Origin of the sequence: Shewanella alkalitolerans, assembly GCF_019457575.1 — a bacterium.
Lineage (GTDB): Bacteria > Pseudomonadota > Gammaproteobacteria > Enterobacterales > Shewanellaceae > Shewanella > Shewanella loihica.
Map to the genome: position 1 here is coordinate 1,609,972 of NZ_CP080422.1, position 56,969 is coordinate 1,666,940.

General features: G+C 52.9%; 48 protein-coding genes, 16 tRNA genes and 1 pseudogene (2 of these 65 only partly in view). 41 read left to right on the top strand and 24 right to left on the bottom strand.

Going from position 1 to position 56,969, the window contains the following annotated elements; translation table 11 throughout:
• The 5 genes from phhA to maiA form a co-directional block, all read left to right on the top strand.
• A protein-coding gene (gene phhA, locus K0J45_RS07160) for a phenylalanine 4-monooxygenase (RefSeq protein WP_220044804.1) crosses the window boundary here: on the top strand, window positions 1-714 show its 3' portion. It extends 84 nt beyond the left edge of the window; 714 of the gene's 798 nt are visible here — the last part of the coding sequence; its start codon lies beyond the left edge, outside the window; its stop codon occupies window positions 712-714.
• A gap of 46 nt (window positions 715-760) precedes the next feature.
• Window positions 761-1,099: a 4a-hydroxytetrahydrobiopterin dehydratase gene (locus tag K0J45_RS07165; RefSeq protein WP_011865235.1), complete on the top strand. Its 339-nt coding sequence runs from the start codon at window positions 761-763 to the stop codon at window positions 1,097-1,099.
• 233 nt (window positions 1,100-1,332) lie between these two features.
• On the top strand, window positions 1,333-2,877 hold the full coding sequence (gene tyrR, locus K0J45_RS07170; protein ID WP_011865236.1) for a transcriptional regulator TyrR: 1,545 nt from the start codon (window positions 1,333-1,335) through the stop codon (window positions 2,875-2,877).
• Between the two features lie 246 nt (window positions 2,878-3,123).
• Window positions 3,124-4,110 carry a fumarylacetoacetate hydrolase family protein gene (locus K0J45_RS07175; RefSeq protein ID WP_220044805.1) on the top strand — a complete coding sequence of 329 codons (987 nt, stop codon included), beginning with the start codon at window positions 3,124-3,126 and terminating at the stop codon, window positions 4,108-4,110.
• A 95-nt stretch (window positions 4,111-4,205) separates the two neighbouring features.
• Complete coding sequence (gene maiA / locus K0J45_RS07180) at window positions 4,206-4,850, top strand: maleylacetoacetate isomerase (RefSeq protein ID WP_220044806.1); 645 nt, start codon at window positions 4,206-4,208, stop codon at window positions 4,848-4,850.
• A gap of 29 nt (window positions 4,851-4,879) precedes the next feature.
• Here maiA and K0J45_RS07185 read toward each other — a convergent pair whose 3' ends face one another.
• Window positions 4,880-5,770, bottom strand: coding sequence for a LysR family transcriptional regulator (locus K0J45_RS07185; RefSeq protein ID WP_220044807.1), 891 nt, complete (start codon window positions 5,768-5,770; stop codon window positions 4,880-4,882).
• Between the two features lie 201 nt (window positions 5,771-5,971).
• On the opposite strand from K0J45_RS07185, the gene K0J45_RS07190 reads away from it, so the two are divergent.
• Window positions 5,972-7,189 (top strand): MFS transporter, encoded by a 1,218-nt coding sequence (locus tag K0J45_RS07190; RefSeq protein ID WP_220045242.1) that lies wholly within the window; start codon window positions 5,972-5,974, stop codon window positions 7,187-7,189.
• A gap of 45 nt (window positions 7,190-7,234) precedes the next feature.
• On the opposite strand, the gene K0J45_RS07195 is transcribed toward K0J45_RS07190, so the two are convergent.
• The 13 genes from K0J45_RS07195 to K0J45_RS07255 all read right to left on the bottom strand — a co-directional run bounded on the left by K0J45_RS07195 (window position 7,235) and on the right by K0J45_RS07255 (window position 16,325).
• Window positions 7,235-8,602: a sigma-54-dependent transcriptional regulator gene (locus K0J45_RS07195; RefSeq protein WP_011865241.1), complete on the bottom strand. Its 1,368-nt coding sequence runs from the start codon at window positions 8,600-8,602 to the stop codon at window positions 7,235-7,237.
• A gap of 2 nt (window positions 8,603-8,604) precedes the next feature.
• Window positions 8,605-10,428: a sensor histidine kinase gene (locus tag K0J45_RS07200; protein WP_220044808.1), complete on the bottom strand. Its 1,824-nt coding sequence runs from the start codon at window positions 10,426-10,428 to the stop codon at window positions 8,605-8,607.
• A gap of 83 nt (window positions 10,429-10,511) precedes the next feature.
• Window positions 10,512-11,909, bottom strand: coding sequence for a TRAP transporter large permease (locus K0J45_RS07205; RefSeq protein ID WP_220044809.1), 1,398 nt, complete (start codon window positions 11,907-11,909; stop codon window positions 10,512-10,514).
• Window positions 11,909-12,547 carry a TRAP transporter small permease gene (locus K0J45_RS07210; RefSeq protein ID WP_220044810.1) on the bottom strand — a complete coding sequence of 213 codons (639 nt, stop codon included), beginning with the start codon at window positions 12,545-12,547 and terminating at the stop codon, window positions 11,909-11,911. The genes K0J45_RS07205 and K0J45_RS07210 overlap by 1 nt, the downstream gene beginning before the upstream one ends.
• 87 nt (window positions 12,548-12,634) lie before the next feature.
• A complete protein-coding gene (locus K0J45_RS07215) occupies window positions 12,635-13,600 on the bottom strand; it encodes a TRAP transporter substrate-binding protein (RefSeq protein ID WP_220045243.1) in 966 nt (321 codons plus the stop codon).
• 308 nt (window positions 13,601-13,908) lie between these two features.
• Window positions 13,909-15,141 (bottom strand): MFS transporter, encoded by a 1,233-nt coding sequence (locus K0J45_RS07220; RefSeq protein ID WP_258406785.1) that lies wholly within the window; start codon window positions 15,139-15,141, stop codon window positions 13,909-13,911.
• A gap of 141 nt (window positions 15,142-15,282) precedes the next feature.
• On the bottom strand, window positions 15,283-15,510 hold the full coding sequence (locus K0J45_RS07225; protein ID WP_011865247.1) for a hypothetical protein: 228 nt from the start codon (window positions 15,508-15,510) through the stop codon (window positions 15,283-15,285).
• 152 nt (window positions 15,511-15,662) lie between these two features.
• A tRNA-Val gene (locus K0J45_RS07230) sits at window positions 15,663-15,738 on the bottom strand.
• A 38-nt stretch (window positions 15,739-15,776) separates the two neighbouring features.
• Window positions 15,777-15,852: transfer RNA gene (locus tag K0J45_RS07235), tRNA-Val, on the bottom strand.
• Between the two features lie 38 nt (window positions 15,853-15,890).
• Window positions 15,891-15,966 (bottom strand) — tRNA-Val (locus K0J45_RS07240).
• Window positions 15,967-16,004: 38 nt separating this feature from the next.
• A tRNA-Val gene (locus tag K0J45_RS07245) sits at window positions 16,005-16,080 on the bottom strand.
• A 59-nt stretch (window positions 16,081-16,139) separates the two neighbouring features.
• Window positions 16,140-16,215: transfer RNA gene (locus K0J45_RS07250), tRNA-Val, on the bottom strand.
• Between the two features lie 34 nt (window positions 16,216-16,249).
• Window positions 16,250-16,325: transfer RNA gene (locus K0J45_RS07255), tRNA-Val, on the bottom strand.
• A 727-nt stretch (window positions 16,326-17,052) separates the two neighbouring features.
• Here K0J45_RS07255 and K0J45_RS07260 point away from each other — a divergent pair.
• From K0J45_RS07260 to K0J45_RS07325, 14 genes are all read left to right on the top strand, one after another.
• Complete coding sequence (locus K0J45_RS07260; protein WP_220044812.1) at window positions 17,053-18,018, top strand: glycosyltransferase family 2 protein; 966 nt, start codon at window positions 17,053-17,055, stop codon at window positions 18,016-18,018.
• Window position 18,019: 1 nt separating this feature from the next.
• A complete protein-coding gene (locus K0J45_RS07265) occupies window positions 18,020-18,760 on the top strand; it encodes a class I SAM-dependent methyltransferase (RefSeq protein WP_220044813.1) in 741 nt (246 codons plus the stop codon).
• The gene (locus K0J45_RS07270) at window positions 18,757-20,601 is read left to right on the top strand and encodes a GtrA family protein (protein ID WP_220044814.1); all 1,845 of its coding nucleotides are present in this window, start codon (window positions 18,757-18,759) and stop codon (window positions 20,599-20,601) included. The genes K0J45_RS07265 and K0J45_RS07270 overlap by 4 nt, the downstream gene beginning before the upstream one ends.
• A gap of 351 nt (window positions 20,602-20,952) precedes the next feature.
• Complete coding sequence (gene gltX, locus K0J45_RS07275; RefSeq protein WP_011865248.1) at window positions 20,953-22,362, top strand: glutamate--tRNA ligase; 1,410 nt, start codon at window positions 20,953-20,955, stop codon at window positions 22,360-22,362.
• Between the two features lie 103 nt (window positions 22,363-22,465).
• Window positions 22,466-22,541: transfer RNA gene (locus K0J45_RS07280), tRNA-Ala, on the top strand.
• Between the two features lie 80 nt (window positions 22,542-22,621).
• Window positions 22,622-22,697, top strand: a tRNA-Glu gene (locus K0J45_RS07285).
• A 107-nt stretch (window positions 22,698-22,804) separates the two neighbouring features.
• Window positions 22,805-22,880 (top strand) — tRNA-Glu (locus K0J45_RS07290).
• A 107-nt stretch (window positions 22,881-22,987) separates the two neighbouring features.
• Window positions 22,988-23,063: transfer RNA gene (locus tag K0J45_RS07295), tRNA-Glu, on the top strand.
• Window positions 23,064-23,170: 107 nt separating this feature from the next.
• Window positions 23,171-23,246, top strand: a tRNA-Glu gene (locus tag K0J45_RS07300).
• A 107-nt stretch (window positions 23,247-23,353) separates the two neighbouring features.
• Window positions 23,354-23,429: transfer RNA gene (locus K0J45_RS07305), tRNA-Glu, on the top strand.
• 108 nt (window positions 23,430-23,537) lie between these two features.
• A tRNA-Glu gene (locus tag K0J45_RS07310) sits at window positions 23,538-23,613 on the top strand.
• Between the two features lie 121 nt (window positions 23,614-23,734).
• A tRNA-Glu gene (locus K0J45_RS07315) sits at window positions 23,735-23,810 on the top strand.
• Window positions 23,811-23,884: 74 nt separating this feature from the next.
• Window positions 23,885-23,960 (top strand) — tRNA-Ala (locus K0J45_RS07320).
• Between the two features lie 419 nt (window positions 23,961-24,379).
• The gene (locus K0J45_RS07325; RefSeq protein WP_258406786.1) at window positions 24,380-24,802 is read left to right on the top strand and encodes a cytochrome P460 family protein; all 423 of its coding nucleotides are present in this window, start codon (window positions 24,380-24,382) and stop codon (window positions 24,800-24,802) included.
• A gap of 134 nt (window positions 24,803-24,936) precedes the next feature.
• Here the strand turns inward: K0J45_RS07325 and K0J45_RS07330 are convergent, their stop codons facing one another.
• Window positions 24,937-26,766, bottom strand: coding sequence for an ABC transporter ATP-binding protein (locus K0J45_RS07330; RefSeq protein WP_220044816.1), 1,830 nt, complete (start codon window positions 26,764-26,766; stop codon window positions 24,937-24,939).
• 197 nt (window positions 26,767-26,963) lie between these two features.
• On the opposite strand from K0J45_RS07330, the gene K0J45_RS07335 reads away from it, so the two are divergent.
• From K0J45_RS07335 to K0J45_RS07370, 8 genes are all read left to right on the top strand, one after another.
• Complete coding sequence (locus tag K0J45_RS07335) at window positions 26,964-28,520, top strand: DNA-3-methyladenine glycosylase 2 family protein (protein WP_350355023.1); 1,557 nt, start codon at window positions 26,964-26,966, stop codon at window positions 28,518-28,520.
• A gap of 44 nt (window positions 28,521-28,564) precedes the next feature.
• Window positions 28,565-29,152: a methylated-DNA--[protein]-cysteine S-methyltransferase gene (locus tag K0J45_RS07340; RefSeq protein WP_220044817.1), complete on the top strand. Its 588-nt coding sequence runs from the start codon at window positions 28,565-28,567 to the stop codon at window positions 29,150-29,152.
• A gap of 114 nt (window positions 29,153-29,266) precedes the next feature.
• Window positions 29,267-30,592 carry a DEAD/DEAH box helicase gene (locus K0J45_RS07345; protein ID WP_258406787.1) on the top strand — a complete coding sequence of 442 codons (1,326 nt, stop codon included), beginning with the start codon at window positions 29,267-29,269 and terminating at the stop codon, window positions 30,590-30,592.
• Between the two features lie 33 nt (window positions 30,593-30,625).
• On the top strand, window positions 30,626-31,096 hold the full coding sequence (locus K0J45_RS07350; RefSeq protein WP_220044818.1) for a dual specificity protein phosphatase family protein: 471 nt from the start codon (window positions 30,626-30,628) through the stop codon (window positions 31,094-31,096).
• Between the two features lie 148 nt (window positions 31,097-31,244).
• The gene (locus K0J45_RS07355; RefSeq protein WP_258406826.1) at window positions 31,245-32,762 is read left to right on the top strand and encodes a phospholipase D family protein; all 1,518 of its coding nucleotides are present in this window, start codon (window positions 31,245-31,247) and stop codon (window positions 32,760-32,762) included.
• Between the two features lie 94 nt (window positions 32,763-32,856).
• Window positions 32,857-33,750, top strand: coding sequence for a chemotaxis protein CheV (locus K0J45_RS07360; RefSeq protein ID WP_220044819.1), 894 nt, complete (start codon window positions 32,857-32,859; stop codon window positions 33,748-33,750).
• Window positions 33,751-34,050: 300 nt separating this feature from the next.
• Window positions 34,051-35,274 (top strand): serine/threonine transporter SstT, encoded by a 1,224-nt coding sequence (sstT, locus tag K0J45_RS07365; protein WP_220044820.1) that lies wholly within the window; start codon window positions 34,051-34,053, stop codon window positions 35,272-35,274.
• 371 nt (window positions 35,275-35,645) lie between these two features.
• On the top strand, window positions 35,646-36,050 hold the full coding sequence (locus tag K0J45_RS07370) for a hypothetical protein (protein WP_011865258.1): 405 nt from the start codon (window positions 35,646-35,648) through the stop codon (window positions 36,048-36,050).
• Between the two features lie 87 nt (window positions 36,051-36,137).
• Here the strand turns inward: K0J45_RS07370 and K0J45_RS07375 are convergent, their stop codons facing one another.
• Window positions 36,138-36,791 (bottom strand): RluA family pseudouridine synthase, encoded by a 654-nt coding sequence (locus tag K0J45_RS07375; RefSeq protein ID WP_220044821.1) that lies wholly within the window; start codon window positions 36,789-36,791, stop codon window positions 36,138-36,140.
• Window positions 36,792-37,039: 248 nt separating this feature from the next.
• Here K0J45_RS07375 and K0J45_RS07380 point away from each other — a divergent pair, with 248 nt between their 5' ends.
• Window positions 37,040-37,960 (top strand): M14 family metallopeptidase, encoded by a 921-nt coding sequence (locus K0J45_RS07380; RefSeq protein WP_220045247.1) that lies wholly within the window; start codon window positions 37,040-37,042, stop codon window positions 37,958-37,960.
• 89 nt (window positions 37,961-38,049) lie between these two features.
• On the opposite strand, the gene K0J45_RS07385 is transcribed toward K0J45_RS07380, so the two are convergent.
• Window positions 38,050-38,700, bottom strand: a complete 651-nt coding sequence (locus K0J45_RS07385) for a LysE family translocator (protein ID WP_220044822.1) — start codon at window positions 38,698-38,700, stop codon at window positions 38,050-38,052.
• Between the two features lie 127 nt (window positions 38,701-38,827).
• Window positions 38,828-39,667, bottom strand: a complete 840-nt coding sequence (locus K0J45_RS07390) for an AraC family transcriptional regulator (protein ID WP_220044823.1) — start codon at window positions 39,665-39,667, stop codon at window positions 38,828-38,830.
• Window positions 39,668-39,875: 208 nt separating this feature from the next.
• Between K0J45_RS07390 and nadE the strand changes: the two genes are divergently transcribed.
• On the top strand, window positions 39,876-40,709 hold the full coding sequence (gene nadE, locus K0J45_RS07395; RefSeq protein ID WP_286670309.1) for an NAD(+) synthase: 834 nt from the start codon (window positions 39,876-39,878) through the stop codon (window positions 40,707-40,709).
• Between the two features lie 147 nt (window positions 40,710-40,856).
• On the opposite strand, the gene K0J45_RS07400 is transcribed toward nadE, so the two are convergent.
• A complete protein-coding gene (locus tag K0J45_RS07400; RefSeq protein ID WP_220044824.1) occupies window positions 40,857-41,363 on the bottom strand; it encodes a DUF6942 family protein in 507 nt (168 codons plus the stop codon).
• 114 nt (window positions 41,364-41,477) lie between these two features.
• Here K0J45_RS07400 and K0J45_RS07405 point away from each other — a divergent pair, with 114 nt between their 5' ends.
• Window positions 41,478-43,025 (top strand): alpha/beta hydrolase, encoded by a 1,548-nt coding sequence (locus K0J45_RS07405; protein ID WP_220044825.1) that lies wholly within the window; start codon window positions 41,478-41,480, stop codon window positions 43,023-43,025.
• A 137-nt stretch (window positions 43,026-43,162) separates the two neighbouring features.
• On the opposite strand, the gene K0J45_RS07410 is transcribed toward K0J45_RS07405, so the two are convergent.
• Window positions 43,163-45,331 (bottom strand): sensor domain-containing diguanylate cyclase, encoded by a 2,169-nt coding sequence (locus K0J45_RS07410; RefSeq protein WP_220044826.1) that lies wholly within the window; start codon window positions 45,329-45,331, stop codon window positions 43,163-43,165.
• 345 nt (window positions 45,332-45,676) lie between these two features.
• Here K0J45_RS07410 and K0J45_RS07415 point away from each other — a divergent pair.
• Window positions 45,677-45,787, top strand: a pseudogene (locus K0J45_RS07415) (phage virion morphogenesis family protein); the annotation flags it as partial.
• Window positions 45,788-45,827: 40 nt separating this feature from the next.
• On the opposite strand, the gene K0J45_RS07420 reads toward K0J45_RS07415, so the two are convergent.
• Window positions 45,828-46,679: a hypothetical protein gene (locus K0J45_RS07420; protein WP_220044827.1), complete on the bottom strand. Its 852-nt coding sequence runs from the start codon at window positions 46,677-46,679 to the stop codon at window positions 45,828-45,830.
• A gap of 294 nt (window positions 46,680-46,973) precedes the next feature.
• On the opposite strand from K0J45_RS07420, the gene K0J45_RS07425 reads away from it, so the two are divergent.
• Entirely contained in the window at window positions 46,974-47,423 is a 450-nt protein-coding gene (locus K0J45_RS07425; protein WP_220044828.1) for a hypothetical protein, read from the top strand.
• A 6-nt stretch (window positions 47,424-47,429) separates the two neighbouring features.
• Window positions 47,430-47,786 carry a hypothetical protein gene (locus tag K0J45_RS07430; RefSeq protein ID WP_220044829.1) on the top strand — a complete coding sequence of 119 codons (357 nt, stop codon included), beginning with the start codon at window positions 47,430-47,432 and terminating at the stop codon, window positions 47,784-47,786.
• A 320-nt stretch (window positions 47,787-48,106) separates the two neighbouring features.
• On the opposite strand, the gene K0J45_RS07435 is transcribed toward K0J45_RS07430, so the two are convergent.
• From K0J45_RS07435 to K0J45_RS07445, 3 genes are all read right to left on the bottom strand, one after another.
• Window positions 48,107-48,183, bottom strand: a tRNA-Pro gene (locus K0J45_RS07435).
• A gap of 165 nt (window positions 48,184-48,348) precedes the next feature.
• Window positions 48,349-50,136: a DUF3413 domain-containing protein gene (locus K0J45_RS07440; RefSeq protein WP_220044830.1), complete on the bottom strand. Its 1,788-nt coding sequence runs from the start codon at window positions 50,134-50,136 to the stop codon at window positions 48,349-48,351.
• Between the two features lie 100 nt (window positions 50,137-50,236).
• Entirely contained in the window at window positions 50,237-50,452 is a 216-nt protein-coding gene (locus K0J45_RS07445) for a YejL family protein (protein ID WP_011865270.1), read from the bottom strand.
• Window positions 50,453-50,529: 77 nt separating this feature from the next.
• On the opposite strand from K0J45_RS07445, the gene yejK reads away from it, so the two are divergent.
• The 7 genes from yejK to K0J45_RS07480 form a co-directional block, all read left to right on the top strand.
• Entirely contained in the window at window positions 50,530-51,561 is a 1,032-nt protein-coding gene (yejK, locus tag K0J45_RS07450) for a nucleoid-associated protein YejK (protein WP_011865271.1), read from the top strand.
• A 230-nt stretch (window positions 51,562-51,791) separates the two neighbouring features.
• Window positions 51,792-52,676 (top strand): 6-carboxytetrahydropterin synthase, encoded by an 885-nt coding sequence (locus K0J45_RS07455; protein ID WP_220044831.1) that lies wholly within the window; start codon window positions 51,792-51,794, stop codon window positions 52,674-52,676.
• A 64-nt stretch (window positions 52,677-52,740) separates the two neighbouring features.
• Window positions 52,741-53,595 (top strand): M23 family metallopeptidase, encoded by an 855-nt coding sequence (locus K0J45_RS07460; RefSeq protein WP_491572539.1) that lies wholly within the window; start codon window positions 52,741-52,743, stop codon window positions 53,593-53,595.
• Window positions 53,596-53,872: 277 nt separating this feature from the next.
• Complete coding sequence (locus tag K0J45_RS07465; RefSeq protein WP_220044833.1) at window positions 53,873-54,592, top strand: LON peptidase substrate-binding domain-containing protein; 720 nt, start codon at window positions 53,873-53,875, stop codon at window positions 54,590-54,592.
• A 57-nt stretch (window positions 54,593-54,649) separates the two neighbouring features.
• Complete coding sequence (locus K0J45_RS07470) at window positions 54,650-55,288, top strand: sigma-70 family RNA polymerase sigma factor (protein ID WP_220044834.1); 639 nt, start codon at window positions 54,650-54,652, stop codon at window positions 55,286-55,288.
• Window positions 55,281-56,030 (top strand): ChrR family anti-sigma-E factor, encoded by a 750-nt coding sequence (locus tag K0J45_RS07475; RefSeq protein WP_220044835.1) that lies wholly within the window; start codon window positions 55,281-55,283, stop codon window positions 56,028-56,030. The genes K0J45_RS07470 and K0J45_RS07475 overlap by 8 nt, the downstream gene beginning before the upstream one ends.
• Before the next feature lie 49 nt (window positions 56,031-56,079).
• Window positions 56,080-56,969, top strand: the 5' portion of a protein-coding gene (locus tag K0J45_RS07480) for a YbgA family protein (RefSeq protein WP_220044836.1). 55 nt of this gene lie beyond the right edge of the window; the window shows 890 of its 945 coding nt (coding positions 1-890); its start codon is at window positions 56,080-56,082; its stop codon lies beyond the right edge, outside the window.

Genomic DNA, 56,969 nt, shown 5'->3' on the forward strand with positions numbered 1-56,969 from the left:
CAAGCGCTGTATGACAGACAGAAAGGCAATTTGCCCCATTATGCCTGTGATGCCTACCTGAAAGGGCTCGAAGATCTTGCCTTGCCCGCAGATCGCATCCCGCAGCTCGGCGAAATAGACGCTGTGCTGCAACAGGCCACTGGGTGGAAGACGGCCGCCGTGCCGGCGCTGATCTCTTTTGAGAAGTTTTTCCAGCTGCTGGCCAACCAGGAGTTTCCGGTTGCCACCTTTATCCGCAGTAAGGAGGAGTTCGACTACCTTCAGGAGCCCGATATCTTCCACGAGATCTTCGGTCACTGTCCGCTGCTGACCAATCCTTCATTTGCTCGTTTCTCTCACGAATACGGTAAGTTGGGTCTGGCCGCCTCAAAAGAGGAGCGTGTCTTTCTCGCCAGACTCTACTGGTTTACCGTGGAGTTTGGTTTGATCCGTCAGGCCAACGATGAGCTGAAGATCTACGGCGGCGGCATATTAAGCTCGCCAGGTGAGACGCTATACGCCATGAGCGACACCCCGGTGGTGAAGCCTTTCGATCTGTTGGATATCTTAAGAACCCCTTATCGAATCGATATCATGCAGCCAATTTATTACGCTATTGATTCAATTGATTATTTAGACGAAATCGTCAAAATGGACATCATGGGTGCCGTGACTAAGGCGCGTCAGTTAGGGCTACATGCCCCCATGTTTGAGCCAAAATCGAAAGCCAGTTAAGCAAGCCAGTTAATAGAGCCAGATAAGAAAATCAGAAGGAAGAAGTATGACTGAATTAGCCCAAATGAAATGCGAAGCCTGCCAGGCCGACGCGCCTAAGGTGACAGACGCCGAGTTGGCCGAGCTGATCCGCATGATCCCAGATTGGGGCGTCGAGGTGCGTGACGGTATCATGCAGCTTGAGCGTGTCTACAAGTTTAAAAACTTTAAGCTGGCAATGGAATTTACCAATAAGTTGGCTGACTTAGCCGAGGAAGAGTTTCATCATCCCGGCATTCTAACCGAATGGGGCAAGGTCACCGTGACCTGGTGGTCTCACTCCATCAAGGGCCTGCACCGCAACGATTTCATCATGGCGGCCAAGACAGACCAGTTATTGGACTAAGTTAAAATTGATTTAAAAACAGCGTCATAGCCTAGCTATGGCGCTGTTTTTTTGGTTGCTTTTCGAATCCGGTGTAAACAACTCTTGCCACAAATCTCATTACACTCTAACGTATAGGCGTTTTATCGGCATTTCTGCGTGGCGTGTCACATTTTTTCTGGCATGAGACGCAACCGTGCTCGCGATAATCCCAAAAACCGTGAAGTAATAAATATAAAAAGGGACGAAAGGGTATGCGCTTAGAAGTAAGTTGCATCGACCGCGTGGGTCTAGCAAAAGACATTCTGGTGATCCTCGAAGGCTATGGCATTAACCTGATAGCTATCGACGCCAGTAACCAGGGATTTCTCTATCTGCAGTTTGCTGAGGTCAACTTTGATGTGCTCAGTGAGCTGCTGCCGTTAATCAGGAAGGTGGAAGGGGTGCATGATGTGCGCACAGTCTCTTTCATGCCTTCCGAGCAGGAGCATTACGCGCTCAAGACCTTGTTGAAGACGCTGCCGGATTCTGTCTTCTCCATCGACGTTAAGGGGCGGATCCGCATCGTCAATGAGTCGGCGCTGATGACGGTCAACATGGGTGAGCACGAGGTGCTCGACGAACCCCTCAATCATTGGGTGCAGGGCTTTAACTTCAACCGCTGGCTCAGCGAGCCGCTGGTGTTGGCCCAGGCCACACGGGTTAACATTGGCCAGAGCGAATACCTGGCCGAGATGCTGCCCATCTATCTGCCTGACGAGAACGACAAGACCATTCTGGCCGGTGCCGTAGTCTCCCTCAAATCGCCCGCACGGGTCGGCAAGCAGTTTAACGCCCTACAGAATCAGACCACAGGATTTGAGAATGTGCTGGCGGTCAGCGACAAGATGAAAGAGGTGTTAGTGCAGGCCAGACGCATGGCCCAGCTCGATGCGCCTCTGCTGATCACGGGTGAGACGGGCACAGGCAAGGAGCTGATGGCCAGAGCCTGCCACGATGCTAGCATGCGTCGTGAGCACCCCTTTATTGCGATTAACTGCGCCGCCATGCCTGACAGCGCCGCCGAAGAGGAGCTCTTCGGTTATGTCAGCGGTGGTGAAGTGGTCAAGCGCGGCTTCTTCGAGGAGGCCAAGGGCGGCACCGTCTTCTTAGATGAGATAGCGGAGATGTCCAAGGCGGCCCAGGTCAAACTGCTGCGCCTGCTGCAGGACGGCACCTTCCGCCGAGTAGGCGGCGATGTGGAGGTGCGCTCTGACGTGCGCATCATCTGCTCGACCCAGAAGAACCTGGCCGAACTATGTCAAACCGGCGAGTTCCGCGAAGATCTCTACTATCGCATCCATGTGCTCAGCTTCCATATGCCGTCGCTTCGCGAGCGCAAGGTGGATGTGATCCCCCTGACCGAGATGTTCCTCGAGCATTACAGTCAGCAGCTGTCTATCCCCATTCGCCGTATCTCGGCTCCATGCCGCGAGCATCTGCTGGGCTACGCCTGGCCGGGTAACGTGCGCCAGCTGAAAAACGCCATCTTCCGTGCGGTATCCATGTGGGATGGCTCGGCGGAGCTGACGGTGGATCAGCTCAAGCTACCGTCATACGCCGAGGGCTTTGGCTATTTCGATCATCAGTTTGAGGGCAGTCTGGATCAGGCGATGAAGCAGTTTGAGGCGAGTCTGCTCAGACGTCTCTATCCGGCTTACCCCAGTACCCGCCAGCTGGCGAAGAAACTTGGGGTGTCTCACACGGCTATCGCCAACAAGCTGAGGGAATATAAGATCAGCAAGCAAAAAGGGATGTAAAACCTTATTGCCAGTTGGCTGGCGGTTTTCTAGGCAGAGACAAGGCCGAAACCCCATGAATTTGGGGTTCTCTCTGCCTGTCATGAATTGTTTACAAATTTGAATGTTAGGGGAAGGAGTGTGATTTGTATCACGCTATTCCTATCTTGAGGCGCATAGGGTATTTCTATGCCAAATTGATAGTCCCAGACCCGTTAGCGGCGCGCCCCTAAGGTCTGGCAAGAAAAGAATTCGGAAGGAGTGGGTATGAAGTTAGCAAGTTATAACAACGGCCGTCGTGACGGTCAGCTGATGCTTGTGAGTAAAGATCTAACCAAGGCTGTTGCGGTACCGGCCATCGCGCACACCATGCAGCAGCTGCTCGACGCCTGGGATCTGCTTCAGCCGCAACTGCAAGAGCTTTATGAGGCCCTTAACCAAGGCGTGCTCGACAACACGGTTGATTTCGATGAGAACAAGTGTCTGTCACCGCTGCCACGTGCCTATCAGTGGGCCGACGGTAGCGCCTATGTGAACCACGTTGAGCTGGTACGTAAGGCCCGCGGCGCAGAGATGCCTGAAACCTTCTGGACAGATCCTCTGGTGTATCAGGGCGGTTCTGATAGCTTTATTGCGCCTAAGGCGGATATCGAGCTGGCCAGCGAAGAGTGGGGCATTGACTTCGAATCTGAGGTGGCGGTGATCACCGACGACGTGCCTATGGGCATAGACGCTGATTCGGCCGAGAAGCATATCAAGCTGCTGATGCTGGTGAACGACGTGTCGCTGCGTAACCTGATCCCAGCCGAGCTGGCCAAGGGCTTCGGTTTCTTCCAGTCTAAGCCATCAAGCAGCTTCTCACCTGTTGCCGTGACTCCTGATGAGCTGGGTGACAAGTGGCATGAGTCTAAGGTGCATCTGCCGCTGATCACCCATCTGAACAACGAGCTGTTTGGTAAGCCAAACTGTGGCATTGACATGACCTTTAACTTCAGTCAGTTGATTGCCCATTTCACCAAGACTCGTCCATTGGGCGCCGGCGCCATCATAGGTTCGGGCACCATCTCTAACTATGATCGCAGCGCTGGCTCTAGCTGTCTGGCCGAGACCCGTATGCTGGAGACCATCAGCGACGGTAAGCCATCGACCTCATTCATGCGTTTCGGCGATCGCGTGCGTATCGAGATGCTGGATGAAAATGAGCAATCTATCTTTGGTGCCATCGATCAGCAGGTTGTTGAGTACAAAGGTTAACTCTCAAAAACTTTTGAGACTTCGGGGCGACCAAGGTTGCCCCGTTTTTGTAACAGCCGCCGGGCAATGGGCGGAGAGAGAAAAGGAGCCATGTGATGAAATTATTGGGCTACTGGCGCTCCAGCGCCGCTTATCGGGTGCGTATCGCATTGAATTTGAAGGGACTGGATGCAGAGCTCGAATCTGTGCATCTGGTGAAGAATGGCGGCGAGCAGCACTTGCCTGAATACGTTGCGCTCAATCCCCAGGAGCTGGTGCCAACCCTGATCGAGGGTGACAATGAATTTGTCTTGTCTCAGTCGCTGGCGATCATCGAATATCTCGACGAGCAATATGGCGGCGTTATGATGCTGCCAAAAGATCCTAAGGCGAGAGCCGAGGTGCGCGCCATGGCACTCTCTATCGCCTGTGAGGTGCATCCGCTGAATAACCTTAAGGTGTTGCAGTATCTCACCAACACGCTTGAGCTCGATGAGGACGCCAAGAACGCCTGGTATCATCACTGGATCCATCAGGGCTTTAGCGCCTTCGAGAAGCAGCTGGAAAAGCACGCCGGCACCTACTGCTATGGTGATGAGGTGACGCTGGCGGATCTCTGCCTTATCCCTCAGATCTATAACGCCAATCGTTTCAAGGTCGACTTAGGCGCTTATCCCAACATTCGCCGTATCTGGGATAACTGCCATAAGCTTGACGCCTTCCAGTTGGCGGCGCCCGAGCGTCAGGCCGATGCCAGTTAGATTGGTCTCATGAAGCCGTTAGCACCTCGCTAAGGGTTATTCATCAAGAACTCGACGAACGCCCTGTCGGCAAGGCCGATGGGGCGTTCTCTATTCCAGGCAATATGCAGGTCTAGATGCACCGCAGGTGAGAAGGGGATGGCGCGGATAGGATCCCTGGCCTCGATCACCATCTCCAGTACGCTGGTGATGGCAAATCCTTGGGCGACCACCTGCTTGATCAGGTTGATAAGGTTAGTCTCGAAGGCGATATTGACCTCGAGGTCCAGCGCCTTGGCTTGAGACAGCATCCACTCGCGGTGGAAATAGCCGGGTTTAAACATCACCAGCTCCTGCTCGAAAAACTGCTCTAGGGTGATCCCTTTGTGCTCCGCCAAGGGATGATCTTCTCCCACGGCCACCACCATCTGCTCTCTGAGCAGCAGATGACTGTCGAAATTAGGCTGCAGATCCTGGCCCGTGATGATGGCGATATCCACCTCTTCGTTTTGCAACATGCGCAGGCTGTCTCGGGTACCGCCCTCGAACAGGGAGAGCTTGAGATCCGGATACCTGTGCCTGAAGGCCATCAAGCGAGAGGGCAAGTAGTAGGAGCCCAGCATGCCGGGCACAGCGATGCGCACCTCGCCCTTGGTGAGGTTGGCCATGGATTTAATATGGGCCTCGGCCTGTTTGACCTGCTTGAGGATCAGCCTGGCATGTTGCGCCAGCGCCTCGCCTTCGGCGGTGAGGGTGAGGCGGCTGCCATCCTGACCGCGATAGTGTTTGTTACGGTTGACGAGCGTGACCCCGAGGGATTCTTCGAGGCGTTTTATCCCTTGACTCAGGGCGGGCTGGGCGAGGTTGAGCTGTTTGGCCGCCAGGGTAAAGCTGCCCTTGGTCGCCAGCGCCTCGAACTGCCTAAGCTGTTTGATATCCATCTTTCATCCCACCTTCTCGCATTTTTCTATCACGCTGAGTTAGCACCATTGTCTTAAGCGCTTTTTTAGCAGATTGTTTTCAAGCATTGGTCATCGGAATTGTCTATAACAAGTTGTTATCGACATCATAGTTATAATCTATTTTTGTTATGTTAGCGCCGGTGCTAGCCTGTGTCTATCTATCCTATTGAGCGCGACAAAATGACCGCCAGCCGTCCACTACAACTTCGTCTGATCTGGGGCCTCTCTCTGGCTTCCGTGGTGATCTACATCAACCTGTATATGGTGCAGGGGATGTTGCCGCTGATCGCGACCAGTTTTAGCGTGTCGCCGGCCCACGCCACCTTGTTGTTGTCTGTGACCAGCTTCTCCATGGCCTTCGCGCTGCTCTTCTACGCCACCCTGTCTGACAAGCTAGGCAGGCGTAAGCCGCTGCTCTGGAGCCTGGCGCTACTTGTGGTGGCGGATCTCATGTTGATCTGGGTGCAGGATTTTTCGGCGTTGGTGGCGGTGCGCCTGTTTCAGGGGATACTGCTGGCGGCGGTGCCCGCCATTGCCATGGCTTATTTTAAGGATCTGCTCGATACCAGCGTGCTACTCAAGGCGGGGGCCATCTATATCGGCGCCAACAGTCTGGGGGGCATCGCCGGGCGCCTGCTCGGCGGCTTGATGACAGAGTATCTGACCTGGGTAGAGGCCATGGGCCTGGTTAGTGTCTTGACCCTGGCTGGCGTGGTGGGTGTACTTATCTTACTGCCGCGACTCGACCGGGTGCGGATCCGTCGCCGTCAACACAAGAGCGGTTTTGGCCTCGCCGATCTCAAAGGCTTTGGCCTGCACCTTGGCGATGCCACCTTGGTGAAGCTCTACCTCTTGGGGGCACTGGCCTTCATGGTGATGGTCAATCAGTTTAGCTATATCCAGCTGCACCTGATGCAGGCGCCGTTTGGCTGGGGCAAGTTTCAGGTCACCCTGATCTTCCTCTGTTATCTGAGCGGCACCTACGCCTCATTTCGCTCCGCCAAGTGGGTGACCCGCCTGGGACGTCAGCCACTGTTTATCCTCTCGGCGGTGATGATGTGTGTCGGTAGTCTAGTGACCCTGGGGGATACCAGCAGCGCCATCGTTATAGGCTTCCTGCTGTCGAGCTTTGGTTTCTTCACCTTCCACAGTGTCTGTAATGCCTGGGTGGCACAGCGCGCCCAGCAGCACAGGGCAAAAGCCACGGCGCTCTACCTGTGTAGCTACTATCTGGGGGCGGCGCTGGGCGGGCCTTTCCTCTTGCCCTTCTGGCAGCATTGGGGCTGGAGCGGCGTGGTGGCTGGCAGCCTGACCCTGCTTAGCGGCGTGATCCTCTTGGTGGTGATGCTGCAGCGCACCCATAGGCAGCGCGCGCCGCTGTTAGATGCGGCTAGCTAACGGGCTTATGCTCAAAGACTGGCTGGCTAACGCTTAGGGCTTCGATTAGTTGATAAAGGTCTTACGGTTGAGGCCGAACTTCTGCATCTTGTCATAGAGGGTCTTGCGCGGCAGCTCCAGCTGCTCCATGGTGAGCTTGATGCTGCCCTTGTTATTGCTCAGCGCCTCTTCGATCAGCAGGCGCTCGAAAAACTCCACCCGCTGCTGCAGCGACATGTTGGCGTTGAGTTGACTGCTCTGCCCTAGGGAGGTGGCAAAGGCCGCCTCTGGCCCTAAGAGCACATAACGCTCGGCCAGATTGCGCAGCTCCCTGACATTGCCAGGCCAGTCGTGTGAGACCAGCTGGGCCGTGTATTCGGCCGTCAGGGGGATCAAGGCCTTGTGATAGCGGGCCGAGGCGACTCGGGCGAAATGCAGAAACAGCAGGCCGATATCTTCGCGTCGCTCCCTGAGGGCTGGAATCGGCACTGTCACCAGATTGAGGCGATAGAGGAGATCCTGGCGAAACTCGCCGGTGTCGCACAGGCTCTTGAGATCCACCTTAGTGGCAGCAATGATGCGAATATCTAAGTCTATGCTCTTGTTGGAGCCGAGGCGCTCCACCTTCCTGTCTTCCAATACCCTGAGCAGCTTAACTTGCAAGGATAGCGGCGTGCTCTCAATCTCGTCGAGAAACAGGGTGCCGCCGTTGGCATACTCGAACTTGCCGATACGTGTCTTATCGGCGCCGGTGAAGGCACCAGATTCGGCGCCAAACAGCTCGCTCTCTATGATGGTCTCTGGGATGGCGCCGCAGTTGATGGCAACGAAGTTGGCCTCGGCTCGAGGGCTATGGTCATGCAGATAGCGGGCGACCAGCTCCTTGCCCGTGCCTGTCTCGCCTTCAATTAACACATCGGCGGGCATGTCGATCACCTGATGGATGATGTGGCGCATCTGCTTGATCCCCGGGCTGTGGCCCAGAATGCGCGGCCCTGGGGTGCTCTGGGATTCCAGCTCACGTTTCAGGCTGCGGTTTTCCAGGGTCAGGGCGCGTTTCTCCAGCGCGCGCTTGGCGATATCCAGCATGTGCTCATTGTTAAAGGGTTTCTCGATAAAATCATAGGCTCCCTGTTTCAGCGCCTGCACCGCCATGGCGATATCACCGTGGCCGGTCAGCAGTATGATGGGAATATCCTTGTCCTGAGCCAGCAGGGTGCGCATCAGCGACAGGCCGTCAATATCTGGCATGTTCACGTCTGAGATCACTATGCCCGGCCAGTTGTCGGGCAGGCCCAGGCCAATCTGTTTGGCGTCGGTGAGGGCCAGGGCGCGGTAGGATTCCAGTTCAAACAGCTGTACCAGCGCCGAGCCTATCAGGGGCTCGTCATCGACGATTAAGATGTCGTATTGATTAAAAACTTGATTTTGCATCGTTATCCTACTGCATGTATGGGCAAGGTGATCTGGAAGATGGCGCCGCCCTGTTTGCGGTTGGCAACGCTTATCTTACCCTGCATCGCCTCGACGATACGCCGGGAGATCGACAGCCCCAAGCCCAGCCCCTGGCGCGAGCTGGTGTAGTAAGGGTCGAAGATCTTTTGCATCTGGCTCTCATCTATGCCGGTACCTGTATCTTCTATGGTGATCTCCAGCCGATTGCTCACCACCACGCCTATGATCAGCTGTTTCGGGTTGCTGGCGCGCATGGCCACCATGGCATTGCTCATCAGGTTGATCAGCACCTGCTGTAGCCTAATCGGGTCGCCCCAGAGCAGCGTCTGACACTCTGTGTTGTTGAGCACCAGATCTATCCCCTGTTTGTCCACCTCGGGCTGGACTATGGTCAGCGCATCCCTGATGCACTGCGCCACGCTAATCGCCTTGTCGTTGCCCTGGCTCTTACGGGTAAAGCTCTTAAACTGCGAAACTATGGCTGCCAGACGGTCGGTGAGCTCTATGATGGTCATTATGTTGCTGGAGACATCGTCCCACTTGGCGCGGGAGAGCAGGGTCTGGGTGTTCTGTGCATAGCTGCGAATCGCCGCCAGCGGCTGGTTGATCTCATGGTTGATGCTGGCCGACAGGCTGCCGATCACCGTCAGCTTGGCGGCCTGGATCAACTCATCCTGGGCCTCTTTGAGCTGTTGATGGCTGGTCTCCAGCGCCTGAGTGCGTTCCTTGACCCTTTGTTCTAACTGTTCATGGGCCTGTTGCATGCGGCGGGTGTTCTTACGCTTCTCGATGGCGAATAACAGCGCCAGCGCGCACAGCAGATAGAGGGCGCCATAGAGCAGCAGCAGTGGCGGCAGCGAGCGGTAGATGGGCGTCATGGGCGAGAGGATATGCACCTGCCAGCCCGCGTCGCTCATGTAGGCGGCGTTATCCATAAACTCGGCGCCGCGCTTGTCATCGCCTATCTGATAGATCTGATAGTCTGCTGCCAGGGATGGGGCAAAGGGGGGCTCTATCGCCAGCGGACTGATCTCACGGTTGGCGTAGCGTCTCGAGGATTCGATGCGCTGCTTGAGCTGATGGGTCACAGGCGTCAGCGCGGTGAGGCGCCACTCAGGCCGGCTGGAGAGGAAGATAATATGGTCCGGGTCGCTGATGGCGAACTCATAGTTGCTGCCCCTGGCCATGCCTGTGCTCTGCTGTTCTATCTCGGTAACATCGACCTTTACCACTATCGCCCCTAACACCTTGGCCTCGCCCTGGCTGGGGGTGACCGGGTAGCCGTGGCTGTAGATGGGATAGGAGAAGTAGTAGCCGCGTTTGTTCGAGCTGGTGCCGACGGCGAAATAGCGGCCCATCTTGCCCTCGATGGCATCCTTGAAATAGGGTCTGAAGGCGTAATTCTTGCCAATAAAGGAGTAACTCTGCTGCCAGTTGCTGGCGGCGATGGCATCGCCGTCGATATTGACCAGATAGATATCCAGCGCCTCTGTGATGCTCTGGATCTCCTCCAGATAGCGATTGAGTGGCGTGATGGTATCGGGGTCGTCCTGCTTTAGCAGGGCGCTGGCCAGCAGCGGGTTGGTGGAGAGCACATGGGGGATGCTCTCATAGCGACTTAGAGACCCCGAGAGGAAGCTAAGCAGCTCCTTCATCTGGGCGTTGGATTGTTGCCGCGTCATCTCATAGCCATGTTCCAGATGGAACCAGTAGGCGACGCGTAGGGTAAAGGCGAGGCCCAGGAGTATGATGAAGCCGACGCCGAGGTATTTTCTTCTTGTTATAATTTTCGACATATAAGGCATGTCCAATTGAAAAAGCGAATCTGAAAGGGGACCGATTAGATCCCGTTTCAGACTCGCCCAATTGTTAAGCAAAATCAAGTGATTTAATAACCGTTTAACTTATCAATATATTCCGGCAGGAACAGAGAGATCTGCGGAATATAAGTGATCAGCGCCAGGAAGAAGAGCAGCAGCCCCAGCCAAGGGATACAGGAGTGGATCACCCACCCCATGCTGCGTCCGGTGATCCCTGCGGTCACAAACAGGTTGAGCCCCACGGGCGGCGTCAACATGCCTATCTCCATGTTCACCACCATGATGATCCCCAGGTGGATAGGGTCTATCCCCAGCTGGGTGGCGATCGGGAACAAGATAGGTGCCATGATCAGCAAGATGGCCGATGGCTCCATAAAGTTACCCGCTGCCAGCAGCAGCAAGTTGACTATGATGAGGAAGCCCCATACCGGCAGTCCCATGCCCACTATGGTCTCGGCAATAAGATGCGGAATGCGCTCTGTGGTGAGCACGTGGGCGAACAGCATGGCGTTGGCGATGATGAACAGCAGCATGATGCTGACCTTAGCACCATCGCGCACCACGTGCCGGATCTCCTTGTCGGCCGGGGTCTTGAAAACCGCCAGCACCATGAAACCCAGGTTACGCAGCACGGCTCTGATCAGCGGCTCGCCGCTGTCGCGCCAGCTGACATTTTTCAGGGGGCCGATATCACGATAACCAAATACCGCGATGAAATAGGCGTAGACGCAGGCAACGGCCGCCGCCTCGGTCGGGCTGGCGATACCGCCATAGATGGAGCCGAGCACGATAACGATAAGCGCCAGGCCGCCCATCGCCTTGGCGCTCGATATGGCCAGGGGACGAAAACCGGGGAAGGGACGGGAAGGCAGCTTCTTGATGCGGGCCACGATATAGATGGCGAGCATCAACAAGAGTCCCATCATCAGGCCGGGGATAAGCCCCGCCATGAACATACGCGCCGCCGAGACTTCCGTTGCCGCCGCGTAGACCAGCATGACGATAGAAGGTGGGATAAGGATACCCAGGGTGCCTGAGGTAGTGATCACCCCAGCAGCAAACTTTTCAGGGTAGCCGGCGCGAACCATGCCGACGATAACGATAGAGCCAATCGCGGCAACCGTGGCGGGGGATGAGCCTGATACCGCGGCAAACAGCATACAGGCCATCACAGAGGCCATGGCGAGACCACCGCGGATATGACCTACGCTGTCCATGGCAAAGTCGATGATGCGCCGGGCGACGCCGCCGGTGGATAGAAACGCCGACGACAGAATGAAGAAGGGGATCGCCAGTAGTGTGTAGTGCTCCGAGGTGGACTCATAGAGTTTCAATGCCACCGAGGCCAGTGAGTCATCGGAGAAGAGCAATATGGTCAACATGCTGGAGAAGCCGAGGGCTATGGCGATCGGCATGCCCAGCAGCATACAGAGAAACAGGCTGATAAAGAGGGTTGCTATAGTCATTATTTTTGGTCTCCCGACTGCTTGTCGTCGGCCTGGGCCTCTTGATCGATAAGGTGCATGCTCTCCTTGGCCTCATCGGCAAAGGCAAAGCCGTCGGTTTTATTGGTGATGATGGCCAGAGCCAGCTGCAAGAAGCGCCAGGTAAGTAGAATAAAGCCGATGAGCAGTATGCTTTGAGAGATCCACAGCGGCACAGCAGGCTCTTCGACGTCGATGCGCAGATATTCCCAGGCAAAGTCGCCGTCCAGTCCGCCAATCAGAAAATGAGGGAAGTCGATATCTTCCATGGGCACGCCAATTTGATACATCTTGGCCAGGTAATCCCAGCTGCCGACCAGGAACATGCCGCAGTAGATGAGACAGATGGCTACGGCCAGTATGGCGGTGTACTTACGTCCCTGGGCGGGGAGTTTTTTCACGAAGGCATCGACGCCTATGTGGGCACCGACCTTGACGCCGTATGACATGCCAAACAGCACGAACCAGCCGCAGATGGTGAGCGTTAGCTCCTGGATCCACAGGAAACCTGTGTTAAAGAAGAAACGAGCGATCACTTCGACAAAGACCAATAGGGTCATGGCGGTGATCAAGGCGTTAAGTACCACCTCTTCGATATGAGAAAAAAAGCGAGACATCATCTCTAAGACTCCTTAGATAGGAAAGAGGCCGAATGCCATGGAAACGGCCTCAATGCTTTCCTATTAAGTTTAGTGGGTTAGCGCTTATTATTCGTTTGAGGCAACGGCGGCATCGATAAGATCTTTACCTATCTTATCTTCGAACTGTGCCCATACTGGTTTCATGGCGTTGACCCAGGCGGCGCGCTGCTCTGGTGTCAGGTAGGTGACCTCAGAACGCTTAGAGTCGATGATGGCCTGCTTGTCTTTGTTCACCTTGGCCGCGGCGATCTCGTTACCATAGGCAATGGCTTCATCCAGCGATGCCTTGATCACCTTGCGCTTGTCGGCGGGTAGCGACTTCCAGAAGGTGTTTGAGGTGACCACCATGTAGTCGAGCACACCGTGGTTACTCTCTGTGATGTTGCTCTGCACTTCGTAGAACTTCTTCGAGTAGATGTTAGACCAGGTGTTTTCCTGACCATCGATGGCGCGGGTTTGCAGCAGGGTGAAGACTTCAGAGAAGGGCTTCTTCACCGGAATAGCTTCGACCGCTTGGAACTGGGCCGCTAACACGTCTGAGGCCATGATACGGAATTTCTTACCCTGGGCATCTTCCGGCAGGACAAGCGGGCTACTGGCCGAGAACTGCTTCATACCATTGTGCAGGTAACCCAGGCCGACGACGCCCTTACGCTTCATCGAGTTCAGCAGTTGCTGGCCGGCGTCGCTCTGTTGGAAACGGTTAACGGCGTCCATGTCTTTGAAGAGGAAAGGCAGATCGAATAGCTGCAGCTTCTTGGTGTAGCGCTCGAACTTGGAGAGCGATGGTGCGACAAACTGCACGTCGTTCAGTAGCAGGGCGGAGAGCTCGTTGTTGTCACCAAACAGTTGAGAGTTTGGGAACACGTTTACCTGATATTCACCGGGTAGACGCTCTTCTACTAATTGCTTGAACTTAAGTGCCATCTGGCCTTTAGGGGTGTTTTCGGCCACCACATGGGAAAACTTAATTTCCGTTGGTGCCGCCCAGCTGTTTAAGCTGGCACCCAGAAGGGCTGCGATTGAGGTCATCTTGACGATCTGTTTGATAAAGGTACAGGTGTTGAGTCTGGTCATTTTGTTATCCCTATTATTGTTAATCCTTCAGTGCCTTAGGGCGACTGCCGGTCACAGTGTGCTTAACTCATAGAAATTATAGGCAAGGACCAGGCCAAAGATGTTTAAATTATGTAAATTGCCTTATATCAACATGTTGCGACCTGTTGGTTGATTAGTAAACAAGTGTGCTTGGGGAGGATATCGCCCATTGGTCTTATTTCAATGGGTGGGAATCCACCCATTTTGCGGGGTCAAAGTTTGAGCCAAGTCCCGTTATCGAGTTAATTGTGCGCCGGCCAGTATTCACGTTTGAAGTGACCGTGATATAGGATGGCGCCGGCAGCCGCCGCGCACAGGGCTCCGATCAACAGCACAATCTTGACATCGAACACGGCTAACAGGCCGCCGAAGAGGGCGGCGAGCAGGTTGCCGACGCAGAAGATGGTTACCAGCATGCCCATAAGCTGTCCCTGGGGCCTGTCTTGATAGGCATGGGACAGGTAGGTCGGCAGGAAGCTGTTGTAGATAGCGATGCCCGCGCCTATGGTCATGAAGGTGAGCAGATAGCTGTCATTGGTGAGATAGGGAAAGCAGGCCAAAGAGGCGCCAAACAGCAAGATCCCCACCAGACTCGCGCTGGCGTGGTTGAGCCTGCGCTGAAGCACAGGGGTAAACCAGATGCTGGTGGCGATCATGCAGCCGGTGAGCAGCACGGTTACCCAGCTGATCTGCGCCGGGGTGAAGTCTGCCTGTTGTACCAGATGCAGCGGATAGAACTCATAGTAGAAGTTAACACCCATGGTCAGCAGCAGGTAGAGCAGAAAGAAGCGTCTCAGGGCTGGCTCTCTGAGCAGCACCAGGCTGGAGCCTTTCTCGGCGTTGGCCTGGGTCTCATCGAGCTGACGGGGCAGGAGATGATGGCTCAAGAGGGCACACAGAATACAGGCAACCGCCGCAGCGCCAAACACTGTCTCCATCCCCCAATCGATGAGGTAGCCGCCGGCTAACGGCCCAAGCAGATAGCCGCCATAGCCCATGGCGCTGATCAGCGAGAAGCTGCGGGTCTTGTCGATTTGCGGATGGAGATCGGCCGCTATCGCCCTGGCGATGGCGATGTTGCCCTCGCAGATCCCCGTCAGCAAACGCGCGAGACAGAAAAGTACAAATTGCTCCGAGTGCGCCGCGAAGGCCGTGAGTCCATAACCCAGTGCGCTGCCAATCAGGGTAAGGCTGAGCATACGCTTGCGCCCATAGGTGTCAGACAGGCTGCCGATGAAGCTGCCGCCTATGATGATCCCCAGTGGATAGATGCCTAAGACGATACCCATTAGAAATTCGCTGGGCAGGCCCATGAAGTGGGTAAGGGGAGAGCTGTTGTCGTGAAAAAGTGGCGCCAGCACAGGATATGGTAGTGCAATGCCCGCCACACTGATCAGGGTAACGATTAAGGTGACGCCGAGAATGCGCTGGGCCGTCTGCTTCGGAGCTTCTTGTAGGGAGTCGGTGGCCTTCATGACAGCCTTCAAAAGAATTAATAGGTAGGACAACTCTACCTCAGTGATTAATTAAGTAAAGTTTTTTGTTTATTTAATTGGATAAAGGAAGATAGGGATTGAAGTAAGCTATTTATTTTATTGGCAATAACATCAGCATTATTATTTTGGCGGGTTGATGCGTTTTAGAATTGCCTCGCTGGGCAGCAGCTCCAGGTGGCCCTGAGCATCGAAATACCAACCCGTGATGAAACCTTTTTGTCGCATGGCGACCAGGTTTTGCATCACCTCCTTGGCTTCGATCATCGCTTCCTGCTCATCGCATTCATGGGTGAGTTTGAGGTACGCGGCAATGCTTGCCAGCGACGCAGATTGAGTAACATCGGCCATGTTCAACCACCTTGAGTCGTACTTGGTTTGAGCAAAGTCTTAATGAAGAATAGTTGAGGCTAAGGGATTCGCAATAGCGAGAACCGGGCGCAATGGCTTGCTGCTAGGCTGTTTGATTATAAATAGGGGAGTGAAGCAATAAAGAGGAAATATGGTGGTCGATACTGGGCTCGAACCAGTGACCCCCTCCTTGTAAGGGAGGTGCTCTCCCAGCTGAGCTAATCGACCTGGGACTGTCTGTGATTTATCGTTTCATAGCCATGCTATGGTGGTCGATACTGGGCTCGAACCAGTGACCCCCTCCTTGTAAGGGAGGTGCTCTCCCAGCTGAGCTAATCGACCTGGGGATAAATACAGCATATTACATATTTTGATAACAATGGTGGTCGATACTGGGCTCGAACCAGTGACCCCCTCCTTGTAAGGGAGGTGCTCTCCCAGCTGAGCTAATCGACCTGGGACATTATTATATTCGATATTCTCTCGTGAAGAGATGGTGGTCGATACTGGGCTCGAACCAGTGACCCCCTCCTTGTAAGGGAGGTGCTCTCCCAGCTGAGCTAATCGACCTGGGAATATCTCACAACATTTAACTCGATGCACCACATATTTCAATCTAGGACAAAATATGGTGGTCGATACTGGGCTCGAACCAGTGACCCCCTCCTTGTAAGGGAGGTGCTCTCCCAGCTGAGCTAATCGACCTGGGACACATCAAATTTTTCAGCCATACAGTGTATGGTGGTCGATACTGGGCTCGAACCAGTGACCCCCTCCTTGTAAGGGAGGTGCTCTCCCAGCTGAGCTAATCGACCTCGCTGTGTGGGGCCGTATTATAGGGGGGAACGATCTACTGTCAACGCTTTTTTCGAGAAAATAATGAGTCCGGTTCAAATTTGTTCGGATCGTCTTAATGTTAAACAAATCAGGATGATTTCTGATGGCGCCTTGGCGAAAGCCTGTACAGAAGGGGGCTTTCGCCTGCTGGTTCGAGTCAATATTCAGTTGGGGTGAGAAAGGAGAATAGGCTATAGGGATAAAAATTATTGTGTAAAGGAACGAATAAAGGAGAAATTGTTCATCGATTACTTTTCATGGGTCTGTTTTCTCAATCGAGTAGGCCAATCACGCTGTGTATTTGTTGAAGCATCAATTTACATATCAAGCTTTAGATAGGCCTAGCCGTGCCTGTTTGTTCAATGCCTTGATAAGGAAAGACTATCCTAGTCGCTCAGTTTTACTTTGTCCTGAAAGTGAACCACACTGATTTCAAGTATGTTAATGGAATTGGCCGCTGAATAGGATTTTGCGGGCTCGAATGCGTGTGATGCACCAAAGTTACAAACATCTATCGACACAAATTCTCGCTGGTTAATAATTTAACGGCGATCAAATTACATAGAAGTACGACGATATATTCAAAACTAACCAGCATTGGTTCCATGACTCCAAAAATTAAACTTTGGGAATTGAGGAGCAATAGTACTTCCAGCAATCATTGCTCAAGCCCTTAAGGTGTGAACAAGCATATTGGAAACAACAATGTCGTTATTTGAAGCGAGTGAAACCGGAAAATTTGACGGGATTTCCCTCATTGTCCCTGTATACGATGAAGCCCCCTCAATAGCGCCTTTCTGTGACAGGGTCTTGAGCGTATTAGCCGGTGTGTGCAATTTTGAAGTGGTGTTTATCAATGACGGAAGTCGTGATGATACAGAGCGAACCATTGAGTCGATAATGCAAGGGGATATGCCTTTCCCCATAGCACTGGTTAACTTATCTCGAAATTTTGGCAAAGAGGCCGCGCTCGCTTCTGGTATGCAACATGCCAGAGGTGATGCTGTCATTCCTATGGATGTGGATCTGCAAGATCCGCCAGAGTTAATCCCAGAGATGATCGAGAAGTGGAACGCCGGTGCAAAAATTGTCAATGCACGTCGAATAGATAGATCCAAAGACGGCTTCTTTAAGCGGATCTCGGCTAAGATATTCTATTACATCTATAACAAGATGACAGAGTATCCCATACCCCAAAATGTAGGTGACTTCAGGCTGTTAGATAGAGTTGTCATTGAGTCAATTTTAACCATTGGCGAAAGGTCACGATTTAATAAAGGCATTTTTAATTGGGTAGGCTATGAAACTTCTGAGGTGACATTCACGAGACCCAATCGCGACATAGGTTCGAGTAAATGGTCCAGTTGGAAGCTTATTAAGTTAGCCCTAGATGGCATTTTTACCTCATCAACACTGCCTTTGCGCATATGGACCTATATTGGCTTAACCATGGCCTTCTTTTCTATGATATATGGGCTAGTTATATTATTCACAACGCTGATCTTTGGTCGGGATGTCCCGGGTTATGCTTCAACAGTACTGTTAATCTTGACCTTTGGCGCACTCAACATGTTTGCATTAGGGATCATGGGGGAATACATAGGGAGAATATATGAAGAAGTTCGGCAGCGTCCACTCTATATCATTCGTTCAATCAGCAGGAAGCAATAGCATGGATCGCACAGTTTTCGAACGCATGGAGACACTTGAAGATGAGCATTGGTGGTTTGTAGCTCGGCGACGTATCATAGCAGCGTTGATTAGTTGCTATATTCAGCTACCCGAACAAGCTAACATTTTAGAGGCTGGATGTGGTACCGGTGGCAATTTAAAGTGCCTACAAAGTTATGGTCAACTTTCTGCCTTTGAGTATGATGAGCGCGCCAGAATGGTTGCAAAAGCAAAGTCAGGGCTCGAGGTTCGATCTGGCGCTTTACCAGATGACTTACCCTTTGAAGGTAAGTACTTCGATCTTATCTGCATGTTGGATGTGTTAGAGCATATCCGTGACGACAAAGCTTCATTGATGGCATTAAGTCATCGTCTATCAGCCAATGGTAAGATCTTGGTGACTGTCCCGGCCTATCCGTGGTTGTGGTCGAAGCATGATGAAGTTCATCACCATCACAGGAGATACCATAAGAAGGATTTGTTAGATGTTGCCCATGAAGCGGATCTCAAGGTAGAGCATGTTTTTCATTTTAATATGTTGTTATTCCCAGTCGCTTTGCTGTTTCGCATTGGGAAGTGGTTGCTAAATTCAAATAGAGCCGATGAAGAAATGCCGAGTCCATGGATGAATAGACTCTTACGCGAAATATTTTCGTTAGAGCAGCACATGGTTGGAAGGGCCTTTTCAATGCCATTCGGGTTAACTCTCGGCGTCATTCTCTCAAAAAACGACTCATTATGATGACTACACGGCTGCGTTTCATTGGTGTTGGAGTGGTATCGATTATCACACATGTGTTCGTTGCATTAATGAGTGCCAAAGCGCTAAGTCTAAATCCGGTCGCAGTGAACTTATGTGGCTTTAGTATGGCTATGGTTAATTACTATTTTGGATATGCCTACTTTAAGTTTGGGGTAAATACTGAAAAGTACTTTAATGTGCCCCTTTTTTTTGCCGTATCGCTATTAGGTTTAGCGCTGTCTAGTTTCATTATTTATTTTTCAATATATGGGCTTGAATGGTCGTTAGCTAAAGGGATAATGCTCGTTGCTATCGTGACCCATATGGCCACTATTTTTATGTTGAAGGCGTGGGGGGGGAGACTAACTGAAATTACTTTAAGAAAGTTGCTAGTAGGCGCACTTATCTCTTTACTTCCAAGCGCAGTTTTTTTGAAGGTTCATCTCGGGCAGGTTATTCACCATGATATTGCTTGGTATTTAGTCGCCACGCGAAAGTGGCTCGAAGGACAGGCACTTTACGATAAAATTTTAGAGGTAAATCCCCCGCTAAATTTTTATTACACTGCCCCCGCTATTTGGCTTGCTGACAACATGAGGGTAAGTGACGCTGATGCACAGTACATCCTTTTTTCAGTCATTTTATGGGGCTCGTTGTTTTGGTGTTGGAATATTCTTAACAGAGAAAATAAGTTTAGTGACTTAAGAAGCACTTTACTCATATTAGGACTTGGTTTGACGGTAACCGCCACCGGACTTCCTTATGCTGCTCAGAGAGAGCATTTACTTGTGGTGTTGCTTTTACCTTGGGTAGTCGGACTACTCTTAGAACCAAATAATGAATGCAATAAAAGGGTTATCTCAAGGTCTTTTCTGGCTGCGCTAGGCATTTGCCTTAAACCATATTTTATACTTTACCCAATTTTCATAACGATTTTTCTCGTGGTTTCAAAATGGTCTCTGAGGCCTGTCGTGTCCTATGCCAATATAACCATGGCCCTGACAGGGGGAAGCTATGTGGTTTTTGTGGCACTAATTCATCCCGCATATTTTTCAGAAATCATTCCATTAGCCAAATCAACTTATGATTATGCGAAAACTACGGAGGCGATCATAACCAACATTGAGTTAATCCCATTGTGCTTTTTTATCGTCTTGGCCATAGGTTCCTATACATTGGAGCAGCAAACCACGAGCATTTTTGTTTGCCTAGTGCTTGCTTCGCTAGCAGTGTATCTGGTGCAATGGAAAGGGTTTGACTATCATCTATTACCCTTATATTCGTGGATAGTGCTGTTTGGTGTCTGGCTAATGGTTGAGCATTACTCACCTATTAAGCTCAAAGCCATAGCCTTGTTTGTCGTGACATGCTTATCGGCCTGGTTTATCAAGTCGGGTCTGTATCAAGTTCGTCAAACCGAATGGCTTATGCAGCAAATCCAAGCGCTTAAACCCTTTAATAGCCTAGTGGTTTACAGCACTTATGTATCTATTGGACCAATCATAGCGATGAGAAATGATGCCGAATGGGCATCACGATACCCAACATTTTGGACAATTCCAGTCATAGCCAACACTCACGCCGAGCGTTCCTGTAACAGCAGCCCTAAGTTTTGTTTGCGCTTGAAAGAGATCGCTATTGAGACCAGACGTCATATAATGGAGGACCTTACGCAATATACCCCTGATCTTGTTGTTATAGATAAGATGCCGGGATACATCACTAATAAAGACTTTTCCTTGTTAAAGTTTTTCAGTCGTGACGCCGAAATCGTCCAATTTTTAGATTCAAAGTATCAGGTTACCTCGGATAGCCGTTTCTACTATTTAGTCCGCAAGTAATATTATGTGGCTAACTCACAGTGCCCAGCTTGGACTTAAGTACGTTTGACTTGTACTGCTTGACTATGAGTGTGCAAGAAGTCCCCAGCGCCAATTTAGTATCTCCAAAATCATTGCCCAGGTTATTCGAAGGCGACGTAAGGTCCTTGCATTCCTTGATGACGAGTTTGTCTGTGGTGCGAGACAGAGATAAGCCCTGTGTTGTGATGGGGCGATCACCTTTTCGGGGCGTCGGGCAAGCTGCGGTTGTTCAGGCTATTTTCTCTTATCCCATTTGGCTGTTAGAATAGCGGCCACATTAAATAGCTCAGTCTATATTTAGACCATTCGATAACAGGTTACTGTCCCATTATGACGATTAAGACGCGTTTTGCTCCAAGTCCTACCGGTTTTCTTCACGTAGGTGGTGCACGTACTGCACTTTATTCATGGCTCTATGCCCGCGCTAACCAAGGTGAGTTTGTCTTACGTATCGAAGATACGGATCTCGAACGTTCAACCCCTGAAGCCTGCGCTGCTATCTTAGAAGGTATGGAGTGGCTTGGACTGAACTGGGATGAGGGTCCGTACTACCAGACTAAGCGTTTCGATCGCTACAACGAGATCATCGCGCAGATGCTAGAGCAGGGCACCGCCTATAAGTGTTACTGTAGCCGCGAGCGTATCGAGGCGATGCGTGAAGAGCAGGCCGCCAAAGGCGAACAACAAAAGTATGATGGTTGCTGCCGTGACAAGGCGCCGCGCGATACCGACGAGCCTTTCGTGGTGCGTTTTAAAAACCCAACCGAAGGTAGCGTGGTGTTCGACGATCACGTACGCGGCCGTATCGAGATCTCAAACGAGTTGCTGGACGATCTAATCATCGCACGCACCGACGGTACGCCTACCTATAACTTCTGCGTTGTGGTGGACGATTGGGATATGGGCATTACCTGTGTGGTACGTGGTGAAGACCATATCAACAACACTCCACGCCAAATCAACATCCTCAAGGCACTTAATGCGCCTGTACCTGAGTATGCCCACGTGGCGATGATCTTAGGTGACGATGGTGCCAAGCTGTCTAAGCGTCACGGCGCCGTTGGTGTGATGCAGTATCGTGATGACGGTTACCTGCCAGAAGCGTTGCTTAACTACCTGGTGCGTCTAGGCTGGTCACATGGCGATCAAGAGGTCTTCTCTATTGAGGAGATGAAGCAGTACTTTAAGCTAGACGACATCAATAAGGCGGCGTCTGCCTTTAATACCGAAAAACTGATCTGGTTGAATCAGCACTATATGAAGGAGCTGGCGCCTGAATATGTGGCTAAGCACCTCGAGTGGCACATGCAAGATCAAAACATAGATACAGCAAACGGTCCTGCGCTGGCAGAAGTGGTCTCAGCATTGGCCGAGCGCGCTAAGACCCTAAAAGAGCTAGCTGCTTCTAGCCGCTACTTCTATGAAGACTTTGCCGAGTTCGATGAAACCGCCGCAAAGAAACATCTGCGTGGGGTTGCCTTAGAGCCGCTACAACTGCTGCAGAAGAAATTTGCCGAGCTGAGCGAGTGGAACGTAGAAGCGATTCATCAGGCTATCGAAGCGACTGCTGCAGAATTAGAGCTAGGCATGGGTAAGGTCGGTATGCCACTGCGTGTTGCGGTAACCGGTGCCGGTATGTCGCCTGCTGTAGATTTAACCGCTTTCCTCGTCGGAAAGGCCCGTTGTGAGCAAAGAATCTCCAAAGCGATTGAATTTGTAGCAAATAGAATAAATTCCTAAAAAACGAGTTGACACTTTTGGGTGTGCTGCATAGAATGCGCCTCGCAGTTGAGACACAGCCGGCAGATGCTCGCAGTGCACTCAAAGGTGACAAGTTAGGTAAGGGGCCTTAGCTCAGCTGGGAGAGCGCAACACTGGCAGTGTTGAGGTCAGCGGTTCGATCCCGCTAGGCTCCACCATCTAATTTGAAAGCGTTGAAGCAATAGCCTACTGGCTTTAACGAGTATTCACTCGATACAGAGTATAAGGTATCAACAGTGTCCCATTCGTCTAGAGGCCTAGGACACCGCCCTTTCACGGCGGTAACAGGGGTTCGAATCCCCTATGGGATACCACTTTTTTGAGTGGTTGGCTGTGAAGTTGACGATTCGATAGCGTTGAAGCAATAGCCTACTGGCTTCGACGAGTATTCACTCGATACAGAGTATAACGTATCAACAGTGTCCCATTCGTCTAGAGGCCTAGGACACCGCCCTTTCACGGCGGTAACAGGGGTTCGAATCCCCTATGGGATACCACTTTCTTGAGTGGTTGACTGCGAAGTTGACGATTCGATAGCGTTGAAGCAATAGCCTACTGGCTTTAACGAGTATTCACTCGATACAGAGTATAACGTATCAACAGTGTCCCATTCGTCTAGAGGCCTAGGACACCGCCCTTTCACGGCGGTAACAGGGGTTCGAATCCCCTATGGGATACCACTTTCTTGAGTGGTTGACTGCAAAGTTGACGATTCGATAGCGTTGAAGCAATAGCCTACTGGCTTCGACGAGTATTCACTCGATACAGAGTATAAAGTATCAACAGTGTCCCATTCGTCTAGAGGCCTAGGACACCGCCCTTTCACGGCGGTAACAGGGGTTCGAATCCCCTATGGGATACCACTTTCTTGAGTGGTTGGCTGCAAAGTTGACGATTCGATAGCGTTGAAGCAATAGCCTACTGGCTTTAACGAGTATTCACTCGATACAGAGTATAATGTATCAACAGTGTCCCATTCGTCTAGAGGCCTAGGACACCGCCCTTTCACGGCGGTAACAGGGGTTCGAATCCCCTATGGGATACCACTTTTCTTGAGTGGTTAACTGTAAAGTTGACGATTCGATAGCGTTGAAGCAATAGCCTACTGGCTTCGACGAGTATTCACTCGATACAGAGTCTAACGTATCAACAGTGTCCCATTCGTCTAGAGGCCTAGGACACCGCCCTTTCACGGCGGTAACAGGGGTTCGAATCCCCTATGGGATACCACTTTTTGAGTGGTTGACTGCGAAGTTGACGATTCGATAGCGTTGAAACATTTCTCTTATGAGATGGCCTACTGGTTTCAACGAGTATTCACTCCCTTACGGAGTCTAAATGTAAGACCGGCGTCCCATTCGTCTAGAGGCCTAGGACACCGCCCTTTCACGGCGGTAACAGGGGTTCGAATCCCCTATGGGATACCACAACTTATTTTGAGAAAGTTTGAAATAAGATGTTGTGTTTGTTCAGGTTTTACTGTATAGTCACAATCAGTTTCGGGGCCTTAGCTCAGCTGGGAGAGCGCAACACTGGCAGTGTTGAGGTCAGCGGTTCGATCCCGCTAGGCTCCACCAAATAAGCGTTTAGTTACGCGGAAAAAACCACCCAATAGGGTGGTTTTTTTTCATCTGTAGTTTATTCACATTTCAGTCTGTTCTCACTTAAGTTTGTTTCCAGTATTGTCTGTTTCATTTGGGGCTCTCAATTTAGGTTCGCCCATTTGATTCTCTGTCATTAAGTTTTTGTCTTACCTCAGCTTTCTCAAACCAAGGGAGAGCTCTTCACCATAGATGCTTAAGTCCTCATTGATGAGAAAATCCTACCCTTCGGCAAAGCTTATCTATTGCGTCTACACTGACAAAACTAACTGCTAGGCGAGTGACTAGTGTATTTGGGCAACAGAGTGAGTCAGACCATGAAGAGATCCCTTTTTCTGCTGTTAACAGTAATTTCATTAATTTCATCATATAGTTATGCAGAGGATACGACACCTTTGCCGTCCCATAAGATCGCCTATCCTCAAGGCTGGCAAACCTGGTCGAGTATTGCTGTGTCCCATCGCACCGATAACAACACGGTCAGGGCCATCCTGGGTAACGAGATTGCGGTCAATGCGGCCCGTAGTGGCAATCATATGCCTTGGCCTGATGGCGCCATCTTTGCGAAGGTAGTGTGGAAGGCGGGCGAATTAACTCATTGGCCGCAGGCGATAGGTCCCAAGGCCTTCGTTCATGCCGAGTTTATGTTTAAAGACTCGGTGAAGTATGCCGACACCTATGGCTGGGGCTGGGCGCGTTGGGTCGGGGAGGAGCAGACCCCCTTCGAGGGCGGCATGCAGGTCTGTATCAGCTGCCATACACCGGTTAAAGACAATGACTGGGTCTTTACCGAACCGGCCTGGTTTCCGAAAAAGTGATAGAGGTTGCCGTTTTATTGGCTGATAGTGTGATTAAAAGCATCAGGCGGTAAGCCTGAGAAGCGTATCGACTGGCACAACGTGCAGAAATGGCGGCTATGCCAGTCGATGGATTAGTGCTTGGTAGACTTATTTTACTCTATGCCGAGGAAGCCACCTGTTTGATGGGCCCAGAGCTGGGCGTAAATCCCACCCTGTTTGATCAGTTCCTGGTGTGTGCCTTGCTCGACGATTTTTCCCTGATCTAACACGATCAATCTGTCCATGGCGGCAATGGTCGACAGGCGGTGGGCGATGGCGATCACCGTCTTGCCCTCCATCAGTTGATAGAGACTCTCCTGAATGGCGGCCTCTATCTCAGAGTCCAGCGCCGAGGTTGCCTCATCCAGCAAGAGGATAGGGGCGTTCTTTAGCAGTACTCGTGCGATAGCGATACGCTGGCGCTGACCGCCTGACAGTTTCACGCCGCGCTCGCCCACCTGAGCATAGAGCCCATGATTGCCCTCTGGATCGCTAAGTCCTTGAATAAACTCGTAGGCCTGGGCCTGGCGAATTGCATTTTCCAGCTCTTCCTCGCTCGCATCCGGCTTGCCATAGCGTATGTTGTCGCGAATGGAGCGATGCAGCAGAGAGGTATCCTGAGTCACCATGCCTATGTTGGCCCGCAGCGAGTCTTGCTCTACCTCGCGAATGTTCTGCCCATCTATGGTGATGCTGCCTTGTTCCACGTCGTGAAAACGCATCAGCAGGTTCACCAGGGTGGACTTGCCGGCGCCCGAGCGGCCCACCAGGCCGACCTTCTCGCCGGGTTTTATCTTGAGATCGAGATCTTCTATGACGCCGCTGGCCTCGCCATAGTGGAAGCTGACCCGGTTAAAGGCGATCTCGCCCTTTGATACGGTGAGCTGGCTGGCATTGTCGCTGTCCTGAACGCTGGTGGGGCGCGACAGGGTATTCATGCCGTCGGCGACCGTGCCGATATTTTCAAACAGAGAGCTTATCTCCCACATGATCCATTGCGACATGCCGTTGAGCCTGAGAGAGAGACTGACCGCCACGGCGATGGCGCCTATGGTGATGGCGTTGTCGCGCCACAGCCAGATGGAAACGGCGGCAACGCTGAAGGCGAGTAAGTAATTAATCACCTGCACGCTGACGTTGATGCCGGTTACCAGACGCATCTGGCGATAAACCGTATCGAGAAAGCCTGTCATGCTTTCCTTGGCATATTGAGCCTCTTTCTGTGTGTGAGAAAACAGCTTCACAGTGGCGATGTTAGTGTAGCTGTCGACGATGCGTCCCGTCATGGTGGAGCGGGCGTCGGCCTGTTCGGTAGAGACCTGTTTCAGCTTAGGCAGGTAGTAAAATTGCAGCCCCACATAGATCATCAGCCAGACCAGCATGGGCAGCATGAGCCGCAGGTCGGCATCGGCGATGATCACCAGCATGGAGAGGAAATAGACCAGAATATAGACCAAGACATCCAGCAGCTTAGTGACCGTCTCGCGCACGGCCAGAGAGGTCTGCATCACCTTGGTGGCGATGCGCCCGGCAAAATCGTTCTGATAGAAGGCGATGCTCTGTTTAAGCAGATATCTGTGGGCAAGCCAGCGGATCGACATGGGGTAGTTACCCAAAAGCCCCTGGTAGATCACCAGGGCGTGCAGCAACACCAGCACAGGGATCACCACGAGCACCAAGACGGCCATCAGCAGTAACTTGTCACCCTGCTCGGCAAACAAGGTCTCTGGGCTGTGGCTGGCGAGCAGATCCACTAGGTCGCCCATAAACGCAAACAGTGAGACCTCGAGGATCGCCAGCAGCGCAGTCAGTATCGACATTAATGCGAGCGGCAACTCGAAGCCGCGCGTGTAATGCCTGCAAAACCGGTAGATCCCACGGGGTGGCTGTACCGCTTCCTGGTCGGGTAGGGCGGAAACCCATGATTCGAAACGCTTAAACATTTAAGTCCTTATAAAATTTAGGCTTATTAGGATGATAGTCGATCTGATTGCTATCACTCATCATATAGCAGGCGTCAGTCGAGTGCGATGAATTGTTGCTTAGATAGTTATTCTCACCATGAGTGCCGTTTTCCGCTAGTATCCAAACCCTGGCTGCATTAGAGTGGCCTTATCAAAGCAAAACGAGTCATCTTCAAGTGAGCCAGCAAACACAAGAGTCTAGTGCAAAAGCGTGCAAAGCCATCCAAGCTGAGGCGCAGCATCCCAAGGCGGAGCAGTATCGCATCGCGCGTCTGTCACGGGATGCCAGATTCGATGGCCTGTTCTTCGTCGGCGTCTTCTCCACCGGCATCTATTGTCGTCCTATCTGCCCGGCAGTGCCTGCCAAGGAGGCTAATGTCAGGTATTTCGACGATGCTCTGTCGGCTGCTCAGGCTGGCCTGAGGCCCTGTCTGCGTTGTCGCCCGGACAGCGCGCCGGGATCAAACCCCTGGCTCGGCAAGCAGACCAGCCTGAATCGCGCCATGAGCCTGATCGACGCCGGCGTCTTATGCGGCCCCCAGGCGATCCCTATGACGGGGCTTGCCGAGCGATTAGGGATCAGCGAGCGTTATCTGAGGCAACTGTTTCACGACAGCCTGGGCACTTCGCCCAAGCAATATGCCCTGTATCAACAGCTGATGTTTGCCAAACAGCTGCTGCATCAGACCAAGATGCCGATCACTCAGGTGGCCTTTGCCGCCGGGTTTAACAGCGTGAGACGCTTTAACGAGATCTTTCGTGAGCAGCTGCAGTTGACCCCGAGTGAGATCCGCAAAGCCACGGGCCAGCCATCGCTGCCAGTCCAGGGCCTGACGCTCAAGCTTGCCTATCGTCCGCCCTATGATTGGCAACATCTGCGCAGCTTCTTCGCCCAGCGCGCCGTACCCGAGATGGAGTGGCTAGATGAACAGAGCTATGGCCGGAGCTTCGTGCTCGGCGGCGCTAAGGGCTATTTCTGCGCAGTCCATCGCGAGCAAGAGGCCTGCTTTCATGTCACCATTCATCTTGCCGAGGCTGACTCACTCAGCCAGCTCAAGGGGATGATCAGCCATATTCGTCGCATCCTGGATCTCGACGCCGACATGCTGACCATAGGCGATAAGCTGCAAGCGCTGGGTAAGGCTCTGCCTCAGGTGTCACCTGGTCTGCGTCTGCCCGGCGTCTGGTCGCCTTTCGAGGCGGCTTGCCGCGCCATCTTAGGTCAGCAGGTGAGTGTGACCCAGGCGATCAAGCTCTTGGGGCAACTGGTGGCCGATTATGGCGAGACGATTAGCCTAAATGAGAAAACGGTGCGTCTGTTCCCGACTCCAGAGGCGCTAGTGGATGCCAGCCTGGATGGGCTTAAGATGCCGGGGATCAGAAAAGAGGCGATTCGCGCCCTAGCGGCCTTTGTGATGGATAACCCCGAGGCGGAGATAGACGACTGGCTACAGATCAAGGGGATAGGGCCCTGGACTTTGGATTATGTGCGCCTGCGGGGACTGAGCCTGCCTGACGTACTGCTGGTTGGGGATCTCGTGGTTAAACAGCAACTGCTGGTGAACCTGTCGCCCGAGCCGTCCAGTCGTGATGGAGAGCCTGCTGAAGATGAAGATCCCAAGGCGGCGAAGAAGTGGGCGCTGGCACAATATCAGGCGCTCAGCCAAGAGGTGCTACGGCAGGTCGCCCCCTGGGGCAGTTATCTCACCCTGCAGCTCTGGAATCAGCAGTAGAGAAAGCCGCCACAATGCATTTAGAATAAACGAGGGAATTTAAAATGAGCCAACAGACCAAAGATCTTCAGTACATTCCCCTAAGCCGGGACGCCGGACTAAGCGGCTATCAGGCGCTTGCCGAGCGAGTCATAGACACGCCGCTGGGAAAGGTGAGTCTGGCGGCCAATCAGTTTGGTCTGTCGCACCTGAGCTTTCTGCCCGGGCAAGATGACGACTTTGCTGCGCGTGAGGTGACCCTGGTCGCGCGCGAACAGCAGGCGCAGCAGCAGGCCGAGGCGCATCTCGACCAGGCAGAGAGCGAATTATCCGCCTATTTTGCCGGTAAGCTGACCACCTTTAGCCTGGCCTTAGCCCCTGTGGGCACGCCGTTTCAGCATCAGGTGTGGCAGGCGCTGCTCGCTCACCCCTTCGGCGATGCGGCGAGCTATTCCGATATCGCCAGCGCGATAGATAATCCCAAGGCGGTGCGGGCGGTAGGCAGCGCCAACGGCGCTAACCGAATCGCCATCATCATTCCCTGTCATCGCATCATAGGTAAGGGGGGAGCGCTGACGGGTTACGCCTATGGCCTGGAGATTAAGCGGCACCTACTGGCCCTGGAAGCCGAGGCCGTGGGCGAAAGCCAATAAGCGATCTAAGATAAGATTGACGCCTAAGTCGATTAGGCAGTAAAAATTAGGTGTTCGGCGGCAAATTTAGGTACAATGCGCGGCTCTATTTTGTACGGTTAGCTAAATCTTATCATGACAACTAATGCGCTCGACCCATCTGCTCTTGAGCCCTCTGCGCCATCGGACCTGTCGCTGTCGACGACCGATTTTAGTCAGTTAAATCTGGTCAAGGCGCTGCAGGTCAGACTGCATCACCTAGGTTATCAGCAGGCCACGCCGATTCAGGCAAGAGCGATCCCCGCCATCTTGGCCGGTCGCGATTTGCTGGCCGGTGCCAAGACAGGCTCGGGTAAGACCGCCGCCTTCGCGCTGCCCTTGTTGCAGAAGCTGGTGGGACAGAGAGCCGGTGGCGGCAATCATGTTGGCGCCCTGGTATTGGTGCCGACCCGTGAGCTTGCCCAGCAGGTAGCCGATAGCTTCATCAGCTATGGCGCCGAGCTGGCGCCAAGAGCCAAGGTGGTCGCCGTGTTCGGTGGCGTCTCGGCAAACAGCCAGATGCTGGCCCTGCGTGGCGGCGCCGATATTCTGGTGGCGACCCCAGGCCGTCTGCTGGACCTGCTCGGCAGCAATGCCGTTAAGCTCTCTCAGCTAAAGGCCTTAGTGCTCGACGAAGCCGATCGCATGTTGAATCTGGGCTTCACCGAGGAGCTCGGTGAGATCCTCAAACAACTGCCCGATCAAAAACAGACCCTGCTGTTCTCGGCGACTTTCCCCGAAGAGGTGCTTAGCCTCACCGCCAAGCTGCTGACCGACCCTGTCGAGATCCAGCTGCAGGAGGCGCAGAGCGCAGATATTGAGCAGCGCGTCTACACAGTTAACCGTAGCAACAAGACGGCGCTGCTTGCCGAGCTTATCAAGGTGCGTCAGTGGCGTCAGGTACTGGTATTTGCCAGCGCCAAGCGCAGCTGCGATCACCTGGCGCAGAAGCTGGAGAAACGCGGCATCAGCGCCCAGGTGTTCCATGGTGACAAGGCGCAGGGCGCCCGCAGCCGTGTGCTCGATGGCTTCAAGAGCGGTGAGATCACAGTACTAATAGCTACCGATATCGCGGCCCGCGGCATCGATATCGACAAGCTACCCGTGGTGATCAACTTCGAACTGCCAAGAAGTCCCGCCGACTATCTGCACCGCATCGGTCGTAGTGGCCGCGCAGGCGAGACAGGTGAGGCTATCTCACTCATCAGCCACGACGAATATCATCATTTCAAGGTGATCGAGAAGAAGAACAAGCTGCGCCTGCCAAGGGAGCAGTATCCTGGCTTCGAGGCCGATGCCGAGGCACCGCTGGATTGTCCATCGCGTCAGGACAAGCCTATGGCGAAACCCGAAGGCACGGGCAAGAAAAAACGTAATAAGTTACCCAAGATCAATGACGCGATCTGGAAGCGTCCCTCATAGTAGGGCGCGTTTATCTAACAGAGTGAAACAGAGATGCAGCAGCTTTTTTGGTTAGTCGAAGGCGAACTTGCCGGTCGTTGTGGCCCCAACCTGGTGCCTTGGGAGCTGAGTGAACTCAAGGAGCAGGGGGTCGGTGCCATACTCTCGGTCAATGGCGGCGATCTCTGTGATCCTGATGAGATGGCGCGGTTGGCGCTGCGCTACGCCTGCATTCCGCTGTCGGGCAATATTCCCCCCATGGAGGGCGACGAGGCACACTGCGTGGCTCAGCTGCCCAAGGCACTGGCCTTTATTCGTCAGTGTGAGGCCGATGGCCTGCCAGTGATGATCCATTGCCGCTCTGGCAAAGACAGAACCGGGCTCTTGATGGCCTACTATTTGATGGAGAATGGAGCCGCGCCGCTACATGCAGTGAGTCAGGTGAGGGCGGTGCGTGATATCGCCTTTAGCGCCGAGGGCTGGGATCAATTCGTCTACGACGTCTTATACGCTTTACAGGAGTAAGGCTAACGCCTATGTTAGTGACTAGGCGTATAAATTCATGGTGTTAGGGCAAGTGATGAACCTCTCAGTGGTAAGCAAAAGCATGATGCGATTGGCCTTAAAGTTGATGGCTTTGCCCTCGAAGTTGATGACTTTGTCCTTGAAGTTGATGACTCTGCCTTCAAAGTTGATGACTCTAGCCTTGACCCTGAGCCTAGTGTCGGCCTGCAGCAGTCTACCGCCGCCCCAGCAACTTACCCCCAGCCATAAGCTGGCGGCACCGACCGATTCTGGCCTGTATCGTTACCTCGAAGGCGATCTCAAGGCGCATCCAAACAAGACGGGCTTTCTGCCACTCTCATCCGGTGTCGATGCCTTTGTGGCTCGCCTGGCGATAGTCGATGCCGCCAGCCAGAGCATAGATCTGCAATACTACATCTATCACGACGATGAAACCGGCCGCTTGTTGATCTGGCACCTAATCGACGCCGCCGATCGTGGTGTGCGGGTGAGGGTGTTACTCGACGACCTCACCACCAAGACCCTAGACGATGGCCTGGTGCTGCTCGCCAGTCACCCCAATATCGAGATCCGCCTGTTTAATCCCTCCTATGAGCGCACCTTTCGCCGCTTCGCCATGTTGACCGGCTTCTCCCGCCTCAACCATAGGATGCACAACAAGTCCCTTACCGTGGACAACCAGATAACCATTGTGGGTGGGCGCAACATAGGCAACGAATATTTCTCCAAGAATGACGATGTGGATTTTGGCGACTTCGACCTCCTGACCATAGGCGATGTGGTCGATGAGGTATCGGATCAATTCGACCGCTACTGGAACAGTGAGCAGGTCGAGAGTGTGGTCAACCTGGTGCCGCCACCGACCAGTGAGATGTACAAAGAGGCGGCCAAGATCATGGCCAGAAACAAGCAGAACTTCCTCCACGATGAGTACCTTAATCGCCTCGAGCTGAGCGAGCTGCTGACACAGATCACCTCCAAGGGGCTTGCCTGGTATTGGGGCGATGCGCAGCTGCTGTACGATCCGCCCCAGAAGGCGAGCAGACAGGGCCATCAGGAGTGGTTGCTAACTGACCTTAGCCAATTCCTGGGCAAGGCGCGCAAGGAAGTACTAATCGTCTCGCCTTACTTTGTGCCTACCGACGGCGGCTGTCAGGCCTTGATAGACGCGGCTAAGCAGGGGATCAAGATCACCATCATCACCAATAGCCTGGCGGCCACCGATGTGTTGGCAGTGCATGCGGGCTACAAGGCTTATCGCGAGCGGTTGCTGGAAAACGGCATCGCCCTGTATGAGGTGAAGGTGGATATCAACAACCGTCCCAGCGCCTGGAAGGGCAGTTCGCGCACCAGCTTGCATGCCAAGACCTTTGTGCTGGACAGGGCCTCAGTGTTTGTCGGCTCCTTTAATTTCGACCCCAGATCGGCCTGGATCAACACTGAGATGGGGCTGATTGTCGACCAGAGCGAGTTTGCTGGCGAATTGGTGGATGAGATTCAAAAGTCCCTCAAGCGCAGCAGCTACCGCTTGGATCTCAAAGATGGCGAGCTGATCTGGCATGACGATCTTAAGGGCCAAGTCTATTATGCCGACCCCGATGCCAGCTTCTGGCGTCGTTTTATGGCTGATTTTATCGGTCTGCTGCCGATAGAGTCACAGTTGTAAGGCCAATTTATCAAGGCTTGAGCATCGTCAATTTAATCTGGCTATGCTAGGGTTAAACTTATCGCTAATTAAGCATTTACGTGTCGGTAAGAATATGAAAAGTAAGGCGAGCCAATCTCAAGGCCTATTATTGTTCCGCTTGTCCCATACTCAGTTGTTTGCCCTCGGCACGCTCAAGATCCGTGAACTGGTTCCCTTCTCAAAACTCAGCGCCATCCCTCAGTCTCATCCCGCTATTTTGGGTGCCGCAACTGTCAGGGGCCACACCATTCCCATCATCGACATGGCCGCGGCAGTGGGCTATGCGCCCATCACGCCCGAAGAGTGCGCCAACGCTTATATCATCATCACAGATTGTCAGCGCATGGTAATGGGATTTCTGGTGCGCAGCATAGATAAGATCATCGAGTGTAACTGGCGGGATATCGAGTCGCCGCCGGATAACCTGGGCAAGAACGCCTTTCTCACCGGGGTGACCCGGGTCGATGATAAGTTAGTGCAGCTGCTGGATGTGGAGTTGTTATTGTCCAAGATCTTCCCTGCCAGCCCAGAAACCACCCGGGCAATACTGACAGATGTGCAGCGGGAGATCTTAAAGCCGCTCAATATCTTGCTGGTGGACGATTCCATGGTGGCGCGCAAGCAGCTTAGCGACGCGCTGGACAGCATCAATATTCCCTATCTGGTGACCTCAGATGGCAGAGACGCGCTCTCCATCATGGAGGAGGCTGCCAAGGAGGGAAGGCCGATGGATCTGCTGGTGAGCGACATCGAGATGCCGGGGCTCGACGGCTACGAGTTGGCGTTCGAGGTGAAGAACACGCCTGCCTTGGCCGACGCCTATATCATATTACACACCTCGCTCTCGAGTGAGATCAGTGTGAGTCAGGCCCATCAGGTGGGGGCCAACGAGGCGCTGACCAAGTTCGACGCCCACGAGTTGATCGACGCCATGCTCAGGGGCGCCAAGCGGCATCAGGCCAGTTAAAGATTAGATTTTTGTTATCTTTATGATGCTAGCGGGTAATATCTAAAGCGAAATCGAGTGGTTTGCTAGACAAGACGGGGGAGTTTCTATAAAACACAGGATGAAGGAAGTTTAACCTTGGGCCAGATCCTGTGTTTGACACCAGCTTTTACTCTCATCCTTAGTACGTTTTGGTCATAACGGGCAAGCGTGACCAAGGCGAGAGACGATAAATAACATAAAGAAAGCTGTTCTGCTCAGCGAACGTTGACGGCGATGAGCAAAGGTTAAATTCAATTAATTATAATGATAGGTCAATCAATGAATCAAAATCGTTCCTTATTTGCCAAGTTGGCAGATGGCAGCTTAGTGCTGCAAATTATCTTGGGGATCATTGCCGGGGTTGCCCTGGCGAGTTTTTCACCTTCCTCGGCAGAGAGTGTCGCCTTTCTTGGTGATCTGTTTGTCGGCGCGCTAAAGGCGATTGCGCCGATCTTAGTGTTTATTCTGGTGGCGGCCTCAATTGCCAATCAGAAGAAAAACACCAAGACCAATATGCGACCTATCATAGTCCTCTACCTCTTTGGTACCTTTGCCGCGGCGATCACCGCAGTGACCATGAGCTTCCTCTTCCCCACCTCTCTGGTGCTGGTGAGCGGTGCCCAAGGTGCGACGCCGCCGGAAGGGATTGGCGAAGTCCTCAATACCTTGCTCTTCAAGGTGGTCGACAACCCGGTTAACGCCCTGATGACGGGTAACTATATTGGCATCCTGGCCTGGGGTGTTGGCCTGGGCATCGCCCTGCATCACGCCTCTGAGAACACTAAGACGGTATTTGCCGATGTGAGCCACGGCATCTCTCAGATGGTGCGCTTCGTGATCCGTCTGGCGCCTATCGGTATCTTCGGCTTGGTGGCTAACACCTTCGCCGCAACTGGTTTCGAGGCGATTGCCGGCTATGCTCAGCTGCTTGCCGTGCTGCTGGGTTCTATGCTGATCATCGCGCTTATCATCAACCCGCTTATCGTCTGGTTTAAGATCCGCCGTAACCCTTATCCGCTGGTATTTACCTGCCTGAGAGAGAGCGGCGTGACCGCCTTCTTTACCCGCTCGAGCGCGGCCAACATCCCGGTGAACATGGCTCTGTGTGAGAAGCTGGATCTGCATGAAGATACTTTCTCGGTATCTATCCCACTGGGGGCGACCATCAACATGGCGGGTGCGGCGATCACTATTACCGTATTGACCCTGGCGGCGGTGCACACAGAAGGGATCCAGGTGGATATCCTGACCGCGATTCTGCTGAGCGTAGTGGCGGCGGTTTCGGCCTGCGGGGCCTCTGGGGTGGCCGGTGGCTCGCTGCTGCTGATCCCGCTGGCCTGTAGCCTGTTTGGTATCTCTAACGATGTCGCCATGCAGGTGGTGGCCGTGGGCTTCATCATTGGCGTGATTCAAGACTCGGCGGAGACCGCCCTTAACAGCTCCACCGATGTGCTCTTTACTGCGGCGGCCTGTGAGGCGGCCGAGCGTCAGGCGGAGATATAAGCCAGCGTTAGCCTGAGTAATAAGTTTTCGAATTGAGAAGGAGCCGATGGGCTCCTTTTTTGTGTCTGGCTTTTTTAACTGGTTTCGTGCCTGAATCGTTTGTCTAGATTTGTGTTTGGGCCGATTTAGCCCTCATGGCATGAGCCGATGCGGCCGATAAGGTGTAGAGAGTGACGGCTTTGGCGTGTTGAAAAAAATTTGTATTACACTTTACTTAAATAATGCATTAAAAGTGATTTAGATCGCGTTTTTATTTCCGCTCTAGGTTACAATTTCACACAAAGGAGACGACAAGTCGGTTTAACTTGTTGGTTTATGGTTGCTTTTTCACAATGCTGTAACATTTGCGGTAATTTAGAGGTTAAATAAATATGAGTTCTGAGCTAAGGGTAATGTTAGGCAATGCCAGTGCTAACGGTTCACAGTCATTACTTCAAGTTATCGAAATGTCGGTTGTCGAAAAGCGCAAACGTTTACGTTGGCAGGAGCAAGATATGGAAACACGCGAAATTATTGGCCAGTGGATAGATGAGCGCCCCTCTCTGGGCGACAAGATCACCCTTTATCGTCAAGGCGATAAGCTGTTTCTAGAGACCTGGTATAACGATGGTTGCCATAGTTTTGATGAGATGCAGGCAACTAGACTCGATAATGGCCTCAAGCTTGAAGATCTCGGTGGTAACCTGTTCGGCGAATATTTCCTGCTCTCCGACGACAACAACCTGCAATTTTGCAACAGCAGTGAATGCTTCTATACCGCCAAACGCGCGGCATAAGCTAAGAAGAAAGGCGCCAGATAGGCGCCTTTTTTGTGTCTAGCTTTTACTACTCCTGAGAGTCGTCATTCCAGAAAAGCAAAGGCTTTAGAAGGGATGCAGACTCGAGAAGCTCAGTCTGGTCTGCTTGTAGGGATGAGTGATACTCAGGTGCTCGGCATGCAGGTGCAGGCGCGGCGCGGCGGCAATAATGGCTTCGTCGCCATAGAAATCATCACCCAGTATGGTGTGCCCCAGCGCCTTCATGTGTAGCCTGAGCTGGTGGGTTCGCCCCGTGATCGGCTTGAGCTTCACCAGTGTGCTGTTGCTGCGCCGTTCCAGCACCTCAAAATAGGTGGTCGCCGGTTTGCCATCCTCGGCAATCTTCTGTAGCGGCGGTTGCTCGCTATCAGGCTTCATCGCCAACTCTATCTTGCCACTGTCCTGGCTCATCAGGCCCGCGACCTCGGCCACATAATATTTTTCTGTGGTGCGGTTTTGAAACTGGGTCTTGAGGTGAGACTCGGCCTTCTTGTTGAGGGCGAACACCATGATGCCAGAGGTGGCGCAGTCGAGCCTGTGCACCAGGATGGCTTCGGGAAAACGCTGCAACAGACGGTTGATGGCGCAGTCATGAGTCTCCGCGGCGCGGCCGGGATTGGACAACAGGCCAGATGGCTTGTTGATTATGATGATGTCGCGATCTTGGTAGCGTATATCGAGCCAGGGAATAGCCGGGGGCTGGTAACTAAAAATTTTCATCGTCTCTCCTCGGCGGCGATCCTAACAAAGAATCCCGGTCCTGCCTATCCTATGGGCATCGGTTTGCGACCCTCTTGGCCTCTTTCATTTCACCTTGGCTGCGATTTTACGGCTGGGTTTACAAAGCCTGGCGAGTTGAATTTTCTTAAGCTTGCTCACAGGCACGCCGAGTTTAGGTATCATGGGGGAATGTGGCCCCGCCAACAAAGGGCGGCTTGGCCGAGGCAGAGAACAAGATGGAAGATAAGATGACAGAGCAACAAGGTTATTGGATTGGCGAGGCGGGTAAGCCCTGGGGCGAGGCGGAAAAGGCAAAGTGGCGCGCCGCGCAGCAGAAGAAACGCTCCTATGAGCAGGAGGTGCTGAGCAAGTTCAGCCAGGTGAGCGAGAGCTTCGAGGCGCAGCAATATGGCGAGCTTAACTATGCCGAGGGCCAGTATCCGCTCTATGGTTTCAAATCCCGCGACTGGGACCAGGCCAAGCCCACTATCTTGGTTACCGGCGGCGTACATGGCTACGAGACCAGTGGCGTGCAGGGCGCGCTACGTTTCTTAATCGCCAAGGCAAGTGAGTACAGCCAGGATTTCAATATCCTGGTCGCCCCCTGTGTCAGCCCTTGGGGCTATGAGACCATCAATCGCTGGAATCCCGAGGCGATTGACCCTAACCGTTCCTTCTATGCCGACAGCCCGGCTCAGGAGTCCCGCGCCCTGATGCAGTGGGTAGCGAGCTTTAACCTGCCCTTGATGGCGCATATCGACCTGCATGAGACCACTGATACAGATAACAGCGAGTTTCGCCCAGCTTTAGCTGCAAGAGATGCCAAGGTGCAGACTAACTGGAATATTCCCGACGGTTTCTATCTGGTGGGTGATAGCGAGAACCCTAACGATGAGATGCAGGCGGCCATCATAGCGGCCGTGGGCAAGGTGACCCATATCGCACCGGCCGATGACCAGGGACGATTGATAGGTGAGCCCATCACTCAGTTTGGAGTGATCAACTATGCGACCAAGGCGCTGGGCCTGTGCAGTGGCTTTAGCGATGCCAGATACAACACCACCACAGAGGTCTATCCAGACAGTCCGTTGGTGGACGATGAAAACTGCATTCAGGCTCAGGTGATGGCGGTAAGCTCGGCGCTGGATTATATCCGCAGCCAGGGCTGAGCTAGTCAATCAGCTTCACCCGAGTGAGCCCCAGCGCAGCTGTCTTGAGGGCCGAGGGCTTAACGGTCAAGGTCTTCACGGGCGAGGGTTTAACGGCCGAGGGCGCCGGTGAGAATGATCCCGGCGACGAAGATAAAGAGCAATCCGGTCAACAGGTTGATCAGTGGGGTTGCTCTTTTCATTTTGAGCTGCATCTTGGGATGAGACAGCACCAGGGCGATCAGGCTAAACCACCCCAAAGAGAGGGCGAACATCATGGCGGTGGCGGCCACCTTAGTGCTCAGGGTCACCTCAGGTGTGATCAGGGTCGAGAACAGCGTGATGAAAAACACCAGTGCCTTGGGGTTGAGCAGGTTGGTGGAGACTCCCTGCATGAAGCCCTGAGCCGCACCGAGCCCACGACCGGCCTTAGTGGCCCCATTCAGATGCGCCTCATCGCGCCAGTGGGCGATGGCGGAGCGTATTGCGCCTATACCCATCCAGCCCAGGTAGCTGGCGCCAATCAGCTGCACCGCCATGAAGAGGTTAGGAGAGCCCTTGATGATAAGGCTCACCCCGGTGAGGCTCAGTAGCGTGTGTAGCGTGATGGCTACCGCCAGGCCCAATGCGGCGGCGACAGCCGTGCGTCTGTGCTCCTGGGCGGCCAGCCTGACCACCAAGGCGAAATCCGGGCCTGGGCTTGCCAGGGCGACCGTGTGTATGACGGCCAAAGAGAAAAGCAGTTGCAGCTGTAATTCCATCTGTGTTGAGCTCTCACGCGTTGAATTTAAATCGATGTTGCCATAGTAAGCCTATCCGCGGCGCCGGGATTGTAAAATATTGCGCGTTTGCTTTTAGGTTAGATGTTTTTGCCTCTGGGCTAACCTATCAGGGGGTGACTCGTTTCTGAAAATGGGCCGGGGTGATCAAAAACGCGCGCTTGAACGCCTTATTGAAATGGCTCTGATCGAAGAAACCTAAGTCATAGGCGGTGCTGATGGCGCTGTCGCCCCGCATCAGCGCCTTCTTGGCATATTCCAGCCGCAGGCGTTTCAGGTAGGCGTGGGGCGTCATGCCGGTGGCCGCCTTGAATTGACGCAAGAATTGAAACTTACTCAGGCCGACGGAGAGCGCTAGCTGCTCCAGCTCGAACTCCTGATCCAGCCCTTGATGGAACTGCTGTTTGATATTGTCAAGCTGGGCACCGCTTAACCTGGCTTGACTGCTCGGCAGGTTACGCAGCTTGCCATGGCGATAAAACAGCTCGCTGATAAAACCGAGCAGCAAGGTCTCCGCCTCCAGCGGCGTGATGTTGGCCTGATGCAGGGTAAGCTGGCTGTGGAGGCGGATGAAATAGGCTCTCAGCTTAGGGTCGTCTAGGATAGGCGTGCTGAAGTAGAGCTCGCCCTGGTTGAGCGACTCGCCCACCTGCTGCACATAGCTGGTGGGCAGAGACATCACCAGCGCCTCATAGCCGTCATCGGCGATACTCTGGCCGTTGTGGCTCTCGTCCGGATTCAGGGTGGATATGTTGCCCGGCGTCAGGCGGTACTCGCTGCCCCTGTGATGATAGCGTTGGCCGCCATGGCTGACCACGCCTATGTGGTAGTCCAGATGCACATGTTTCTCGAAGGCAAAATGGGTAAATTGCGCGCGGCTCAGCTCCATCTCTTTCAAGATGCTCGCCTGCCAATAATCTATCTTCTCTACCGCGCTTGTTGCCATCATCCCGCTTCGCTTGACTCCTGATCGGACCGTCCGATCGTCTGATTAGCCAGTGTAGATCAGGGCGTTTTCCCCTGACTAGTAAATAATTGCAGCCTCTCGACCCATTTATTGGATTGGGGTGAGCTTAGGTCGTGAATTTCCCGAGGAATTGGCTCATAATGGTCAGCTTAGAATCATGCTGACAGTTAACCTAAGTGGAGTCGGACCAGTGAAAGGACAGATCATACGTGAAATGAAGGTGCAGCCGCATATTGAGGTGGAATATGAGGTGCAAAGACGTATCGCCTTTATCAAAGCGAAACTCAAAGAGGCGCGTGCCACCAGTCTAGTGCTGGGGATCAGCGGTGGGGTAGACTCCTCACTGGCGGGCCGTCTGTGCCAGCTGGCGGTGGATGAGCTGAACAGCGAAGGCGAATATGAAGGCAGTTATCAGTTTATCGCGGTGCGTCTGCCCTTCAAGGTGCAGAAGGATGAAGATGAGGCGCAGATGGCCTGTCAGTTCATTCAGCCTAGCAAGCTGGTAACGGTTAACATAGGTGAAGGGGTCGAAGGGATCCATCATCAAACCTTGGCGGGCCTCGAAGTGGCTGGCGTCATCTCTCATCCACACAGTAATGTGGACTTTGTGAAGGGTAATGTGAAGGCCAGGATGCGTATGATCGCCCAGTATGAGATCGCTGGACTTACCGGTGGCCTAGTCGTGGGCACCGACCACAGCGCCGAGAATATCACCGGCTTCTACACCAAGTGGGGCGATGGTGCCTGCGATCTGGCGCCGCTGTTTGGTCTGAGCAAGCGTCAGGTGCGTCAGCTGGCGGCGGCACTGGGCGCACCTAGCGTACTGGTCGATAAGGCGCCGACGGCGGATCTCGAGTGTGACAAGCCACAGCTCGAAGATGAGGTCGCCCTGGGCCTGACCTATGATCAGATAGATGATTTCCTCGAAGGTAAGCCGGTGGAGGCTGCGGTCGAGGCGCGTCTGATCGCCATCTACAACGCGACCCAGCACAAGCGTAAGCCTATCCCGACGCTATACGACTAGCGCCGCCATGACTCATCTTGCTGAATGAGTCACAGGAAACAGAATCGATAAAGGCGCCTCGGGCGCCTTTTTCTTTGGTGAGGCCGCTCTGCCTGATGCAAATCCTTTTTTATCTCCTTGAGCACTGGAGACGGTTGGGCTTGAGGGCTAACCGACGAGCGAGTCTCGCAGCTCTCGCAAGTCAGCTATCAGGGCGTTGGGGCACTGGCGATAATCCAGATAGGGCAGCAGGTAGATTTGATTACCGTTCTCTTGCTGGTGTGTAAAGGTTTTGGGCTCATTCAAAGGTGTTAAGCCCAGGGCGATGGCGCTCTGCTGGCCGCAGACATAATGTTCCTTGGCCTGGGGGGAGAGGGTATCGGCACCGAAGCGTATCTGCTCGTCGCGCTGTAATAGCTTATCCATGTAGCCGCGCCAGTCGTCGTCCGGCGCGCTCAGTTTTGCCATGATCACTAAGATCTTGCGCCAGTTATTGCCGTTGAGGGCGATCAGGCTCTCTAAACTGCCTATATTTAAGCTAGTTATTTCTGAGTCAGCTTTATTTAAGTCGGCTGGCTGGGCATCCTGCCAGTCGGCAGGCAGAAGGGGAGGCGTTGGCAGATAAAAGCAGCGCTTGGCGCCATCCAGCCCTAAGGGCTTCACATTCTTAGACATATTATTCATTCCTTGGGCTTTGGGGCTGGAGTTTACGCAATAAAGCCGTGTATGTTAATGGTAAACGGACTTGCAGCGCGTGAGCGCGCACATGGAGCCTAGCGGTCATTTCTCATGAAAACATTGCTCATTCACTCGACAAAACATCTTTCCATCGCCGTCACCTATGCCTGTCTCGGCATTGTCGCGGCCGCGCTCGCCTTTGGGGTCTGGTTTTTAAATGCCCGTCCCGACCTGTCCATCTGGCACTCGACCATGCTCGAGCATCAGTTTCGCCTCGATAGCGAGGTAGACGATTTCCCTGCCTATCAGGCGCTGGAGGCCAAGCTGTTCGAGGAGGTGGAGAGTAAGATCTATAGCCGCACCCAACACCTGGATCAGCCCCTCAATCGCTATTGGCATGGCAGCTTTGCCGACCCAGACAACTGGCCTAAGGCCTGGAATCGCAGCTATGAGTGGGCCAAGCCAGATGCCGAGTTTGGGGTCCTGTTGCTGCACGGCATGTCAGACTCTCCCTATGCCTTGTCGCACTTTGCCGAGCATTTTAAGGGGCGTGCCCACCTGCTGGGGCTAAGATTGCCGGGCCACGGCACCATACCCTCTGGCTTGGTGGAGCTTAAGTGGCAGGAGATGGCCAGGGCGGTGGAGCTGGCGACCAAGCATCTTAAGCAGCAGCTGGGTGATAAGCCGCTCTATGTGGTGGCATTCTCCACCGGTGCGGCGCTGGCGTTAAACCATGAGCTCGAGCGGCTCGCGCATAATTCGACACTGAGTTACCGCGGCATGATCTTCCTCTCGCCGGCCATAGGCCTGTCGCCGGTGGCGGCCGGTGCCAAGTGGCAGGACAGGTTAGGGCGGCTATTGGGGCTAGAGAAGCTGAGTTGGAATTCGATTCAGACCGAGTACGATCCCTTTAAATACAACTCCTTCGCCGTCAATGCCGGCGATGTGGTCTATCAGCTGGCAGAGCGCAATCAACAGCTGATGCAGGCGATGCCCCTAGAGCAGTTGGCCGAGCTGGCCGACATCTTAACCTTTCAGTCGGTAGCCGACGCTACTGTCTCGACCCCGGCAGTGGTGAGTAATCTCTATGGGCGTCTGCCTTCGAAACAGCATCAGCTGGTGCTGTTTGATATCAACCGCCAACCCCTGAGTCTGGCCCTAGTGGTGAGCGATCCGCTGACCGCCTTGTTGCCTTCACTCAGTCTCGATGCACCAAGATTCGATCTGACTCTGGTGCAGAATCGCCAAGCTGTTTCGGAGCGGAATCAGGAGAGAGAGCAGGAGTTGATTGCGCAAAGCGAGCCGTCACAAAACGAGCCGCTAAAGAGTCTCGACGAGGCCGAAGCTAACAGATATCGGCCAGGGAAAGTGGTTGTCCACCAACCCTTAGGGCTCAGTTGGCCGGCGGGCATCTATTCGCTCTCCCATGTGGCTCTGCCTTATCCCGCGGGCGATAACCTGTATGGCACGGCGTTCGTGAAGGGGAGTCACAGGGTGCAGATTGGGGCGGCAGCTACCCGGGGGGAGCGCGGCGTGCTGGGGGTGTCGGCAGCAGAGGTGCTCAGGCAGAAATGGAATCCTTTCTTCCCTTACCTGTTAGAGCGGGTGGATAGCTTTATCCAGGCGCGCCAAGGGGCTAATGCTACGCCTTCAAACTAGTCTGTTGCCAACGCGGCAAGGCTTGGCTCGTTAACAGAAGGCCTGGCTCGGTAAAAAAGCCTAAGTTAAAAAGCTTAGGGGCTAAAAGCGCGTAAGTTAAAACTGCGTGAGCCAAAAAACATAAGTTAAATCCGGCGTTAGCTTAGCTGATCTTCGGCCGACAGCAGGGAACAGATCACCCGGTTGCGACCATTCTCTTTGGCCTCGTAGAGGTTAAGGTCGGCCATCTTAAACCAGTGATCTATGTCGTTCATGTAGCCGGCATTGCTGATCACCGCGCCGATACTCACGGTCAGGCTGATCGCTGCCTGGCCCGGCACCTCAATCTGATGCTCGGCGACCAGTTCCTTAAACTGATTCAGGTGTTGCTCTACCTGCAGGGCGTTGCACTGGGGCAGCACCACCAAAAACTCTTCACCGCCATAGCGAGAGACAATATCCGTGTCCCGCTTAAAGAACTGCTTCATCAGTTCGGCCAGGGCGATGAGAGCGCTATCGCCTATCTGGTGGCCATAGGTGTCGTTGATCTTCTTAAAGTGGTCGATATCTATGATGCAGAACGCCAGCGCCGCATAGCTGCGCTTGCACATGTCGTGAATATTGCCGAAATGATTTTCCACGTAGCGACGATTGTACAGCTGAGTCAGCTCATCGCGCTCTGCCAGCGCCTGCAACTTGAGGTTGGCATCTTCCAGCTCAACCGTACGCATTGCCACCTTCTCTTCCAGCTCCAGCTGGTAGCTGATCAGCTCCTGCTTACTCTTCTGAATGCTGCTGGAGAGGGCGTAGATCTCCTGGGGCGTGGTGTCTGCCATCGCTTCATCCTGATGTTCGGCCATGCCCCACTGGCTAAATTTCTTGGCGATGGTCTCAAGCGGCTGAGTCAGGCGATTACTGATCACCTTGATCAGCAAGATGGTGATGATGAAGGCAATAAACAGCAGGCTGAAGGTGGTCAGGTACTGCTGCTCCACCTGCTTCACCAGCGGCGAGAAGGGCATCACCACATAGAGTGACCAGCCATTTTTCAGCACATATTTGGCGTAGGCGAACTCAGGGTTAAAGCTGTCGAGATTGCGAAAGTTGATCATGTTCAGGCTGGTGCGATAGCGCTGCCCCGAGGTGGAGACCTTAAGCGGGGTCAATGGTGCCAGGTCGAGCATCTCAGAGGCGTAGATCACCAGGCCGTTCTCGTCGGTAAGCACCATGGCCTGCTCGTTAAACTCGCGGTTGCGCTCATCGATACTGGCGAACTTTGTAAGGTTCAGCGAGCCTTCGATGATCCCTATGGGGCTGACCGGGTTGTCCTTGGAATAGAGCGGCGCGCTGATGGCGACTATGGGATCGGTACCAAACCCCCGCCCGAGGAAGGCCGGAGAGATAAAGGTCAGCTGATTGTAGAAGGCCTCCTGAAAATAGTGCCTGTCGCTGATGCTGAGATCTTTGTTTTGAACTGTCTCCTTGCCCAGGCGTGAGATGGGGCTGGCCGCCGAGATAAGCCCCTTGTCATCGGCTATCAGCATAGAGATAAAAAATGGGTAGCTCTGGTGCAGCTTAGATAACAGGCTCTGCCACTGGGCCGCATCATAGTTAGACAGGCTCAACCAGCGCGCCGCGTTGTCTATGGCGCTGATATGCCCCTCGATAAAGCTTTCTGTGGCCTTGCCAAGGTGGGCCGCCGAGTCTTCCAGGTTGAGCTTCACATCCCGCTGCTGCTGATCGATGGAGTTGTTGTTGAAGATCAGCGCCGATACCAACAGGGCCAGGGTCAACACCTGGGTAAAGGTGTAGGTGAGCTGGGCGTTGAAGCTCTTGCGCTTCTTATTCATCAGCTTGCCGTCGATATGCAGCTGGCTGGGCAGCATAGTGACGCAGATGGCGCCGAGCGCCGTATAGAGCATGCCGTTAATTCCCTGCTTGAGGGTGATAAAGGTCATGTAGCTGTTGGGCATCTGAAACACCAGATTGGCGTATAGATAGAAGAGCGGCATGCCTAGCAAGAGCCAGAAGGTGATGTCCGCATACAGGGTGTAGAACTCTTTGCGCCGCGCATAGCCCAGCCACAACGCCTCTAACGGGAACAGCAGGAACATGTGCCAGCTGTCCCAGGCAATATAGAGGCCGGTGGCGCAAAGCAGCGAGGTTAGCAGGGCATACCAGGGGCCGAGGAAGATGGCCACGATCACGAAGAAGAGGTTACCAATGATCAGCTGTTGGTTACCAAACAGGGGAATAGGTGCCAGGTTGACCAGCAAGCCCAGTAGACCCAGTAGCAAGGCGAACCCAAGGTGATTCTTATTGATCAATTACTTTCTTCCCTAATCTTTCATTGACGACGCAGTTGATGCAGAAAATGCTGACAGAATTGCCACAGCGGATGCTCTCAGTCCGCGACCTGAATAGGCTTTCATCGGTCGCTTCTGACCCTTTTTCAAGGCCTATATTGATACTGGCACGCTTAAATAGGAGTGTAAGGGAATCCCAAGTTAAATGCTAACCAAATGTTTCTTATCACTCTTTTGTGGTTGCAGGCGCTGCTTGTTCGCGTTAGGGAACACTTTTTTGCTACTCGGTATAGGTGAGATATACAGTAGTTGAGCCCCGGTAATTTGGCTTTCAGTTAAAGCGTAGACTTCTGGAGCGAAGTAGGCTGCAACGAAATCTATGCCGCCATCCATCATTTTGGTGGTACCAACGATATGCCAGCTGGCCCAGCGGCTATACCTGCCCGTCCTCACGTGGGGTTATCACCAAAGGATTAACAGTCGGTGTTGGAGGTCATGGTCAACTATCTTCTATGAATTATGACTCTTGAGATAGGGGAATCTCGGTTAAAACTATATCACCTAAAATATTTTTAATTTTTAAAACAAAATTTTTGTTTCTTTCTTCATTTTTTATAAAGCTTATAGATAGAAGAAACTCCAAGGCATCTGATAAATATGCTTTAGCGAACTCTGGACTTTGGTTTATTTCATAATATTTTAATGAAAGAGCTGCGAAGAGATAGATTTCGCACTCTAACTGAGCTATTTGAAAGCAAATATAGTCACTGCTTAAAGCGGCTTTAGTTAAAGCATCCCGCTCACTCTGCTTTAGTTCTTTAAGTCTATAGCTAAGTATTGAACTATAGGTTCCGGCTAAATGTATAAGTTTTCCTGACGAACCAGTATAGGATTGTAAGGGAAACGATTCAGCTAACATTGCTTCAATTTTTATTTGTGAACGGTCAAGTAATCTTGTCAGCTCGCTAAGCTTGGCTTCAGTTTTAATATGAGTGACTTGGGTTTGTAAGGCTTCGCGACTCAGCGCTGTTTCTTCTTTAGTCTCAGCCAGTTCTTGACGGGTTAAAGCTAGCTCTTGCCGAGACAGGGATAGCTCATCGCGTTGCATTTTAAGTGACCAAATAAGTAGTCCAACAGTAGCAAATCCTAGAACTGGGTTAAGCACTCCCCCAACATAGTCACCGAAAGCGCCAAAGTCAGCTTGATTACCCCAGCCACCGCTGAAGTTCATGAAATAGAGCGCAAGAATACATGCACCTAGTAGGGCAAGCAGAATGATTAACCACTTAAACGAGAAGTCTTTGTCCACATCGGGTCTAATTTGCTGTTGGATAGCGTCTTGCTCTTGCTTTGAGTGATTGGTTGTCATGTGCCTTCCTTGGGGGGACAAAATGGATGTTCATGATTCTACGTCGTCAGTCAAAGCATATCAAAACCTAAAAACGTCTCAGCTGCGATTTAAGCTTTTGTCGCGCAACTAACTGCATGCTCAAAGTAAAATGGGTTAAACAATTTAAGGACGGTATAATTGGGGGGGAGGGGGGAACGTGGTTTGATTGAGTATCGTAATCTTAAACTCCGAAATAATAACATGTTTAAGATTGGCTTTCCTGTGTCTTGAAGCCTTAAGATTTAATCTGAATCAATTGACTAGGTAGAGAGTATGAATACAGTTACAGATGAGCTTAATGCTAAACAATACTTAGAGCACTTAATGAGTGAAAGAGAAAATGGTCTAGGTTCTAAGCGAGATATCAATATTATTGGTACTATATTAACTCGATATGCTGAGATATCACCTCATATTCAAGCTATGTATGACCAACTATCTAAACCACAAATTAATCGGTTCATTGATTTGGTTATTGATAGCGTGGCACTTACTGAACCTGAAGAGGCTCTGAAAGTAAGGAGAGAGTATAAAGAATTACAGAGCATCAATGAAAAAATTGGCAAGTTGGCATTTGAACTTGCGGAATTAATAGATAAAAGAAGTGAAATTCAAGAGTACTCATCCTTCACTAGTGGTACTTATTACTCTGTTTTTCAGCTTGTTGCTGAATCCGCTCCACAGAACTATGAGTTTCAAATGTATTTGAAAGAGAAACTATAGTCTACAGTGGGAGGTTTTGACTCAAGATATTACCCATCTATAAGTGAAACATTAAATCAGCTTGGTATAGATGCAATTAATGCAGAAGTAGAGACTACTTCAGAGATAGATTACATGTTGATTAATTCAAAACGTCCATCTTTTGCAGATCAAATAAGAGCGATATTACACTCCATTGAGTTTTCTAAACAAAATGATGGATATATCGATTTTCGCATACCAGATGAATTTCATATTCCCACTAAGGCATTAGTTGCTTTTGTTAATGTAGCTTTCAACTTAGATGCCGACTCTATGATTGATGAAGTGCAAGTAAAAAATGCAAGAAGGAAGTTCAAAGAGATATTAGTACCAAGCCAGTAATACCGAAACCTTTCCAATCCGCTAGCCAAGTCACCTTCGTCTAAATGGGTACTCCAATCGAATTGAGAGTGCCTGTTTTATGTCTACTAAATATAAACGAGAGCCTTTGCGATAGGCTTTGTCACCCTGAGCAGCCTGTGCCTTTTGCTTGTTGGTTCAATATCGATGATATTCGGTATCGGCAGTGTGAGGCTTTGTTCATTAAGTCGGCTTACCAATTTTCAGGCGTGGATGGCATGTTGCTATTGAGGCAAAGGACTGTGGAAACAGTAAATCCCAGACAGCAAAAAGCCAGCTTGTCAGCTGGCTTTTCTAGTATTTGGTCGGTATGAGAGGATTCGAACCTCCGACCCCTGACACCCCATGACAGTGCGCTACCGGGCTGCGCTACATACCGATTTTATCCAAAGCAGCAAAGACTTGGGGTCTGCTTCGAACAGGCTGAACTTTATCAAGTCGTTTGCCCCTGTGCAAGTGTTTCGGCGGTTGAGCCCGATCGACTGGCTAGTTTATAGTCGCTGGCGGCTCAACCTAAGTACTTGGTGCTTAATGACTCAAGTTTCTAGTGATTGTAGAAGCGTCGTCCTTCGCGCATCACCTGGATCAGCTCGGGCGCGCTGATCTTCTTGTTGCGCAGACGCTGGCTATAGTCACGGTTATAGATACGGTACTTGCCGTGTCTGTCGATCACTGTGATCTCATCTTCCTGATAGATACCAAACACCAGGTTGTCACCGATATAGGTCCAGTTCTCGCTTTGGGGTTGCAGTATGTTGCGCCCGGCGCTGTAGTCGCTCGGCTTGTTAGTGCAGTCCAGCAGCTGAGTCATCAGGGTCGGCACCACGCCGTAGTGGCTGCTGGGGTAGGTGACCGTCTTGTCATACTCCATGCCGGGCCAGTGGATGATCAAAGGCACATGCACGTTGGCCGGAGACAGGTTGCCACGCTGGTTGTCGTTGTCGCCGGTAAACACCTTGCCCGACACGCCCGTGACCATCACGAAGGTGCTGGCCGGTAGGCGCTCGATAAGCTTTTGCAGCTGCTTGTCGACAAAGTTGAGTGATTGACGATATTGGTTGAACAGCACCTTCTGCGCCGGCTTGAGCGGCGCGCTCGGCTTCACCGTCTCGATACCCAGGAAACCGATTGGGGTGTCGTAGCTGTCAGGGCTCTGCAGGTTGAGCAGGGCAAACCAAGGCTTGTCTTGCTGCATGCGCCACTGGTTAAAGCTGTCGATGGATTGAATATCGGCATCGGCCACGCCGTTGGTGAGCGGCTGAATGTGCGAGGTCATATCCTGATAGATGGCCTGTGGCTCGATATTGCTGGTCTCAGGAGCGAAACGCGCCAGGGCGTAGCCCTGTTTGGCCAGCTCCTGGGTGAACACGGGTGAGCGATAGCTGAGATCGCTGGCGGCGATATAGCTACCCTGCAGGCCGTAGAGTAGGGAGAACATGCCACTGTTGTGCATATTGCCGCCGCTCAGGTGCTGCTTAAATTCATGGTTGTGTTTGCCGTATTCGTACAGGAAGGGCATGGTCTCTTTGTCTACCAGATCGGCCCTGAAGCCGTCGATGGCGATCATCAAGATGTTGAGCTCTGGGTCGGCGCTACACTGCAGCGGCGATATTGGGTAGTTGAGACTCGGTTGCAGCTTGCTTGGGTCTTGTGCCTTGCTGCTCTTCTCTATGCCATGGCTCTCCATGAAGGAGCGTGCTGTGGCAGGATAGGAGAGCGGATAGGCGTCATCCAGGCGGGTGATCTCTGTGATATCGGCGGCGTCGGCCCAGATATGAATCAGGTGGCTGCTGACGAAACAGAGGCCGATAACCAACACCACCTTAGGGCCGTAGTTAGACTTGCGGATCTTTTCTATGCGTTTCCACAGGTAGTTGGCGGCGGTCAGCTCCAGGATGATGATCCCTAGCGGCGTGACGATATAAGAGGTGCCTTGCAGCAGGGCGTTGAGATCGGCCCAGGCGATGTCGAACACAAATGGACTAAGGTGCAGACCATAGTCGTCGTAAATTAGGGTGTCATACAACAAGATACACAGGCCAAGGGTGGCGGCAAAGGCCGCGAGCCCGCGCAATATCTTGGAGTAGGGCAGCAGTAGGGTGATGGGAAACAGCACCACCAGATAGACGATGAAGGCGAGGAAGCTAAAGTGGCCCAGGGTGCTGATGGCCAGGTAACCCCAGCCAATCCAAGACTCGGGCGCGCCGACGGTTTCAATATAACGGACGCCGACTATCATCGCCAAGAAGCCGTTGAAGAAGGCAAACCAATGCCCCCAACTGACTAAGCGTGACACACGATCACGGCCCATCTCTTTTTTACGCTCGATCATAGGGATCCGTTATTTGTTGAAATACTTGTCTATCTTAATTTTTTTTAAGGCGGATTGGCCAGTTTTTTGCGAACAAAAACCGCTTTTTTAGCCGTTAGTGTTAGCTTTTTACCGACTGGGTCAGCGCCTTGGCAAACTGCTCGGCCACTTGGGCGCGCGCTTCTTCAGGCACCTTACGTAGCAGCAGATCTGTGACACAGTTGCCCAGCACCATGAGGCTGAGGTCGGTCGGCGCCTGGTGCTTGTCGAGTACTGCCAGGATCTCGGCGATAACGGCTTCGACCTGGGCGTTTGAATATTTAGATTGGATAGCCATATTTAAAAATTTTTTCACTTTAATTTGAAATAGCGGCATATAATAACGGATTTCTACCAACATCACTATCGAGGCTTATGAGTATTAACGTCGAACAAGCAATTATTCACGCGATATCCCAAGATGGCGAAGGCCAGCTCAGCTGTAGATTGCGTCCACAACCGCTACTAAATAGTCAAGCCGTCGAAGCCATGCTCGAAGAGCTGCATCAAACCTACACCAGTAAGTCGGGTAAGGGGTTTGGTCATTTTGGTACCCACGGCGAAGATGGTGAAGCCAACCCACAGTTTAAAGAGGCCCTGAGCCAGTATCTGGGTGGCGAGCTTGGGTTTGTCGAGTTCTCAGGCATGGCCGGTAAACTGCTGCAGGAAGAGCTCGCCAAGTATGACTTCAGCCAGGGCGGTTTTCTGCTGCTGGCCTGTTATACCTATATGACCAGCGACTACCTGTTTGTTTCTCTGCTCAACGCCAAATCGTCGATGACGGTTCTGGATGATATGGAGCTGTCGCAAAACACTCACCTGGATCTCAACAATGTGCAGCTGGCTGCCCGTATCGATCTGACCGAGTGGCAGGCCGATCCGGACTCGCTCAAGTATATCTCCTTCGTGCGCGGCCGCGCCGGACGTAAGGTGGCGGACTTCTTCCTCGATTTCATGGGCTGTGTCGAAGGGGTAAACACCAAGGCGCAGAACAAGTCGCTGATGAACGCGGTAGAAGATTTCGTGGCCAGCAGCGAGCTGACCAAGGATGAGCGCCAGCAGTGCCGCGAGAAGGTGTTCGAGTACTGCACCGAGCGGGTCGATAGCGGCGCCGACATTCAGCTTAAAGACCTGGCCGATGAACTGGCCGATGCGGGCATGGACTCCTTCTACGACTTCGCCCAGGGCGGCGACTATGAGCTTGAAGAGGAGTTTCCCGGCGATAAGCCGACCCTGCGTCAGCTGAAAAAGTTCTCCGGTACCGGCGGTGGCGTGACCATCAGCTTCGACGGTCAGCATCTGGGCGAGCGGGTGATCTATGACCCCATTTCAGATTCTATCTTGATCAAAGGGGTGCCGGCTAACCTGAAAGATCAGCTGGATCGTCGCCTCAAGGGCGGTCAATAACCCCATTAACGGGCTATTCAGAGCCAGAAAAAAGCGTCTGTGTTAGACGCTTTTTTCGTTTATGATGCTTTAAATAAGCTGTAATGGTCAGGCGGCGAACGCTTAGGCCCTGTGCGACTTGCTAAAATATCGCAGATGAGTTGAAATTATCTGTTGAAACTAGAGTGTCCTCCGGCCGTTTGCCGATGGGATCAATTAAGGTGGACTGTTTTTCTGCCGACGGAGCGTAAATGCAACTTTTTGTTAGAGATTTAACCGTAATCGATTTTTCTTACCTGTGTCCTATCCGTGGCATGGTGGGAGAGAGCTGGATCGTCGATGTGCTGCTCGATGGCGGCCTGGACGATCAGAACATGGTGCTGGATTTTGCCAAGGTGAAACGCACCATCAAGAACACCATTGACGATGTGGCCGATCACCGTCTGCTGATCCCCACCGCCTGCGCCGAGGTCAGATGGCAGCAGCAGGGCGATCGTGTTTGGATGGACTTCAACAGTCTACAGGGGGATATTCATCTTGCCTGTCCTGCCCAGGCCTTTGCCCTGATCCCAACGGAAATTATCGATTTCGACAGCGTGAACGCCTTCTTGCAGAAAGCCTTGAAAGAGGTGCTGCCCGACAACGTGCAGGGCATTGCGCTGACACTGCGTAATGAGCTGCATGAAACGCCTTATTATCACTATTCACATGGCCTGAAGAAGCACGATGGCAACTGCCAGCGCATCGCCCACGGTCATCGCAGCCCGATCAACGTGTTTGAAAATGGTATCGCCGCGCCTAAGTGGGACGAGTATTGGGCCCGCCGCTGGAAAGATATCTATCTCGGCAGCGAAGATGACCTGGTCGAGGTGGATGAGTTGAACCTGTCACCGCAGACAAGCGTGAGCGATGAGACCCACTATGGTTTCCACTATGTGGCGCCGCAGGGGGATTTCCAATTGGCCATGCCTAAGAAGCGTTGCGAGATCATCCCCCACGACACCACGGTAGAGCTGCTGGCAGACTTTATCGCCACCACGCTGGCGAGCGAAAACCCAGAGAGCGAATTTAAGGTGATTGCCTATGAAGGCGTGGGTAAGGGCGCCATCGCCTCTAAAGGCGAGCGCCACGTCTAGCTGTTTGTCAGACGTTTTAGTTAGCCTTTTTATTAGCCTGAATCGATAGGAGTCGAATTTGAACTTGTTGCGCTTAGTTGTGGCTGTACTCTGTCTTGGTAGTGCCGTGGGCGCTAAGGCCGAGGTTAACTTGAGTGGCAAGATGGAGCAGGGCGCGCTGATCCGCGGCCAGGCTCAGGCGGGAACCCTGGTATGGCTCAACGGCGAGCCGGTAAAAGTCAGCCCCGAAGGGCTGTTTGCCTTCGGTTTCGAGCGGGAAGCCGCTCTGAATCAAGAGCTTAAACTTATCTACCCAGATGGCCTGACCCAGCTTATGCCCCTCAAGATAAACGAGAAGCAGTACAAGATAGACAAGGTCAACGGCATCGCCAAGAAGATCATGAAGCCGGATCCTAAGGCCCTAGAGCGCGCGGCCAAAGACAGCAAGCAGGTCAAGGCGGCCAGAGCCACCTTCTCGGGGCAGACCGCCTTTGCTCAAGACTTCATCTGGCCGCTGACCGGCCGCATCTCGGGCGTGTATGGCAGCCAGCGCGTCTATAACGGCAAGCCGGGCAATCCTCACTATGGCGTGGATGTCGCCGCTAAGACGGGCACTGTGGTGGTGGCGCCCGCCGATGGGGTGGTGACCCTCTCGGTACCCGACATGTTTTATTCTGGCGGCACTATGATTATCGATCACGGCTATGGGGTGAGTTCCAGCTTCCTGCATCTGAGCAAGCTGTATGTGAGGCCGGGTGAGACCATCAAACAGGGCCAGCCGGTTGCCGAGGTGGGCGCTACAGGACGCGCCACAGGGCCGCACCTTGACTGGCGTCTCAACTGGTTCCAGGTGCGACTGGATCCCGTGACTGTGGTACCGTCCATGGCGAGCGTGCTTGAGCGTCAAAACCAGGCCAAACAGACCAAACAGGCCAAGTAGGGAAGTAGGGCGAGTAGGGAAAAGTGCTCTCTGACAAGGAGAGTGGAATGAAATATTAGTGAAGGCGGCCAAGGGTCGCCTTTTTCATGTCTCCTGTTATTAACTCCGCTTTTTATTAATCCTTCGCTTGCGTATCCCATCTGGTACTTAGGTGATCGATTCTCATCGGCGCTGCGTATGCAAGTTATAGGTCAAGCAGATATCGTAAGCAGCAAAGTTACTGCGCTTAGATTTCTGCGCTAACAAGCATTTCAATAGAAGAGTCGTGTAAGGCAGTATGAAGATCACCCATGAAACCAGCCCTGCTACCGGGGCGCAGCAAGCGGGTCACACAGAGTCGCGGCAACAGCAGCCCACTAAGCTAGCGGAGCAGACCCTGGCGGTTTTTCCCCTGCCGCTATTTGTGCTGCCGGGGGGCGTGCAGCGCCTGAGGATCTTCGAGCAGCGTTATCTTGCTATGGTTTCAGAATCCTTGGTTTCAGAATCCTTGGTTTCAGAATCCTTGGTTTCAGAATCCGTGGCGGCCGAGTCTACAGGTAGAGGCTTTGTGATCGCCCGCTACGATAAGGCGTTTGACTTCAATGTGCCCGACTGGGGCACTAAGGTGCAGATAATCGATTTTCACCACGGCGAAGATGGCCTGCTGGTGATCGATGTTAGGGCCAGCCATCTGGTGAGCCTGGACAGTTTCGATGTGCGTGGCGATGGACTCTTGATGGCTCGCTGTCAGTACCGCGACCATTGGCCGACGCTTGCCGCCAGTGCCAAGCGCGGCGAACTGGGACTTGCCCTGAGCGCCCTGTTTGCCAAGCATCCACAATTGGCCGAACTCTACCCGCAACCAGAATTTAATCGGCTGGATTGGGTCTGCGCTCGCTTTTTAGAGATATTGCCTTTATCTTTGAATGAGAAGGAGAAATTCATCTTGCCCGGCAGTTTTCCCCAGGCAAAATCGTTTCTCGATACATTCATTTTGGGTCAGGACAAAATTAATTGATCCTCGCCGCGCTCACCCGCGTATAGGCCTTTATGTAAGGGTCATACGTGAGTACAGATGCAGACATTTGTTAGCGCAGGCGCCCCGGATAAAGGGAGTGCGAATATCAAGAGTCATCCAGAGACGCAGGTGCCCGCCGAGCTGTCGACCTGGCTGGTGCGGGTTGCCGATGCAAGGGACAAGCAGGCGTTTACACGTCTGTTTCAATTCTTTGCACCCAAGATAAAACGCTTTGGTATCAAGCAGCTAGGCAACGAGGCTCAGGCACACGAGTTGGTGCAGGAGACCATGAGTAACGTCTGGCGCAAGGCGCACCTCTATGACGGCGACAAAGGTGCGGCCACTACTTGGGTCTATACCGTGATGCGCAACGCCGCCTTCGATATGCTCAGGCGCGTCAAGGCCAAGGCCGAGATGAACCTGGGTGACGATATCTGGCCGTTGGAACAGGCGCAGACTCAGAGTGATGAAGAGCCGCTGCATTTCGCCGATCATCTGATGGAGAAGCAGATGCTGGCCTATGTCGACAGCCTGCCCGAGGCCCAGCGCGCCGTGGTCAAGGGTGTCTACTATCAGGAACTCTCCCAGGAGCAGCTGGCCCAGCAATTTGGCGTGCCAATCGGCACCATCAAATCCAGACTCAGGCTCGCCCTGGCAAAACTCAAGCAGCAGATGGGAGACCAGCAGCATGATTAATCACCATCCCACTTCTGACGTTTTGGCGCAATTTGTCGCAGGTACCTTGCCAGCATCGGTATCCGTCCTGGTCGCCAGCCATGTGGAGCTGTGCAGCGAGTGTACCCGCGCGGTGCAGGCCCTCACCGAACAGGCCGCCATCGACGCCTTCGGCGAGTCTAGGCAAGAAGGCTTACGAGATGAGCCTCAGGTCGCTGGCTTAGAGGATTTCTCTGGTTTAGACGATTTTGATGGCTTGGACGATTTTGATACTTGTGACCAGTTCGGCGACTCAGACGAGTTTGCTGATTGCATTAACGCCATCACGGCCCTGGAGCGCGACGATACGCAGCAGTTGCCGCAAACCGTCACCGAGATAGCCGTAGGCGGTGAGCGCATCCCGCTACCAACCGCGCTTAAGTCTATCCCCCTCAAGGAGTGGCAGGGCATGGGTAAGCTGTCCCGTTCACGCCTGGCGCTGGACGATGGCGATCTCAGGATGAGTCTGCTGCACATAGACAAGGGCGGCAGCGTGCCTTGTCACACCCATAAAGGCTTCGAGATCACCTTGCTGCTGCAGGGCAGCTTCACCGATGAGATGGGCGAATACCGCAAGGGCGATTTCATCTGGCTCGACGGTCAGCATACCCATCAGCCGGTGACCGAGGAGGGCTGTGTCTGTCTCACGGTATCGAGTGACGCCATTCGTTTCACCCAAGGGATGAGCCAGCTGCTTAACCCAATCGGACGTTTTATCTATTAATCCGAGTACTAATTCGAGTACTAATCCGAGTCTGCCAACTGGAGGCGCCATGAAGAAGAAATTGAAGATTGGCATCAGTGCCTGTGTGATGGGCGAGCCGGTGCGTTTCGACAGAGGTCACAAGAAATCGGGCTTCTGTATGGAGCAGCTGGCGGAGTTTGCCGAATTTAAACCTGTGTGTCCCGAGATGGCCATCGGCCTGCCGGTGCCGCGCCCCACCATCAGGCAGATAGTGCGGGATAACATTATTACCGTGTCGCGCCCCGATGGCAGCGGCGACGTGACCCAGACTCTTAAAGACTTCGGCGCCAAGGCCGCCCAGAACTATCAGGATCTGGCGGGTTTCGTGTTTTGCGCCAAGAGTCCAAGCTGCGGCATGGAGCGGGTCAAGGTGTATCATCACCACGGTAAGGGCTCAGAGTCCACCGGCGTCGGCATCTTCGCCGAGCAGGTGATGAAAGCTAATCCGCTCTTGCCCTGTGAGGAGAATGGTAGGTTGAATGACCCCATCATTCGCGAAAACTTCACCACCCGCATCTTCACCTATCAGAAGTGGCTTGATCTTAAGGCCGAGGGGCTGACCCGGCACAAGTTGATCCAGTTCCATAGCGCCCACAAGTATCTGGTGATGAGCCACCATGTCGAGAGCTATCGCGAGCTGGGCCGTCTGTTGGGCCGCGCCGACATTGGCCTAGAGGAGCAGAGCGAGCGTTATATATCGGGGCTGATGCAGGCGCTTAAACATAAGGCGTCCCGTCGCAGTCACACCAATACGCTGCAACATCTGCAGGGCTACTTTAAGCGTCAGCTCGACGAGCATAAGCGCCGCGAGCTGACCCAGGAGATCGCCGCCTATCGCGAGGGGCTGTCCCCACTCCTGGTGCCTCTGACCCTGATAAAACATTATCTTATTGAGTTTCCAAACGAATACCTGCTGCA

What these genes read in the sequence shown, in the direction of transcription:
- K0J45_RS07165 (WP_011865235.1), top strand. Translation starts at nt 761, where the DNA reads ATGACTGAATTAGCCCAAATGAAATGCGAAGCCTGCCAGGCCGACGCG.
- tyrR (WP_011865236.1), top strand. Translation starts at nt 1,333, where the DNA reads ATGCGCTTAGAAGTAAGTTGCATCGACCGCGTGGGTCTAGCAAAAGAC.
- K0J45_RS07175 (WP_220044805.1), top strand. Translation starts at nt 3,124, where the DNA reads ATGAAGTTAGCAAGTTATAACAACGGCCGTCGTGACGGTCAGCTGATG.
- maiA (WP_220044806.1), top strand. Translation starts at nt 4,206, where the DNA reads ATGAAATTATTGGGCTACTGGCGCTCCAGCGCCGCTTATCGGGTGCGT.
- K0J45_RS07185 (WP_220044807.1), bottom strand. Translation starts at nt 5,770, where the DNA reads ATGGATATCAAACAGCTTAGGCAGTTCGAGGCGCTGGCGACCAAGGGC.
- K0J45_RS07190 (WP_220045242.1), top strand. Translation starts at nt 5,972, where the DNA reads ATGACCGCCAGCCGTCCACTACAACTTCGTCTGATCTGGGGCCTCTCT.
- K0J45_RS07195 (WP_011865241.1), bottom strand. Translation starts at nt 8,602, where the DNA reads ATGCAAAATCAAGTTTTTAATCAATACGACATCTTAATCGTCGATGAC.
- K0J45_RS07200 (WP_220044808.1), bottom strand. Translation starts at nt 10,428, where the DNA reads ATGCCTTATATGTCGAAAATTATAACAAGAAGAAAATACCTCGGCGTC.
- K0J45_RS07205 (WP_220044809.1), bottom strand. Translation starts at nt 11,909, where the DNA reads ATGACTATAGCAACCCTCTTTATCAGCCTGTTTCTCTGTATGCTGCTG.
- K0J45_RS07210 (WP_220044810.1), bottom strand. Translation starts at nt 12,547, where the DNA reads ATGATGTCTCGCTTTTTTTCTCATATCGAAGAGGTGGTACTTAACGCC.
- K0J45_RS07215 (WP_220045243.1), bottom strand. Translation starts at nt 13,600, where the DNA reads ATGACCTCAATCGCAGCCCTTCTGGGTGCCAGCTTAAACAGCTGGGCG.
- K0J45_RS07220 (WP_258406785.1), bottom strand. Translation starts at nt 15,141, where the DNA reads ATGAAGGCCACCGACTCCCTACAAGAAGCTCCGAAGCAGACGGCCCAG.
- K0J45_RS07225 (WP_011865247.1), bottom strand. Translation starts at nt 15,510, where the DNA reads ATGGCCGATGTTACTCAATCTGCGTCGCTGGCAAGCATTGCCGCGTAC.
- K0J45_RS07260 (WP_220044812.1), top strand. Translation starts at nt 17,053, where the DNA reads ATGTCGTTATTTGAAGCGAGTGAAACCGGAAAATTTGACGGGATTTCC.
- K0J45_RS07265 (WP_220044813.1), top strand. Translation starts at nt 18,020, where the DNA reads ATGGATCGCACAGTTTTCGAACGCATGGAGACACTTGAAGATGAGCAT.
- K0J45_RS07270 (WP_220044814.1), top strand. Translation starts at nt 18,757, where the DNA reads ATGATGACTACACGGCTGCGTTTCATTGGTGTTGGAGTGGTATCGATT.
- gltX (WP_011865248.1), top strand. Translation starts at nt 20,953, where the DNA reads ATGACGATTAAGACGCGTTTTGCTCCAAGTCCTACCGGTTTTCTTCAC.
- K0J45_RS07330 (WP_220044816.1), bottom strand. Translation starts at nt 26,766, where the DNA reads ATGTTTAAGCGTTTCGAATCATGGGTTTCCGCCCTACCCGACCAGGAA.
- K0J45_RS07340 (WP_220044817.1), top strand. Translation starts at nt 28,565, where the DNA reads ATGAGCCAACAGACCAAAGATCTTCAGTACATTCCCCTAAGCCGGGAC.
- K0J45_RS07345 (WP_258406787.1), top strand. Translation starts at nt 29,267, where the DNA reads ATGACAACTAATGCGCTCGACCCATCTGCTCTTGAGCCCTCTGCGCCA.
- K0J45_RS07350 (WP_220044818.1), top strand. Translation starts at nt 30,626, where the DNA reads ATGCAGCAGCTTTTTTGGTTAGTCGAAGGCGAACTTGCCGGTCGTTGT.
- K0J45_RS07355 (WP_258406826.1), top strand. Translation starts at nt 31,245, where the DNA reads ATGACTCTGCCTTCAAAGTTGATGACTCTAGCCTTGACCCTGAGCCTA.
- K0J45_RS07360 (WP_220044819.1), top strand. Translation starts at nt 32,857, where the DNA reads ATGAAAAGTAAGGCGAGCCAATCTCAAGGCCTATTATTGTTCCGCTTG.
- sstT (WP_220044820.1), top strand. Translation starts at nt 34,051, where the DNA reads ATGAATCAAAATCGTTCCTTATTTGCCAAGTTGGCAGATGGCAGCTTA.
- K0J45_RS07370 (WP_011865258.1), top strand. Translation starts at nt 35,646, where the DNA reads ATGAGTTCTGAGCTAAGGGTAATGTTAGGCAATGCCAGTGCTAACGGT.
- K0J45_RS07375 (WP_220044821.1), bottom strand. Translation starts at nt 36,791, where the DNA reads ATGAAAATTTTTAGTTACCAGCCCCCGGCTATTCCCTGGCTCGATATA.
- K0J45_RS07380 (WP_220045247.1), top strand. Translation starts at nt 37,040, where the DNA reads ATGACAGAGCAACAAGGTTATTGGATTGGCGAGGCGGGTAAGCCCTGG.
- K0J45_RS07385 (WP_220044822.1), bottom strand. Translation starts at nt 38,700, where the DNA reads ATGGAATTACAGCTGCAACTGCTTTTCTCTTTGGCCGTCATACACACG.
- K0J45_RS07390 (WP_220044823.1), bottom strand. Translation starts at nt 39,667, where the DNA reads ATGATGGCAACAAGCGCGGTAGAGAAGATAGATTATTGGCAGGCGAGC.
- K0J45_RS07400 (WP_220044824.1), bottom strand. Translation starts at nt 41,363, where the DNA reads ATGTCTAAGAATGTGAAGCCCTTAGGGCTGGATGGCGCCAAGCGCTGC.
- K0J45_RS07405 (WP_220044825.1), top strand. Translation starts at nt 41,478, where the DNA reads ATGAAAACATTGCTCATTCACTCGACAAAACATCTTTCCATCGCCGTC.
- K0J45_RS07420 (WP_220044827.1), bottom strand. Translation starts at nt 46,679, where the DNA reads ATGACAACCAATCACTCAAAGCAAGAGCAAGACGCTATCCAACAGCAA.
- K0J45_RS07425 (WP_220044828.1), top strand. Translation starts at nt 46,974, where the DNA reads ATGAATACAGTTACAGATGAGCTTAATGCTAAACAATACTTAGAGCAC.
- K0J45_RS07440 (WP_220044830.1), bottom strand. Translation starts at nt 50,136, where the DNA reads ATGATCGAGCGTAAAAAAGAGATGGGCCGTGATCGTGTGTCACGCTTA.
- K0J45_RS07445 (WP_011865270.1), bottom strand. Translation starts at nt 50,452, where the DNA reads ATGGCTATCCAATCTAAATATTCAAACGCCCAGGTCGAAGCCGTTATC.
- yejK (WP_011865271.1), top strand. Translation starts at nt 50,530, where the DNA reads ATGAGTATTAACGTCGAACAAGCAATTATTCACGCGATATCCCAAGAT.
- K0J45_RS07455 (WP_220044831.1), top strand. Translation starts at nt 51,792, where the DNA reads ATGCAACTTTTTGTTAGAGATTTAACCGTAATCGATTTTTCTTACCTG.
- K0J45_RS07465 (WP_220044833.1), top strand. Translation starts at nt 53,873, where the DNA reads ATGAAGATCACCCATGAAACCAGCCCTGCTACCGGGGCGCAGCAAGCG.
- K0J45_RS07470 (WP_220044834.1), top strand. Translation starts at nt 54,650, where the DNA reads ATGCAGACATTTGTTAGCGCAGGCGCCCCGGATAAAGGGAGTGCGAAT.
- K0J45_RS07475 (WP_220044835.1), top strand. Translation starts at nt 55,281, where the DNA reads ATGATTAATCACCATCCCACTTCTGACGTTTTGGCGCAATTTGTCGCA.